Raw genomic sequence first — 57,628 nt, forward strand, 5'->3', positions numbered from 1 at the left:
AGAATTCCCATTCGGGTATTTTAGTAGTTATAGCATAATTTGTTTTTAAAGAAAGGACGAATAGTCCTTATAAAATTAATCTATATGCTAAAATTAAAATCCTTTTCGACACTATTTCTTTCATTGTTTTTAACGCTACATGTTTTTTCACAAGAAAAAAAAGATGATCAAGAAAGTATGGATAAAATGTGGGGCGAAGCTTCTGTGTTAAATTCTAATTTAAGAGAAGGAAGAGGTAAGTTTTTTGATCAAAGCAATTTTGGCATGTTTATCCATTGGGGTTTGTTTTCAGACTTAGCTGGAAAATGGAAGGGCAAAACATATTATGGCATTGGTGAGTGGCTTATGAATCCTAGAGTGGCTAATATTCCTCCAAAAGAATACATGAAAGTAGCTGAAGATTTTAACCCTTCAGAATTTGATGCTAAATCTATAGCAAAATTAGCAAAAGATGCTGGGATGAAATACATAATCATTACCAGTAAACATCACGAGGGTTTCGCTATGTTTGATTCTGAAGTAAGCGATTTTAACATTGTAGATGCCACGCCATTTAAACGTGATCCAATGAAAGAATTATCACAAGCCTGTCATGATTTGGGTTTAGGATTCGGGTTTTATTACTCACACAATCAAGATTGGACAACACCAGGTGGTGGGAATGGACCTAAACTTCATGAAGATGGAACTACAGCTAGCTTTGAAGAATATTTCTATGAAAAATGTAAACCGCAAGTAAGAGAAATTTGTACTAATTATGGAAATATAGATTTCATTTGGTTTGATACACCTGGTGGAATGAAAAAAGAATATGTAATTGAATTAGCAGATTTAGTAAGGGAGCTACAGCCCAATACCATGCTTTGTAGTCGTGTAGGTTACGGACTTGGAGACTATATAAGCCATGGAGATATGGAAGTGCCTGCCAAAAACTTAGATGCGTTATGGGAAAGTTGCGATACCAATAATGATTCATGGTCTTACGCTTGGTATGATAATAATTTCAAAGGACCAAAAGAGATTCTACATAGGTTAGTTTCTACGGTTGGTCGAGGAGGAAGCTATTTGTTTAACATAGGTCCAGATGGAAATGGAAAGGTTCCAGAAATTGGTGCTCAATTTTTGGAAGAAGCTGGTAAATGGATTGCGAAATATCCACAAGTAATTTATGATGCAGGAAGTTCACCTTGGGGTCATGCATTACCTTGGGGAGATGTTACTACAAAAGATAACTCATTATTTCTTTCGGTATTTAATTGGCCACAAGATGGAAAACTTTATTTGCCAGGTTTGGAGAGCGAAATTATCTCAGCAAAAATATTGGGAATAGATAATTCTGAAAAGCTCAAATATGAAAATAAAAATAATTGGGTGGTATTCGATGTCCCTTATAAAACGCCAGACTCACCAGTTTCGGTTATAGAAGTTAAACTGAAAAATGATGTTAAAAACATTCAAGTGGATAATAATCTTGGAGTTTATCCAAATATTGAATCGGAATTTTTAACAGAGTTTGCTGAAGTTTTTAAAGCAAATAAAGAATCCATTAGATGGATGGAGAAATTTGGAGAATGGAAGAGAACTAGCCAAATAAGTAATTGGAAAGAAAATAGTAAAGCCGTTTGGACTATTAATGTGTTAGAGCCAGGATATTACTATTTAGATTTAAATTATAAAGGAGAAGGTCGTCTAGTTTGGAAAACTACTACCGATGAGGGCGTAATGGTTCAAAATCAACAGGCTGCCACAGAAAAATATCAAGAGTATCCCATGGGAATTTTGGAATTTAAAACCGCAGGAAAACATACTATTTCAGTGTCATTGGTTGAAGGTAATCCAGAAACATCAAGCTTAAAGTCAGTAACTATTAAACCTATACAATAATTATAATAACAAGAGCAAACATAAAACTAAAATTTTAACTAAACTAAACTAATTATGAAAAACCTATTTTTTGCTTTTATGGTTACTATATCCATATCTGTCTTTTCTCAAAACAAGACAATTACAGGTAAAGTAACAGATGGCACTGGTCAACCCCTCGCCGGTGCAAACATACTTGAAAAGGGTGCCTCTAATGGTTCACTGACAGATTTTGATGGTAATTTCTCAATTAGTGTTGCAAATCAAAATTCCATATTGAAAATTTCCTATGTTGGTTTTTTGAATCAGGAAATATCAGTTCAGGGTAAAAACACAATCAATATTACATTGAAAGAAGACCTTGAAGCTCTTGATGAAGTTGTTATTATTGGTTATGGAACGGTCAAGAAAAAAGATTTAACAGGTTCTGTATCTGTCATTAAAGCAGAGGAAGCCTTAATGGCTCCAGTGGCAAGCGTACAAGATGCACTTCAAGGAAGGGCATCAGGAGTTCAGGTAGTATCTAGTGGAGGCGCACCAGGTTCGGCACCCGATATTATAATTCGTGGTGGGAACTCTATAACTGGCGGAAATGCACCATTATATGTTGTTGATGGATTTGTTGGAGCTGGAAATATTTCATCTTTGAATCCTAATGACATAGAATCCATGCAAATATTAAAAGATGCTTCCTCTACGGCAATATATGGTGCAAGAGGAACGAATGGGGTGATTTTAATTACTACGAAAAAAGGAAAAATAGGTAAGCCTGTTGTGAACTTTAAAGCATCTAGTGGGGTTCAAACGATACCAGATCAGATAGATGTGCTATCAAGTCGTGAGCTAGCTACATGGTTTAATAACCTTGCTCCAGATCAAAATAATTTACCTTGGGATTTGAATAACCTTCCAGGAACTGAAACTAATTGGCAAGAGGTAATGACTGGGCCAGCTCAAATGTCCGACTATCAGTTATCTGTAAGTGGTGGTAGTGATAATACACAATATTTCCTATCAACTGGATTTCTAAATCAAGAAGGTATCGTAAAGGGCTCGGATTTTAAAAGGTATAGTTTACGTACTAATATCGACACAAAAATATCAAAAGTCTTTAAGGCAGGGGTTAACCTCGCACTTTCCAGAACCGATAGAGACAATAATGATGTTAATTTTCAACAATTGTTAAGAGCAGATCCATCAAAACCTATTTACGATGACGAGGGAAATTATTTCATTGGTGATAACCCTCTTTTGGGCAATCAAACAGACCATTTGTTAGCAGATGCCGAATTGAATCAAGACGATACTACTCTTGATAAAATCTTTATTAATACTTATGTACAAGCATCTATTTTGGACAATCTTATACTAAAGTCAACGTTTGCTGGAGACTTCCTTTATAGCAAACGCCACAGGTTTATACCTTCTACAAATCCTTCCAAAATCCGTAACAATCAATTGGCTTCGGCTATAATTAACACATTTTACGATGCAGATTTCTTAAATGAAAATACCCTTAACTATACAGAAACATTTGGTAATCATTCATTAAATCTTTTAGGAGCTGTTACGTTCCAGACCCATAGTAGAGAAACTTCTCAAACTAATGCTGGCGATATACCTAGTGATGGAGTAGGCGTTAATGCCGTTCAGTTGGCACCTGCAGAAAGTGTATCGATATCTTCAGGTTATACCGAAGATCATTTAATAGGTTTATTAGGAAGGGTACAATATGGGTACAAAGATAAATACTTGCTTACTGCTTCTATTAGAAGAGATGGGTCATCACGATTAGGAATTAATAACAGATGGAAAAACTTTCCATCTGTCGGGCTTGCTTGGAAAGTAAAAGAAGAACCATTTATGCAGAATATAGACGTGATTGATAACTTAAAGATAAGAATGAGTTATGGGCAAACAGGAAATCAGGGAGCAAATCCGTTTGTAACAATTGCAAACTTTAATATTATAAATAACACCATAATTGTGGATGGCGTAACCGTTCCTGGAATCACTCAAGGACAATTGGCAAAACCGGATCTTGGTTGGGAGACCACAGATCAGTATGATTTAGGATTAGAGTTTTCTATGTTTAATTCTCGATTTTCTGCCGAGGTAGACCTATATTATAAAAAAACAAAGGATTTATTATTGAATGAACCACAACTTGGTTTTACTGGTTTTGGTAGCCAATTAACAAATATTGGAGCGGTTGAAAACAAAGGAATTGATGTAACGTTAAATGGCGTTTTTGTTAGAACAGACGATTTTAAATGGGATGCTTCTCTTACAATTTCTAAATATAAAAATGAAGTGCTTAGTTTAGGGCAGAGCACGTTTATAGAAACCAATAGATTAACTGCTCCAGCGAATGATCGTAATAGTGAATTAAGAGTAGGGCAGCCTTTTGGAGTTTTTGTGGGAGCCATTTATGATGGTTTCGATCCAGCAACGGGCGAGGCTATTTTTAGGGATATTAGTGGGCCAAATGGGGAGCCAGATGGACAGTACACTGCAGAGTTTGACGACACCATTATAGGAGATGCTAATCCTGATTTTTATGGAGGATTTCAAACCAACTTTAAATACAAAAACTTCGATTTATCGGCATTCTTTACATTTAGTGTAGGGAATGAAAATTACAATGAAGAGTTTTTTAGAGCCATTGAATCATCAACGAATAGTTTTGCTTTAATTCGAAACAATATGTGGACGCCGCAAAACACCGATAATGCGCTATATCCTGGTTTTAGCAGCTATTCCTATGATCGTTCTAGTAGTTTATATATTCAGGATGCTAGTTATTTAAGACTTGGTACTTTGCAATTAGGGTATACCCTTCCTAAAAATTTAATTAAAGGCATTGGTAAATTTAGAACGTATATTACAGGTACAAACTTGTTGTTAGTAAAATCAGACGATTACCTAGGTTTTGACCCTGATGTAAATACCGGAACTGGCCTTGAACGTGGGTTTGATGGTATTGCATACCCTAAAAATAGATCAATCCTTTTTGGAATTGATGTTACATTTTAAATCAAGTTTAATTGTTAAAAAATAAGATAATGAAAAATAAGTATAAATATATAATTATAGCTTTTGTTACCATTTTATGTGGTAGCATAACGAGTTGTAACAGCCTTTTAGATGAAGACGCAAGAGGTTTACTGACTCCAGATACTTTTTTTAAAAATGCAGAAGAAGCCACTTTAGCCTTAAATAATTTAAATGATAATGTTGGTAGTGCAGGATTTCTTGATCATTTGGGAACCGATGTTGGCGTGTGTGGTAGACAACCATTGTCGGCAGCAGCTAGATTTGGTGCTTTTGAATATGCGCCCGATGATGGCCGTGTAGCAAATACTTGGAGCGGATATTATACAGTAGTTAGAGATGCCAATTTAGTTTTGGCTAGTATTGAAAGATCTTCTTTGTCTGATGCAGTAAAAGGTAATGCCATTGCTCAAACACTTTTCTTTAGGGCATTTGTCTATTTAAATCTTGTTACTCAATTTGGAGATGTACCATATTGGAGAGATGAGTTGAATGATATTGAAGCAGTATCATTGTTAGGTAAAACGGATTCGAAAGTCATACTTAATGGTATAATTGCAGATTTAGAACAGGCAATTGCATCGGGCTATTTGTCCACAAAAAAATGGAATGAAAATGAAGGAAGGCCTACAGTTTGGGCAGCACGCATGTTAAAAGCGCATTGTCATGTTTGGCTTGCTCAATATGATCAAACGGAATGGGCAAAGGCGCGTACAGAGCTAATTGAAGTAACTGCCAATTCTCCACATCAATTAAGTAATGATTATGCTGAAATGTATCGAGAAGGTAAGGAATTACATAACGAGATTATTTTTGGTAAGCAATTATTAGCAGACATAAAAGGCTCAAATGCAAATCCGGCTCATTGGAATAGACCAGCAGAGAATGGCCCTACGAGAACTGCTATGGATCAATTAGGTGTCCTTCAAGGATCTTCGGCACTTTGTTTAAGAAAAAGTTTTGCCAACACCTTTAATGCTAATGATAAAAGAAAATTATATAACGTTTGGGATAGCCAGTTACAACAAAATGGTACAACAACAGCAGTGTTTAATTGGGTATATGTTCCTAAGGTACAACGCGCTCCAGTACCAGTAAGTGATCCGTTGATGTCATTTAATGAGCCAAACGGAAATGGAAGTAATCCAGATCGTATATTTTTATTAGCAGATGCTTATTTATTACTTGCAGAAGCTGAATTTATGATAGGAGGATCTACTACTGCGGCGCTTGCAGCTATCAATAAAGTAAGAAGCACAGCTAGGACCGGCTTAGCGCCATATACCGCTATTACAATTGAAGACATCCGAAATGAACGTGGTTGGGAATTGGTTACTGAAGGATTTTGGGGCCGTAAAAAAGATCTTGTCCGTTGGGGAATATTAGAATCAATAATTATTGGTATGCCAGCTGCAGAAACAGATGCGGGAGCTCCTGCAGAGGCTATAGCACGTGCGCAAGCTGAGGCCGACATAATTTTAGCTGGAAAAGATGGACAATATCTGGTTTTACCAATACCGCTTAATGAAGTATTGCAAAGTAAAGATATAGGTGGTGCCTTGACTCAAAATCCATTATGGGAATAATTTAATTCAATCATTTTTAAGATAAGAGCTTAGTTGTTTTAGCTCTTATCTTAAAAAAAAATATATACAGACCGATAACTAAAACTATGACAAACCTATTCAAATACATAACGCTAATTGCTATAATTACTATAACGATTTCGTGTAAATCCGAAAAAAAAGAGGAAGTTAATGAGCAACCAAATATTCTAATTGTAATTACCGATGATCAAGGTTATGGAGATGTCGCTCATAATGGAAACACAATTATTAAAACTCCTACTATTGATAAGTTTGCAACGCAAGGGGTAAGCTTAACAAACTATCATGTGGGTACAACTTGTGCGCCTACAAGAGCAGGATTGTTAACTGGTAGAAATTGTAATAGAAATGGGGTTTGGCATACCATAATGGGAGCTTCTATGTTAAACAGAGAAGAAGTAACTATTGCCGATGTATTTAAAGAAAATGGTTATAAAACTGGCATGTTTGGTAAATGGCATTTAGGAGACAACCACCCGTTCGCTCCACAAGATCGCGGTTTTGAAGAAACCTTTTACCATGGTGGTGGAGGTGTTGGTCAAACACCAGATTATTGGAACAACGATTATTTTGATGACACTTATTATAGAAATGGAACGCCTGAAAAAGTAGAAGGATACTGTACTGATGTTTGGTTTAATGAAGCCATCAAATTTATTGAAAACAAAAAGGACAATCCGTTTTTGTGTTATTTAAGTTTAAATGCGCCTCATTCTCCTTTCAATGTGCCTCAAGAATATTATGATCTTTATAAAGACGAAGAAAGTTTATTAGAAACTCAAAAACGTTTTTATGGTATGATAACTAATGTGGATGATAATTTTGACAGACTGTTGAATAAATTAGAAGAGTTAAAAATAGCAGACAATACCATTGTCATTTTTACTACAGATAATGGAACTTCTAATGGATATAAAGTAGATGAAGAAACGGGAGCAGTCCATGGATACAATGCAGGAATGCGGGGTACAAAAGCTAGCGAATATGAAGGTGGACATAGAGTACCTTTTATAATCAGGTGGCCTAATGGAAAATTGGAAGCCGGAAAATCACTTTCAGACTTAACTGCCCATGTAGATCTATTACCAACATTAACATCATTAGCAGGAATTGATTTTGCTTCAGATAAAGTTATGGATGGTACTGATATTAGCTCATATTTAATAGGTGCATCCAAAATAGAGGATCGCTATTTAGTAACAGATACACAACGTATTGCTTGGCCCGAAAAAGGAAAAAATAGTTGTGTAATGGATGGCGAATGGAGATTAATGAATGGGGATGAATTATACAATTTAAGTAATGATCCAGGACAAACCATGAACATCGCAGAACAACATCCGGATAGAGTTTCAAATATGAATGCCTTTTATGAAACTTGGTGGGAAAGTGTTATCAAAGAAGTCAAATATTCAACTATTGATTTAGGTGTTGATGAAGAAGAAGTGATTACTTGTCATGATGCAAGAACTGTAGATTATTATCCACCTTGGAATCAACAAATGATAAGAAATGGAGAGCCCATGAAACCGGCATCGTTTTTCGTGAATTTTGTCAAACCAGGTAAGTACACCTTCAAATTAAGACGTTGGCCATCAGAAAGTAAAATGTCATTAGGAGCTGAAATCTTAGATGACAGACCAGCCACAGAAACTACAGATGCTATTATTGTAGGAAAGGCAATGCGATTTAAAAAAGCCTTCGTAAAGATTGGAAATCAAGAAGTTTCAGTTGATGTTGATAATGCTTCACAATCTACTGATTTACAATTAACTCTTGAAAAAGGACAGACAGAATTATTAGCTTGGTTCGAGCTAGAAAATGGAACTTTAACAAATGCATTTTATGTAAATGTTGAAAAAAATAATTAAGCTAAACAATTAAACAATTAAACAATTAAAAAGATGAAAAAAATTATCGTAGTACTATCAGTAATGTTAATAACACTATCTGTAACAGCGCAAAAGAAAAAAGGTAAAGCTGCCAATAACGATTGTTATTTAACAGAAGCTGCCAAAACATTTGACTTATCTGATGATAAAAAAATTGAATTAAATGAACTTTTAGTACAGGCTTCTAAAGAACGTGCTTCAATTAAGAAAGGCGTTAGAGCTGGAGAAATTACTAAAGATGAGGTTAAAGGAAAAACTAGAGGAATTAATCGTAAATATTTTGCTGATTTAGGCAAATTAACAGGTAAGTCTAGAGAAGAGGTGATGACTTTTGTTAAAGAAGTTGGGAGTAAGTGTAAATAATAATAAGACTTTTAATTAACCATAAACATTATTTCAAATAATGAGAATCATATTTTCAAATAAAATAAATCATCGAGTTTCAACATTGCTCGCTTTAAGCTTTCTGTTTCTTGGAACATTAGAAGCTCAAGACCTGCAAACGGATACTAGAGTCGATGCCAAAAGAGAGTTTTCAAAACTGGATAATAATAAAAATGGCGTTCTTGAAGTAGCAGAGGTCATCCAAATTTGGAAACTTTTAAGAAAATATGATTCTGATAATAATAAGAAGCTTACGCTTGAAGAATATTCAAATTTTGATATTCCATATCTGAAAACTAAGGGAGATATTGAACTTAATGTAAAATACAAAACAACAAAAGAAGAAGATTTGTATTTGGATATTTATTATCCTTCACAAAAATCAGAGGGCAACAAATACCCTATAGTATTTTACACCCACGGAGGCGGTTGGTTTAATGGCAGTAAAGAAAACATTGTGAGATCTCCTGTTGCAGAGCCTTTTTTAGAATTAGTAGAACAAGGCTTTGCAGTAGTTTCAATTAATTATAGACTTACAAGAAGTAAATCTGTATTGATGCGTGATTGTGTTATTGATGCTATGGATGCATTAAGGTATCTCTCTAAAAATAGCGATTCATTAAAACTGGATGCTAACCAAGTTTTTGTTTTAGGAGATTCGGCAGGAGGACATATAGCACAAATGCTATTGCTTGCTAATCCAGATGACTTTAAAGGCGATAAAAAACTTTATGGAAATCAATACAAAGTAATAGCAGGGGTTTCATGGTATGGACCTTCTGATTTTACAATAAAAGAATTATTTGAAACGGATGATGCTAAGAAAGAAGCAGATAGATTTAGCTCTAGAATTACAAAAACAGAATCTAATCCTTCTAAAATGGAGGCTATGTACAAAGAGATGAGTCCTATACTTTATTTAACAAAAGAAAGTCCACCATTGTTCATGATGGCTGCTGATAATGATACCACTATTCCAGTAGGTCATGCGTATCACATAAAAAAGAAAGCAGATGAAATTGGTGCTAACGTCGAAATATTTATAGTAAAAAATGCAGGGCATAATTGGCGAAAAGCAGGAGGACCCATTGACCCAACTCTAGAAGTAATAACCAAAAAAACAGTTGACTTTATATTGAAGTACAACTAACAAATTTTTATTAACTATTTAAACAATTACATTATGAAAACAAATTACAGAATGAAAACAATTAAAACCGGGTTAGCAGTTTTTGCTATGGCCTTGAGCTTTACATTTGTAAGTGCTCAAACGGAAGATGTACTTGTAACTGACAACATTAGAACTATCACCACTAATGTATATGCAGGTGGACCAATTACAATTGAATCAGGTGTACAAAGTGTAGAGGGAACAACATTTAAAATTCAAGCTACTCTTACTCCTAATTCAGCTTTATCAGGTGCTTCAGCATTTATTGAGAGTAATGGTTCTAATAGATATGGAGTTGATGGAGCTGGAATTGAAGGAGACAACGTTGAAAGTATTGAAACTAGTAATTTAACAGTTATTGATTTTGATCCTGGTACAACATCTTACACAGTAGCCGATATCTCAGACTTACATTTTACTGGGATTACTCTTTTTAATTCCAATAATGCTCTTGATCAAATAGTTTTTGATATTGTTGGAGGGTCTAATCCTGGTAATTTTAACATAGGTGTAACGGCAACAAGAGCTCCAACGATTACTTTTGGTGATCCCTATACGAATGCAGCAGCAGTAGAAACCACAGTTGGGAGTACTACAGGGGTAACTGCTTTTACTATGTCTAATGGTACTACAGATGCTGCTGATGCTTACCAAATTATTGGTACTAACTGGGCGCTTACTTTTAAAAAAGACCTTTCACTATCTGTGAACGATGTTATTAAAAAAGGTGCATTATCTATTTACCCTACAGTAGTAGAAAACACGTTTACAGTAAGCAAAGCGTTTGAAACATTACAACTTTTTGATATTACTGGTAAAACAGTAAGAACATTTAGTGCTACTGATGCTTTAGAAGTGTCTGGACTTGTTTCTGGATTATACATCGTTAAAATACAGTCTGAAGTTGGCATAGCTACTGGTAGATTGATTATAAAATAATTTAAAATTCTAAGTTCTAAATCTACCATACTATAATTTTTACCATTTGTTAGTACTATGAAAAGGAAACAAATAAAACATGTTAAAAATAGAGAACGTACTTTACTATTATGTATAGCATGTTTTTTATTGTCTATTTTTAATATTAAAGCCCAAGTACCTGATCCCAATCAAGGATTAAGAGCAGAATGGATGCGTGGTGCATTGGGTTTGCTATGGCTGCCAGAGCGTAATTTTAATGGCAATATAGAAGGTATACGAATTGATGATTTTATAACTCAAATCAATTACCTAAGAACTATTGATTATGTTCAGTTACCTCTAACAAGCCCAAACATTTTTTCTCCAATCCATGTTGCTCCACATCCTATAATTGAAAGTTTATGGGAAAATGATACCGATACAAATGGCAATCCAATTAATTTGGCAGTTCCTAGAGAAGCAGTAGACGATCCGCTTTTAACTTGGCTTAAATCGCTTAGAGCCGCAGGATTAAGAACAGAGCTATATGTAAATTCATATAATTTACTAGCAAGATTTCCAGAAAATGTTCAAGCAGATTATCCGGATGTATCAGCACGTTGGATGGCATGGTGCGATACTAATGCAGAGGCCCAAACTTTTATTAACAGCCAAACGTATCACAGTGGAGATGGCAGGCGTAAATATATGTTTTGCTATGCAGAGTTTATTCTTAAAGAATATGCCATGCGTTATGGAGATTTAGTTGATGCTTGGTGTTTTGACTCGGCAGATAATATTATGGAGAATGAGTGTGGCGACGATCCTGCATCTGGAATTTTGAATGATCAGAGAATTTATCAAGCTTTTGCAGATGCTTGTCATGCAGGGAATCCGAACGCGGCGATATCATTTAATAATAGTGTTGGAGATAGAGAAGGAAACCCGTTTTCAACAGCAACCTTATTTGACGATTATACTTTTGGACACCCTTTTGGAGGCGCCGGTAATATGGTTGAACCTAGAGACCCTTTATATGGTTATAATTTTGGTATCATTGAATGGATGGGAACTTATAATGGATATGCTTTTATAGAAGCAGGCGAATCAAGATCTTGGAATGATAAAGTAGTTTCCCATTTTTTTCCAAAACAAAGTACAACATCTTGGAATGCTGGTAGCGCGCCATGTTTAACGGATGCGGAATTTGTAGAATGGACTACTACTGGGCTTATAAGTGGAGGCTCCATAACATGGGGAACGCCGCTAGTGAGAACAAACTTAGAAAACTCGCCTGTCCTTACATTACAACCATATGCACTAACACAGTTTGAACTTACAGATATTAACCTAAAAGAATTTCAATATCCTGGAGCACCAAATTGGTCAAGACAATATACTATTTTAGCTGAAGCATACATAGGAATGCCATATGCACATACATTAACAGAAGGATTTGATTTTTGGGATCCAGAAGGCAATGTTATTACATCGCTTATTGCTCAAAATAGTTTCCCAACTTGGTTAACGATTACAGAAACAGAACCAGGTGTTTGGACCTTGAGTGGTACACCTAATGAAACGACAGATACAAATTATGAGTTTGATTTAAGAGTTAGTGATGCTTCTAGTGGAAGAAACAGAACGGTGAAATTAGCCGTTTATGAAGAATTTGTGCCTGAACCAATCATAATTGATGTTCAAATACAAGCTACAGAAAACACCACGTATCCATCGGGAGCAGTTACCATGACGGGTACTGCAACAGTTCCTGGTTATGATGCCACTTTTGAAATTGATATAACGGTAACACCTGATGGTGATTTCACAACCTATCCAAATGCCGTAATAGTCTCAGGAACAAGTGATACAAACGGCAACTCCACTACAAAAAGTTGGGGTATAAGTGATGATGGAACAAACGATGCTTCAGGCGATAGAATATTCGCAGGTGAACAACAATTTACTGCAACTATGAGTAATGCTAGAGTAGGAAGTATATCTGGGTCTAGTGGCTTAACAACAGAAAATATTACTATCGATACTTTCAAATCAATAACTATAGTAAATGCTCAGAGTTCGGGTGATAGATTTACGTTCTCAGCTGACGGATCATCAGAATTTCAAATGGGTAAACTAAGTCAACCAACTAGTGTTGTAGATTTAGTAATAGAAGCAGCAGATGCGCAAATTGAGAGTTTTACAATCAAAAATGGTTCTACAGCAACAAACGATAAATGGTCAGTAAATAATATTACGGTTCAGGTTTCCATAGATGAGTCATCGCTAACCTTAGGAATTAATGACCTTAAAAGTATATCAGATACTTTTAGATTATATCCTAACCCTGCAAAAGATAATATTTCATTTAATAAGACAATACATGATGCTAAAATTATAGATTTAACAGGAAAGGTTGTGAAAACCTTTACTGCTGAAACAAAAAGCATAGATATAACTAATGTCGAATCGGGTATGTACATACTAAAAGGGGTTAGTGCTAAAGGTGATCCCATAATAAAAATATTTATAAAATATACTTCATACTAAAATCAACTTTAACTAATTAATAATGAGAATCAAAGAAAAAGCATCAATTTATATGACCAAGAGTAATTTCTTGCTCATACTTTTTTGCTTATTATTTGGAGTATATGAGGTAAAAGCTCAAGTGCCAGATCCCAATCAAGGTAAGCGTGCCGATTGGATGCTTGGTAGTTGGGGTTTAAATTGGAAGCCTGAAAATTTTTATAGTGGTCTTATTGAAGATGTTTCAATCCAATCATACCTCGAAAATTTAAAAGATATTAGAACTATTGATTATATTCAAGTTCATTTAACCGAATCAAATATTTATTCTCCATCTCATAGTGCTCCAAGCACACTTTTAGAAAGTTTTTGGGAAGGAGATACAGATTCGAATGGAAACCCCATTAATTTAATTGTTCCTAGAGCTTCTTCTGGTTCGGATCCTTTTTTAAGCTGGCTAAAAGCCATTAAAGGAGCAGGTTTAAAAACAATGGTCTATGTTAATTCATATAATTTACTAGCACGTGATGAAACAAGAATATCTAATTATTTTCCGAATGTATCAGAACGTTGGAAAAATTACTGCGATACAGATCCAACGGTTCAGACTTTTATTAATAGTAAATCTTATCATTTTGATGGTGTACATAGCAGGAGGCCTTATATGTTTTGTTATGCAGAATTTGTTTTAAAAGAGTATGCGATACGCTATGGAGATCTTATTGATGCTTGGGGTTTTGATTCTGCTGATAATGTTATGGAGGAAGAATGTGGTGATAATCCTGCTTCCGAAGACATTAATGATCAGAGAATATATGAAGCTTTCGCAAATGCTGTGCATGCAGGAAACCCAAATGCGGCTATTGCATTTAATAATAGTGTAGGTACGGCAGCTGCACCATTTACAACAGCAACTTATTTTGACGATTATTGCTTTGGTCATCCATTTGGTGGTGCTGGCAACATGGTAGAAACAACTAGTTTGTATGACAGGAATTTTGGAATATGCGAATTTATGCAAGATAATACTGGGCATCCATTTACTGGTGATACTAGAGCTTGGAATGATAATGTGGTGGGACGTTTTTTTCCAAAATTAAGTACTACTGCATGGAATGCAGGTAATACACCATGTTTAACGGATGAGCAATTTGTGGAATGGAACCGTGTAGGGATAATTAATGCAGGATCTATTCTTTGGGGTACACCTCTAATAAGAACAAATTTACTTAATTCTCCTGTTCTTACTATTCAACCATATGCGCTTACCCAATTGTCATTAACAGACACTTATTTTAAAGAATTTCAATTACCAGGAGCACCAAACTGGGCAAGACAACATACAGTTTTACCAGATGCAACTATAGGAGAACCATATTCACATAGATTAGTTCAAGATATCGATTTTTGGGATCCAGAAGGTGATATAATTACATCACTTTTAACTCTAGATAGTTTTCCAACATGGTTAACTATTATAGAAACAGAGTCCGGGGTGTGGACATTAAGCGGGACGCCTAATGAAACTACTGATACAGAATATGAATTTTATTTAAAAGTTAGTGATGCATTTGGAGGATCTAGTAGGTTAGTTAACATGAATGTTAATGCTAGTTCATTATCTGTGGAAGATATATATCAAGACAATAAGTATGCACTTAAATTATTCCCTAACCCAACATCGGGTAATATTTCTTTTAATATAGAGCCACAATTAATTGAGGTTTACGACATAAGAGGTAAGCTTTTAAAGAATGACAAATCTGGGTCAACTAGTTTAAGTGTTTCTGAGTTAAGCACAGGAATGTACATTATTAAGTTTTTAACTAACGATGGAAAAACATTTTTCAATAAATTTTTAAAAAAGTAAATACTATAAATAATTAATATGAACCTTCCATAACTAGATTTCTATAACAAATATAATGACCACATGGAATCACCATGTGACCCATAAAAAACAAATAAAATAGACACATGAAAACAAAATTAATCGCATTATTATTCATCCTAATATCAGTAGGTTGTAGTTCATCAAAGGCCCAACAACAAGTTGATAAACCTAACATCATTTTCATTTTTGCAGATGATTGGGGCTATGGTGATATAAGTGCACATGGTAGTACCTGGGTAGAAACACCTCATATTGATAAAATGATTAGCGATGGTATGGACTTTGCTAATTTCACGGTAAATAGTCCAGTTTGTTCACCAAGTAGAGTGGCGGTTATGACGGGGCAATTTCCGGCAAGACAATCCATTCATCAACATTTTCAAGGCTGGAAAGCACATGAAAAACGAGGTATGCCAGATTGGATGGACCCAACGGACATGTCGTTTCCTAAATATTTTCAGGATGCTGGCTACGTAACAGGTCATTTTGGTAAATGGCATTTAGGATGGAGATCAAAAGATTCACCTGTTGAAACAGATTATGGTTACGACGAATATGCAACGTTCAATGGTTCGAAAACTATAGATATTCCACATGCAGGATCTGTTGGTGTAGATTATGCTGAAAAATTTATTAAAGAAAACAAAGACAAACCATTCTTTATTAATCTTTGGTTACATGAAGCACATACAGCTCATTATCCTTTAGAAAAATTTATGGATCAATTTGGAAATTTGGATGAACAAAAACAAGTGTATGCTTCCGTTATAGCAGAAGGTGATGAAGCAGTTGGAAGAATCAATAAGCTTTTAAAAGAGTTAAATCTAGATGAAAACACACTTGTAGTATTTTCAACAGATAATGGTCCAGAATGGGAAGGTTCCGAAAAAGAAAAAATACACAGAAAAGATGATCCAGAAGGATTAGGAAAATACTATTCTGTTGGCGAAACAGGAGGTTTAAAAGGGCAAAAAAGATCTTTATTTGCAGGTGGTATTCGTGTGCCTTTTGTTGCCAAATGGCCAAAAGTAATAGCCGCGGGTGTAGAAGACAAAACTTCTGTAGTAACTGCTGTAGATTTATTACCGACGTTTTTTGAAGTAGCAAATATTCAAATGCCTACAGATTATAAACCAGACGGAGAGAGTATGCTTTCTGCTTTTAAAGGAAAAGATTTTAATAGAAGCAAACCCATTTTTTGGGAATGGCGAGGTGGTTCAAAAGAAGAATATACTTGGCCTACACTTGGAGTTAGAGATGGTGATTGGAAATTGGTTGTTGATGTAACCGGAGAAAAGTATGAGTTATTTAATGAAAAAGAAGATTGGAAAGAAGAAAATAATCTAGCAGAAGAGAATCCTGAAAAAGCCAAAGAATTATTAACGATGATAAATAATTGGAAAGCAACACTGCCAACAGAACCAAGAGCTAGTTGTACATCTATAGTAAGAAATGCCGTAAAAAAAGCAGGAAAAAATAAATCCTAATTTATAGGGTTATTTATTCATAATTATAAATATGATTTTAATGAAACATTCAAAAAAAATAGTATCACTTCTATTGGTTTTTGCCATTATGAGTTGTAAACAAAAGCAAAAGGAGACTGTAGAGCAAAACCTAGAGTTAACTTATGAAGAGATGAATGCATCAAAAGACGTTGCTAAAGAAGCTTTTAACGATGCAAAGTATGGCATGTTTATTCATTGGGGTTTATACTCAATTCCTGGAGGTATTTGGAAAGGGAAAAAGATGGAAGAGTTAAAAGGCCCAAGAGTGGCAGAGTGGATACAATTTGGAGCTCAAATTCCAAGAGATGAATATGCACAATTAGCAACCGAATTCAATCCAACGGAGTTTGATGCAGATGCCATTGCAAAATTAGCAAAAGATGCTGGTATGAAGTATTTGGTAATTACCTCTAAGCACCATGATGGTTTTGCTATGTATGATTCTGAAGTAAGCAAATATGATATAACAGATGCAAGTCCATATCCTAAAGATATAGTTAAGGAATTGTATGATGCTTGTAAAAAGTATGGTGTTGATTTTGGATTGTATTACTCACATAACATCGATTGGATGGATGGGAACGATTGTGGTCTTTCGGAGTATATCGCTTCTGGAGGAGAGATGCACGATAGAGTAAAACGTAAAGCAGGTGTTAATACTTGGGATCCAAGCCCAAATACGTTTACAGAATATTTAGAAAATAAAGCGTATCCGCAGGTAAAAGAAATACTAACCAAATTTCCTGATATGACCACATTATGGTACGATTATCCACATTATGTAACTCCAGAACAAAGTCATGAGTTTTACAAAATAGCTTACGATTTACAACCTAATTTACTGGTGAATTCTAGAGTTGGTAATGATTTAGGAGATTTTGACATACCGGGAGATAATAAAATCCCTAATGATCATTTAGCTATTACTAAGCCGTGGCAAACCGTTGGAACAACAAATAATTCTTGGGGTTATAAGTCTTATGATAACGATTGGAAATCTGTAAAAGAATTAATGTTTTGGTTAACAGAAATTGTTAGTAAAGGCGGGAATTACATGTTGAATATAGGCCCAAAGGCATCTGGTGAAGTTCCTCAAGAATCTGTAGATAACCTGTTAGAAGTGGGTAAATGGTTAGCAGTTAATGGTGAGGCTATTTATAATACCAGAAAATGGAAAGTAACTCATGAAGGTCCAACTAAAATTGAAATGAACGGAACACATGATAGAGCAAAGAAGGGCGATTTAAAATTTGAATTTACACCACAAGATTTTTGGTTTACTCAAAAAGAAAACACGCTTTATGCTATAGCATTGGCATATCCAAAGGACAACGAAAAAGTGATTATCGAAAGTTTAACCAAAGAAAATTTAGCAACAATAGGAAGTGTTACCTTGTTAGGTGATAGTTCAGAATTAACTTGGAAGCAAACGAGTCATGGATTAGAGGTACAATTGAATGAAAAAGAAGTAAATCCAAATGGATACGTTTTAAAAATTGAATACTAAAAGTTGTTTCTAGTAAACCTTTCATTTATTAAGTAACAATGAAACATAAAAAAACTAAACTAAACTAAATATATAATGAGAAAAAAAACAAGCATATTATTTATCTTGATAGTGATGAATACTCTTTTTGCATTTGCACAACAAAAAACCGTAAAAGGTAAAATTGTTGATAAAGAAGGTCAAGTATTAATTGGTGTAAATGTTATAGAAAAAGGAACTAAAAATGGAACTGTTTCAGATTTTGATGGTGAATATTTTTTAGAATTAAAAGGAACTGGCAATCAGTTAGAATTTAGTTATATAGGCTTTAAAACAAAAATTGTAACTGTAGATACAGAAGTTTTAAACATCCAAATGGAAGAAAGTATAAATTCATTAGGTGAAGTTGTTGTTATAGCAGGGTTAAGAGCATCTCAATTAGAAGCTATAAAAGATAAAAGAAATTCGGATGATATCATAGAATCTATTACATCAGAAGACATTGGTACCTTTTCAGATAATAATACTGCAGATGCTTTAGAGCGCGTTGCGGGTGTTCAAGTAGAAAGAAATATAGATGGAACTGGGGGAGATAGAATTTCTATACAAGGTTTAGGGCCAGAATTTGTAGAGGTAACGATTAATGGAAGGTCTCCACTTTCAGCAGGAGATGATGGGTATAGTGGTTTAAGACAGTTTAACTTAGATGTTTTACCAACAGAAATTATTAGTGGTGCTACTGTTAATAAAACTGGTGGCGCAGGAAGTAGTGGTGGTATTGGAGGAAATGTAAACTTTAATACTATCAGACCTTTAGATATGCGTTACAAAGGAGGAAAAAAACTTTTTGGTGTGTTAGCTTCTAGAACAACAGCCACTAGTGATAAACCAGAATTTGGAAGTAGAAATTCAATGGCATTTGGAGGTGAAATTACTGATAAACTTGGTGCATTTATTACTTTTTTACAATCAAGTGAGATAACCGTTCAAAATTCATATGGTCTAGGAATTCAAACACCTAGAGATTATAGAATTGATACAAATGATAACGGAGTGTATGATGAAGGGGTTGATACTTTTTATGCTGCTATTGATGGCACGCATTTTGGACCTGCTAATGGTGGTGCTACTATAAATAAAAGAATAAATGAAAGAATAGCATCGTCATTTGGTATTCAATATAAACCAAATAAGAAACTAGATATTATGTTGGATTATACATACACTAGTTTACAGATTGATTCTCAAAGAGATGCTTTGCAAACGTTTTTTAATGGTTTTTATGGCGAGAACACATTATGGGCACCAGATGCCCTTGCTTTTAATGGATCTCATTTAACATATTTTGACTTAGATGGTGCTGAAAATGCTAATTATTTTATAAGAAGTAGAACAAGTCAGACTAAGAATACAACAAAGAGTGGCTTAGGGGGGTTAAACGTTAGATACAATGCAAATAAAAAATTAAACTTAGCTGCAGATGTATCTTATTCTTCTATTGATTTTGTTGGTCAGGTAGTAAATGCTGGAACTATAATATACAACCAGGATTTCGATGGATTTAATCCTCAAGATTTATCGTTAGATGTAAGAGGAGAAAAACCATCCTTTGGATATCCTAATATATATGATAGTAATGTCTATGCTGATGGCGTTCCAAATATAGGAAATGGCATAACAAAAAATATAGGAAATAAATATCAGGCTTCAATAACTGCAGATTATAAATTAAATAGGAACTTTAGAGTGAATGCTGGTGTAACTTATGATTATAGCGATACTCAATCTAGACGATTTTTAGTAAACTCAAATACTTTTGTAAAAGAAAATGGTACTACTGGGCTTACTGCTGAGCAGTTACAGCTTTATGCAGATTTTATTTCTCAAGAGGATAGAACAGATGGCGTTTTCTTAGAAGGAGGTACTGGTTTAGATAATTGGCTAGCTAGTTCGGGTTTTGCACTTTTTCAAGCAGATCCTGAATTTCGTAATTATAATGGAGGAGAAGTTTTAAATTTTGACAAACATCTTTCAGAAATTCCAGGAGAAACGGATAACGTTGGATTTGATCCAAGTAGATCGTATCAGATTGTAGAAAGTAACCTTAAAGCATATTTGGATATAAGGTGGATTACTAAAATTTTTGGTCGTAAATCAGTTTTTAGGTTTTCGTCATCAGTTGTTAAATATGATAATGCATCTTCAGGATTTTCATCGATTGAGTTTTATGATCCTATAGATGATTCAGAGACTGCGGATACTGGTTTTTCTCAATACCTTGTAACAGATAATACCACCACAAATTTCTTGCCAAGTTTTAATGGGACGGTTGATTTAACTCAAAAGTTAAAATTTCGATTAGCTGCTAGTAAAAGATTATCAAGACCTAGAGTTAGAGATTTACTACCTAACAATACAATTAGATTGATAGATCCAGAATCAGAACTATTAGACCCTAATTCTGAAAACTATAGTCCTAATGATCCTGAATTTCGTAACACAATTACAGCAGGAAATGCTGCTTTAGTTCCTAGAACAGCTTGGTCTTTTAATACTGCTTTAAGTTATTATACTAAAAATGGAGGTATTTTTACAGTGGGTGGCTTTTATAGAGATATTAGAAATAACTCGAGTATAATACGACTGTTGAATCAACCATTTCCTAGTGTAGATCAAATAGGTATTGTAGCTCCTGAAGGATTTGAGAATACCTTGGTTGATATTAGGCAACCTGTAAATAATGCATCCAATGCTCAGGTGTACGGGTTTGAAGCAGGGTTTAATCAAGATTTTAGTTTTTTACCAGGTTTTTTTAATGGTTTCGGCCTTTCTGCTAACTTTACCTATTCAGAAAGTGAATTTGTAACAAACCAAGGAATTGAATCACCACTAGGCTTACCTGGAACATCAAAATATAGTGCAAAAGCAATTTTATATTACCAAAAATATGGTTTTACCTTTAGAGCTACAGGGTCTTATAGAAGTAATTATTTAAGCCGTCTTGGAAGTTTTGGTAATATAGGTCAAGATATAACTCAGTATACGGTTGGAAACGCGGTATTTGGATTAAATGCTCAATATAACTTTGGTAAACATGTAACCTTTAATGCGAGTGTTTCTAACTTAACGGGTACAGATAATCAAAAATATTTAGATAACGATGTAAATAATTTTTTAACTTTTACAGCACTACAACCCGAATATACACTAGGTGTGTTGTTTAGATTATAAAAAATTAAATATAAATTTATTAAAAAATTTAAAATATAAAGAAATGCTAAAAAAAATAATATTATCGTTTTTTTGTTTAGTTATTGTGGCTTGCGAGCTAGAAATACCTAAAACAAATTTAATTATTCTTGATATTGATGCTATTTACACACAAACCGGAACAGCTGTACAGGGAGACCATATCGGTGTAATAAAAAGAGTTGCTTCCGGTACACTAGAAGAAGGGGTTTTTGATTTACTTGCAGAAGAAACTTTAGAGGAACCAACAATAGAAGCAGCAGGTTTAGATGGTTTTACTTTTGAACTTATAGACCAATCTGTAGATAATGCTATTGAGATAAGTACCACAGGTGTTATTACTATAAATGATATTAATGCTTTTGATCCTACTAGATACGACCGTATCATTGTAAATTATGTGGCATTTCTTGAGGGTAAATCTAAAGAAGGTACTTTTTTTATTGATATTATTGTTGATACTACAAATTCTGAATTTATAACAGTATGGAACGTTGAAGCAGGAGATACCATTATACTGCCTTTATATGTAGGAGATGATACAGACTATAATTTTACTATTAATTGGGAGAATACTGGAGATCCAGCAGATGACGTAGCCATAACCTCTTTTGATGATCCAGATGCACAGCATACTTTTGCTGATGCGGGTTTAAAAACCATTACTATAAAAGGCTTAATTAAAGGGTTTAATTTTGCTCAAAATGGAGCTAGTTCATCTAATTTAGTTGATGTTAAAAAATGGGGTTTTATGTATTTTGGAAGTCAACCAGGAGCGTTTCAATTTTGCGATAATTTAGTAGAGTTTACAGCAACAGACAATCCTTTAATAGGAAGTACAACCAATATGCAACTCATGTTTTTTAACGCACGTGCTTTTAATGGTGATTTAACGGGTTGGAATGTTTCTCAAGTTACCTCTATGCATTCAACTTTTAGAAATTGTTTTGCTTTTAATGGAGATATTAGCACTTGGGATGTTTCTTCAGTTACTACTTTGTATAGAATGTTTTTTAATGCCTCAGCTTTTAATAGTGATATAAGCAATTGGGATGTTTCTAATGTTACTGAATTTGGACAAATGTTTAGAAGAGCGGATGCTTTTAATGGTGATATAAGCAATTGGGACGTTTCTAGTGCTACTAGTTTTGGGCAAATGTTTAGACAGGCAGCTGCTTTTAATGTTGATATTAGCGGTTGGGATGTCTCTAATGTTACTGGTTTTGCCTCATGTTTTCTTCAGGCATCAACATTTAATCAAGATATTTCGGGTTGGACAGTTTCTTCTGCTACAGATATGACTAGTATGTTCAATGCTGCTACAAATTTCAGTCAAGATTTATCAGGTTGGGATACGAGTGTTGTTGGTAATTGCGGTAATTTTGATGTAAACTCAAGTTTAACTGAAGATCAATTACCTAAATTAGGATGTTTTTCATTCTAAAGTTTACTATTTATAATACAAAAAAAGTAACACCTTCAGAGCTATATACGCTGAGGGTGTTTCTTTAACATAGTTATAAACTATAATAAGTTAGGTTTAAAAAACTAAAAAATAATATGAAAAGAAGAAATGCTATCAAATTAATGGGATTATTTGGTTTAGCATCCTGTGTGCCCACTAAGCTTTTAAGTCAGGTAGTAAATAACACTTGTGATGTATGTAAAAATGCTTGGGAAAGTTTGGGTAAATTTACTAAAACGCGTTACCAATTTAGATATATAGAACCTATTGCTAGTTTGCCAAAAGTATTTATTTATGGAGATTCTGTTTCTATAGGATATACAGAATATGTTAGAGCGTCTTTAAAGGACAAAGCTTGTGTGTATCGTTTGCACACAAATGGGCAATCAAGCGATTATTTTATTACTCGAATGGAAGTAATGAGGAAAAAAATGTTTGAGCCTTTTTTAAAAGGAGGTTGGGATTTTGAATGGGATGCCATTCATTTTAATGTTGGATTACACGATTTAAAATATTTGGCGGATAATAAATTAGATAAGAAAAACGGAACACAAGTTTCAACTTTGAAAATTTATGAAGAGAATTTGCATAAGATTATCAACTACCTTAAAACCACGTATCCAAAAGCAAAGTTAATATTTGCGACAACAACTCCAGTACCAGAAGGTGCAGATGGCAGATTTGCAGGTGATTCTATAAAATACAATAACGTAGCATCAAAAGTAATGAATGAATATCCAGAAGTTATTGTAAATGATTTATTTACATTTTCAACACCTATTTTAAAGGAACATGGTGTAAAAGCAGGAGACGTTCATTATAAAGCAGAAGGTTCACGTTTACAAGGAATTCAAGTTGCAAAAAAGATTGGAGACGCAATAGGAGTAACACCTATCGATTGCCCTTCAACTGATGTTATTAATGCACAATTTAAAGCATACGAAACTAAAAAGAAGAAATAATGAAATATAAAAATATTTTATTCATTGTAATGTCATTTTGGCTTTTAAGTTTACAATCTTGTAACGCTCAAAAGCAAAAAGAAAAAAAGCCAAATATCATTTTCTTTTTTACCGATGATCAATCTTATGATACTCAAAGAGACTTCGGGAATCCAGATGTAAAAACGCCAAATCTAGATGTTTTAGCAGATAATGGGGTATTATTTCAACGTCACTACAATACTACAGCAATTTGTATGGCTAGTAGAGCGAATGTCATGACAGGGCAATACGAGTATAAAACAGGATGTAATTTTGATCATGGTTCTTTAGGTACAAAACAATGGTCTACGTCGTATCCTGTATTGTTAAAAAAAGAAGGTTATCGAGTTGGTTTCGCTGGCAAGTTTGGTTTTTCTGTTTCCGACACTAACGAAGGTTGGAAAGATGAAGGTGAAGTAGCGAAAGCAGATTTCGATTTTTGGGGAGGCAGCCCTGGACAAACGTCCTATAAAACCATCGAGAATGAATCGATGGCTAAATACGCTATAGATTATCCGCATAGTAGTCGAGCTTATGGAGCTGCCACTATCGATTTTATAAAGGGGTCTTTGGACAAGGAGCAACCTTTTTGTATGAGTGTCTATTTCAAGGCACCTCATAAACCAGCAGAACCAGACCCAGTTTTTGATTCTGTTTATGAAAATACAGTTTTTAGAAAATTACCTAATTACGGAAGAGAAGCAGGTAAACACCTTGCAAAACAATCTAGAATGGGAAGGCAATACCCAAGATTTGAGACATGGGGATATGATAAAGAAGATACATACCAAAAAGCTCTACGAAAATACAATCAGCTAATTTATGGTGTAGATTATTCTATAGGCATGGTTTTAGCAGAACTAAAAAAATTGAATATAGATGATAATACCATCATAATTTTTTCTTCTGATAATGGATACTTTAACGGCTCACATGGCTTAGGTTCTAAAGTGCTTCCTTACGAGGAAGGCGCTAGAACGCCGCTTATAATAGTTGATCCACGTCAAAAAAATAAAGCTGTAAAAACGGCATCTTTATCAGGTAATGTAGATATAACTGCAACAATACTTGATTATGCAGGTGTTGCTATTCCATCTATATACGATGGAAAAAGTTTAGTTCCCATTGTAGAAGATCCAAAGAAGCAAGTAAGAGCATCACTTCCCATTGTTCAAGTTTGGGGACCAAAAGCGACACATTGCTTAACAGTTATGGATAACCAATATAAATATGTGTATTGGTATTATAAAGAAGAAGGGAAGGGGATTTATCCTATAGAGGAACTTTTCGATATAGAAAATGACCCTTATGAAATGGTGAATATAGCTAAACTATCAGAACATAAAATTCAGCTAGATAAAATGAGAAAGCTTTATGATATACAGTTAAATCATTGGAAAAGTGATGGTGTAAAATATAATGGTTATGAAAAATACGAATCATTATTCCAAAGACACTAGTGGTGTAAAATAAACTTTATTCAATAAATAATTAACATAAAGCTAAAAAACTAAATTTAGGAGAAACATTATAACCACATGCTTACTTTCTTTGCCTTTTCTCAACAGAGAACTATTAAAGGGAAAGTGCTTTTCTGAAATAGATTGACTAAAAAACAAATATGAAATCATTTTTATTAATTATTCTTCTGTTTGTAAGTTTCTCTTTTTTCTCACAAGAAGAAAATAAAGATATTTTATTAATACACGCGGCACAGCGTGATTCGCAAAATGGTGTTTTCCCTTCTACTGGTAATGAGACTTATTATGATCAATTGATTCAGATGAGTAATTCAGATCTCACTATGGAATACATAGCAGAATATTTACAAGGACTGTTATCACTTACAGATAACTATTCTGATATGCAAGTGGACGTTAATAGTGAAGGTTATGCTAACTCACTGGTAGATATTTACTATGATCCTCAGTTTGCAAGTGTCAAATCTATGATTATTAATGGCGGTTATAAATATGTGATCTTCTTTGATTCAGAGCAGGCTTATACCTACCCAGAAATCATGTATGAGGCCTGTAAACAGTTTACACAACCCATTCTGGAAGCTGGAGGTACGCCTATGTTAATGATGAATTACTCATCTTATGTTACTGATGTTAATCAATTAGGAGAGTTTACCTATCGCGCAGCAAATGGAAATGGAATAGAAGTGATTCCCGCAGGTTATGCTATAGATGAGGCTGGTTTACAAGGAAGAAAAGTTGGTGACGAAAGAGCTGAACAGGCTATGATAAGTGCAAGTGCTATTTATAGAAAAATTACAGATTTAGATGCAGCTGATGCTAATTACGTACCCACTTATGAACATACCAATATAAACCCAGCTTCTCAATACACATTATCAAACACCAGAATCACTCAACTAGCTAATTACGCTACAACTGCTGTAGATACTCACAAAACGGTTAACCATTATAGTACCAGTTATGAGAATGATGGAGCTGTGGTCTATCGTAATCTTAATATTGCAAGTGCACCATTTAATAATGAGGTTAAATACTTTTACAAAGGAACTAGTACTCATGATTTTACAAAAGATAGACTTAATACCATTATTGGTAATTCGTTTACAGCTACAGAAAGAAAATTGAGTAAGCAAGTATTTAATACAAGAGATTGGACTGTTGATGATACAGCTCTTAGAGCAACTCTTTTTGCAGAGAATGCTGATTTAGGTGTGTTTTTATATGTTGGAGGAAGTGATCCTGATGCTGATGCTCAGGATATTATCAATTCAAATCAAGCAAACATGATACCTCTTGTTTTCGACTGGATAAAAGGTTTTGATAGCGCCAGTGGTATTACTTCAACAGCAAATGCTCTTAATAATGAAGTTTGTGCTGCTTTATGGTATAACTATCACTTTAGAGGTTGGAAAACAATTCCACTTACAGTAGGTATGGGGAGATTAAATGAAACCTTTTCAAATTTCATTGCTTCTGATGATGCCATACACATTTCAGATCCACTTGTTTATATGAATGCTTCAATGATGATTGCATCTTCCATGGGAACGGAATTACCCATCCCAAATAATTTACCAACAAGAAGAGGAACTTGGACACAAACACAACTTGAAACTGCAATTGAAATAGGTCATGATCTTATAAAAGAATTGGCGCATATGTCTGAAACATTTAATTATGTTCCAGATAGTGATCTCTTAATTGGAACTAAATCCATTCCTAAAGTTGTAGTAAATGAAGCATTTAGTTATCAATTAATTGCGCTTGGAGGTACAGGTAATTATACTTGGGAGCTTATATCAAGTGCACCACTTCCTGATGGATTATCACTTTCTACTGATGGTGTAATTTCTGGTACTGCAACTACTAATTTCGAATTTCAAAATGTTGCTTTTAAAGTAACCGATGATGTTGGTGCATTCAGAAAAGTTGGTTTAAACCTTTTGTCTACTTTGGATGCATTAAGTATTACATCGATAGATAATGCTTCTGATAAAAATATGTTCATTTACCCAAACCCTATTAATAACAAGGAGTTAAATGTATTGTTTACCAATAAGTTAATTAATAGTATTAAACTCGAATTATATACCTGTGACGGTAGGCGTTTAATTCAAAAAAACTATAGCAGCACTGAACAACACCTAAAAGTGAATGTAATTAATATTCCTTCAGGTATTTATTTCCTGATGATAAAAACAGGTAATACAATCAATACAGAAAAGATAATTATAAAATAGAATATCCGTCTTATGTTAATGTTGTTAATTAATTCGGTCAGCTTAATTATCGGGCAGGATAATAACTTAATAACAGTAGATGCCTTGTTAGAAATTGGCATAGAGTCAAAATCATATTATAGTTCAATATTTAAAAAAGCCATAGCGTATAACCTTCAGAATTAATAATAAAATAATGATTGATATGAGCAACTAACTCATGTAAACCCTTTAAATTTCAAGGCTTTTAGGTTACTCTAATCAACTTGTCTGAATCGCCCAAACGTAAAGCACGATTAGAGTAAAAGTTTATCAGGTGTTATCTTTTAAATTTATTAGATTTTAAAACTTAAAAACATATCTCGAATACTCAAGTTTAAAAGCATTATGTGCAATAAGCATAAGGAAAGTAGTGTCTAAATCTTTTGGATTTATGCTAATAAAAGTAAAAGCAGGAAATCAAATATTTGTGGACGAGAAGCCTAAGTTTTCAACTTAGAAACAATAAAATTATTATGGTTAGCATAAAAAAAAATATCACAATATTCTGTTTTATGTTTTTATTAAACAATATAATTCAAGCTCAAGTGTTTTTCGATGAAACATCGTCAAACGAAATAAAGTCTATAGAAGGAGGAGCAACTTGGAGTAACTCATCAAGTGGAGATTTTGTGTATAACAATAATGGATCTAATACTCAAAATAGAGCATTATTGTATTCTACATCAGCCTACAAATCTGAAGATGGATTTAAGCTAACGATTGAATATACCACAGGGTCAATAGGAGATATTGCTGGACATAATTTTTCTTTTGGTTTAATCAGTGATGAAACGGACCTATCTACCTATACAGGATTTAACCCTTTTAGAGCAGATGAATCAGTTTACAGTATTGGAGTCAATCTTACAACTGTTGGTGATGAAACAGCAAGAGGGTTAAATTTTACCGATGGAACGGAACGTATGACATTGGATGAATCTGGAACTAGGGCACAGTTTGTTGCTGGAGAAACCACCAAGATTTTCATTGAGATTGGGGAAGGTGGCTTTTGGTCCTACTACATCAATGATGTTTATGAAGCCTCTGGAGCCATAACAGAAGCGATTGATTTGAGTAAAAGTTATCACATGGTCGTTTATGCACAAGGTGATAATGGTCTAGAAAAGTCAATTCAATCCATAAAATTAGAAAAGCAATACGCTCCAGGAGAACGTGCATTGGATAAGCGAGGCAATTGGTCTGCAAATGTGTCTTTGGTTACAGATCCAGATAAATTACTCAGAACTGTTGATTTAACAGGACCAACAGGATATAATTCTGGAGCAACACAATCTCCTCTTCACGCTGTTCAACATAAATTACTAGAAAGACTTGCTCTAGAAGGCGCAGATGGTAATGCAGCCCCTATTGATTTGATTACACCTGCTTGGGGAGATTTAAATTCAGATACACCAGATGATGACTTTTATCTTGATGAGATATTAGCAATTAAAGCCAGAGGTTATAAAGTTTTGGGATATACTAACAGTAAAAATATGTTGGGAGTGAGTGGTGAAGACTATAATGAAATAGTAAGTCGTTGGAAAGAATGGTGTGACACTGATCCCGAAGCACAAGCTTTTATTAATAGTCAACCTTATCATACAGGTATTTGGAATACAAATACTCAGCAGTATGAAGATGCAACAGCTACATTTCCAGATAGAAAGTATATGTTTTGTTATGCCGAGTTTGTTATAAAAGATTATTCTTTGAGGTATAACAAACACTTTAGTTCTTATCAGTTTGATGCCGCATCTACAGTATCCTCAATTGGAGGCGATAATGCTACCAGTGGTATTATAGAGGAGCAAAGAATTTATCAAGCCTTTTCAAACGCAGCTCGTGCAGGTAATCCAAACCTTGCCGTTTGTTACAATATTGGTCGTAGCTCTGTAAATTACAATAGTTTCCCTTTTGCACCAGCTGTACGATTTGAAGATTATACTTTTGGACATGCATATGGAGGAAATACAGATCATGGAAATAAAGAAAATGGAGCATATGACAGAAATTATAATCATATTACTCGTATCATGGAAACTAACGGCTATGTGCACGAAGGAGGAGGTTGGACTTGGGATGATAAAATTATAGGAAATTTTCACTCTAAATTATCTACAACTGCTTGGGGAACTGGACCTAATCCAGGATGGGAAGAAGATGATATAGTGCGGTGGACATGGGAAGCGTTAAACGCTGGAGGTTCAATGGTTTGGTCAGGTTCTTTTACTACCCTAACTGGGGACCATATAGAATATAGGCCTTGGGCTTTTGATTTGCTAAAAGCAATAGATGATTATTTAGCTAAATACCAATATCCAGACACCCCAAACTGGGCAAAAGCATATACAATCTTACCGCCAGCTTATATAGGGCAAGCTTACTACCATACTCTTATGGAAGAAATAGATTTTTGGGATCCGGAAGGCGATGATATTACAATGTCATTAATTACAAATGCCCCATCATGGTTAACTATTAGTGAAGACCCGCAAAATCCTGGACATTGGATATTGAGTGGGATACCTAATGAGGATTCAGAGACGTTGCATAACTTTGAATTAGAAGCTACAGATGTTAATAGTTTTAGTGGAGTTAGAGATGTCGTATTACAAGTTAATGAAGGTGTTAGTGATTTGACAGATCCGGGCGATGGAACTCCTGTTTGGATATCAAATCCAATCGAGGTTGATCTTTCTAAATTCGAAGAGCTTGGATTTAGCCTAACCCGTGGCGTAGATTTTGAAGATTTTGATGGAGATGATTTAATTTTAGAAATAGTAGGTGATGCTGCATGGGTAACATTACAAGAATTAGCTCCAAATGTTTGGAGTTTAGATGGTGCTACGGAATGTTCAGGTTTATATGAATTAGAGTTGACATTAAGCGATGGTTTTAATACAACTTATACTACGGTGGCTATTAATGTTGTAGCACCTCAATTTCTTGATTTAACTATGAAAACTATCAGTTCAGCATCTTGGGAACTTTCAAATGATGGTCAAGTTTCAGAAGCATATACTTTTAGTAGTGCTTCACAATATTGGCGTAGAGCAATACTCTATTCTACGGAGTCGTTTCAATCAGAAGAAGGTTTTGTTTTAACGGTAAATTACAATACAGAAGTTATATCTGATACTGGAGCACATAATTTATCCTTCGGACTTGTAAGTACAGATACAGATTTGGAAAATTATCAAGGCTTAGATCCAGTTGGTTATAACGGTATAAATCCATTTGGGAGTGATACAAGTGTATATAGTCTTGGAGTAAATTTAACCTTAGATTTAGGAGCAACAACGCGAGGTCTTAACTTTACAAATGCAAGCACAGTTGCTAATCTAGATGTTTCAGGAACAAACGTACAATTTGTTAATGGCAATGTACCTACAGAAGTTACAATTAAGATTGGTGAAAATGGCGCATGGAGTTACTTAATAGCTGGAGTAGAAGAAGCTTCGGGTGTAATTTCAGGAGGCTTTGATCTTACAAAAAGCTATCACGTTGTTGTTTATGGGCAAGATGATAATGGTGGAGGAAAAACAATTAATAGTGTATCCTTAGATACGTGTTCAGGAGCTAGTGGAAATCTTTCAGTAGATGACATATCCATATCAAACAATTTTAAGTTATACGGTAACCCTATTTCAGAAAAATTTGAAACAAACCAAATATCTGATAAAACGATTATTTATGATCTAAACGGAAGAATTGTAAAATCATTTAACGCCATTACCAATAGTTTTGATGTTTCTGAGTTAAAAACGGGTATTTACATAGGCAAGTTTAAGATAAAAGGGCAAATAATTAACAAAAAAATCATTAAAAAATAAGAAAATAAAATTGGCTTCAATATTTAATTTAAAGAATTTTCCAAAGAAAATCTGAGATTAAATGAAAATAAATAAAATATATCAAATGATTCTAAATAAAGGGATAGTGATTGTAGTGGTAATAGCACTTGGAGCATGGTATTCAGTTAAAGAAAAAAAGGAAGTTAGTGAACTAAAGGCTAAAAAACCTAATGTAATTCTGATTATGACCGATGATCAGGGGTATGGAGATTTGGCATGTCTTGGAAATCCGATTTTAAAAACACCTAATCTGGATAAATTACATAGTGAGTCGGTAAGACTTACCAATTTTCATGTAAGTCCATTTTGTACACCATCAAGAGCGGCGCTTATGACTGGACGTTACCCAGGCAGAACTGGAGCATACCGTACTAGTAGTGGACGTACCATGTTACATACCGATGAGAAAACGATAGCGAATGTGTTTTCAGAAAACGGGTATACTACCGGAATGGTTGGGAAATGGCACCTTGGAGATAACGCCCCACATCGACCACAAGATAGAGGGTTTCAGGATGTAACTTGGCATAGATGCGGAGGAGTTGGTCAAGCTTCGGATTATTGGGGTAATGATTATTTTGATGATACCTATGAAAGAAATGGAAAATTTGAAAAATTTGAGGGGTATTGTACCGATGTATGGTTTAAAGAAGCCATTGATTTTGTAGATAAGAACAAAGAAGAGCCATTTCTACTCTATTTGGCTACCAACGCACCGCATGGACCTTATATTGTTGGTAAGGAATGGAGTGAACCTTACAAGGAAAAAGCTGATTGGAAATGGGGGCCTGAATTCTATGGTATGATCTCCAATTTTGATTATAATCTAGGTGTTCTTAGGGATAAACTTGCCGATTTTGGAATAGCTGAAAACACTATTTTGGTGTTTATGACTGATAATGGTACTGCAAAAGGAGGAAGCTTTAAAGGACTGGATTCAGAAGCATTAAAGGGGTATAATGCTGGTATGCGGGGTAAGAAATCTTCGGTTTATGAAGGAGGTCATCATGTACCATTCTTCATTTATTGGCCTGCAGGAGGACTTCAGGGAGGGAAAGATGTTGATGCACTTACAGCTCATATCGATGTATTGCCGACATTGGCTGATTTATGCGAAATACCAATTTCAGACTCGCACAATCCTGATGGAATATCTTTCAAACCAATTTTAAATAATTCAGATACTACTAAGAAGAGAGAACATCTAATTGTTCAATTTCAAGGAGGACCATATTTCGATGGTTCACCAAAAGCGTGGGAGCATACATGCATAATGAAGGATAACTGGCGACTAATCAACGGAACAGAATTATATGACATTCAAAAAGACCCTAGTCAAAGAAAAGATATCTCTTCCTCTAATCCGAAAAAAGTAGAAGATTTACGAAAATTGTATCCATCGTTTTGGAAATCAGTTTCACCACGTATGACACCTGTTTCTATTGATCTTGGAAATTCGGATGAGAATCCTATAATCTTGTGTTCGCAAGATTGGTACTTGCCAAAAGGAAACCCACCATGGAATTTTAATTCAATCAAAAAATTGCCCTCAGTTACAGGGCCATGGATGGTTAATGTGAAAGAAGCAGGTCTATATCGTATTACGCTTCGCCAACTTCCTAAAGAAGTAGATCAAGTGATTGAGGCGGTACGTGCTAAAATACAAATAGCGGGAAATGAGCAGGAAATAGTGGTCGATCCTGGAAGTAAAGGTGCTGTTTTTGAGTTGGAACTCCCAATAGGAAAAACGGAACTTATTACATATCTCTATACGAAGGAAGGAAAAATGGGAGGGGCTTATTTTACAGAAGTTGAAGCACTATAGGGTGAGACGACTTTATGGCCTTACTATGGGACAAGGGTTTTCGAAAGTAACAAAGTTATCAATTTTATAAATAACTTATGAAATAAATATGGATAGTAAACAAATAAGACCTTATTTAAAAACAGTAATTAGTTCAGTCGTTTTATTGATGCTGTTTGCGTGCAAAAAGGATTTAACAATTAAAGAATCTTCTTTTAGTCAATCATTAGTGCCTGAAAAATTTATTCTGTCAGCAGAAGAAGGTTGGTGGAATTGGGGAATGGCACCTATTTACGATGAAAAAGGAAAACTACACGTTTTTATGTCTACCATTCCTAATAGTGGTCGTTGGATAAAAGACAGTAAAATTGTTCATTTTGTAGCAGATGCTCCTGAAGGTCCCTATCAATTTGTTGATACTACGTTTTCGAGTCCATCAGCAACCTATCACAATCCACAAGTGTCAAAAGTAGGAGATAGCTATGTTATGGTTTATTTGATAAAGGACAGAACAACGCCAAGAATAGCTCAACAAATTGGAATTGCAACTACTAAATCTTTAGATCAGTCATGGATTGAAAGCCCGCACAATCCAATTATAAAAGCATCAGGAATTATGGACGGAGCTCCTATTATCCATGCTTCCAACCCAACTTTTTTGGTAGATGAGGATGGACAATACAGAATCTATTATAAGTCTGTAACGGATAAGTACAAACCGAATCAGTTTAGAGAAATTTCCTTGGCAATAAGTGATAATTTAGAAGGTCCTTATGAAAACTACAAAAATAATCCACTAATATCTTATGCCGATTTAGGGTTAGATATAGAAGATCCTTATGCTTTTTATTACAAAGGAATGTACTATTTAATTGTTGAAGATCGAATGGATGTAAAAAGTGCTTTGGAAGGAAACTCTAAATCTTTAGGGAAAAAAGAACTAGGAGGAAAACGTCCAGGATTAATTTACAAATCAAAAGACGGAATACATTGGAAAAGACCTGAAATAGGATACAACACCAACACCCATTATTTTAATCGAGAATTAGCTAGAAGTGAACGTCCTAATATTTTATGGAAAGATGGGAAACCAGAGTATTTGTTTTTGGCTTGTCATGATGAAGACCCAACGGCAGGGTATTTTTTGAAAATAGAAGATTGGAAATAAATGACTCTGAGCGATTATGAACAAATTATCAAAATAAATATAATGAAAAAGAATATTAAAATTTTATTAGCCATTTTATTTGTTGTGTCAACTTCAATTATAAATGCACAAGAAAAAACACCCAAGATTAAGTCGCCAAATATTATATATATATTGGCTGATGATTTAGGCTATGGAGATGTACAATATTTTAACCCATTAGGAAAAATATCAACTCCAAATCTTGATGAAATGTCAAAAAATGGAGCCGTATTTACGGATGCACACACGTCATCATCAGTATGTACACCCACTAGATATGGGATATTAACGGGTCGATATAATTGGCGATCTAAGTTGAAAAAAAGTGTTTTGAATGGATATTCAAAGTCTCTCATAAAACAAGAGCGTATAACCATAGCAGAAATGCTGAAAAAGCAAGGGTACAATACAGCTTTTATAGGAAAATGGCATTTGGGTTGGGATTGGTCATTAAAAGAGAATGAAAATGTTGAGAGTAATATTAAAAAAGTAAATGGTAACACAGTCGATTTTAGTAAGCCTATTCAAAATGGTCCAAATTCTCATGGTTTCGACTATGCTTTTGGTTTTTGCGGTTCACTGGATATGCCACCTTATGTATATGTAGAAAATGGTACACCTACAATAGTGCCAACAAAATACACAAAATCAAAAGGTATGAAAATGTGGAGAAATGGTTTAACATCCAATGATTTTTCTCACAATGATGTCTTGCAAAATATAACAAATAAAGCAGTTAATTATATTGATAAAAACGCTAAAGCAGAAAAGCCGTTCTTTTTATACCTTCCATTACCTGCACCACATACACCTATATTACCTACAGAAAAGTTTTTAGGGAAAAGTAATACTAACATTTATGGAGATTTTGTAATGCAGGTGGATGATGTTGTTCGTCAGGTTCGTGAGATCCTTGTTCAAAAGGGAATTTCAGCAAATACACTTGTTGTATTTACGAGTGATAATGGTTGCTCACCTAAAGCAGACTTTAAAGACTTAGCTACATTTAATCATTATCCAAGTTCTGTGTTTCGTGGGTATAAGGCAGATATTTATGAAGGAGGTCATCGCGTTCCTTTTATAATTGAATGGCCAGCTAAAGCATTGAAAAAAACAAGTTTTGATAACATGATTTGTACTACAGATTTTTTTGCTACTTGTGCAGAAATTACAGGTTACAAATTGAAGGACACAGAAGGTGAAGATAGCTTCAGTATGTTAAGTCTTATTACAGGTGAAAATGATAAAGATATTCGAGAGTACATAGTCCATCATTCAATTGATGGTATGTTCGCTATCAGACAGGGAAATTGGAAACTCTCTTTTTGTCCAGGATCTGGTGGATGGAGTGATCCAAGACCAAGATATATCAGAAAGAATAAGATGGACTTGCCGCCAATGCAATTATTTAATTTAAAGGATGATATTGGTGAAACTAAAAACTTAATTGCTGAATATCCTAAAAAAGTGATACAATTAAAAACGGCTTTAAAGAAAATAATTTTGGATGGAAGAAGCACGCCAGGTGCAGTTCAAGAGAATGATGAGGTAGAAGGTTGGTCACAAATTAATAGCATTGTCAATTAATAACGAGTTATTAAAACCATGTTTTTAAATAAAATTAATTTAGAATGAATTTGTATAAAAATAAAATAGTTGGGAGTCTCTTCGTTTTAGGATTATGTTTGTTCGCTAAATTATCAGCACAAAATTTAATAAAACATTCAGAAAGAACAATTCATCCTTATTGGCCATCAAAAACATGGCAACTTAGGGCTGATGATATTACGACCATTAATCTTGCCATGACACCAGATGTAACTAAGGATCATCCTATTTTTAATCAAGAGTGTATTGAAATTATAAAACAGGTGCGCAAGGCAGTAAAAGGATATTAGAATAATAACACTTATTTAATCATAAAAATGAAAAATACAAAAATTCTTATAACGCTATTATTCTGTGTGGTTTTCACAGGGTTTAGCCCTGCTATTTCACAAGTAACCTATAAAAACAGTGATGGAACTGTTTTTGTACCCAAAAATTTTTATCCAAAATTTAGTTGGGAAACAACACCACAGTATTTTATGTTTCAAGATAAGAACCGCTTATTAACTCCTAAGGAAGTTGCATTTATAGCACCTCGTACCGATTTTATTTGTATAGAAAAATCTCACGGTAAAAAACGACTAGGGTCTGCTGAATTAGGTGCTAAAGAGGAAGCTAAAGCTTTTAGAAAGGCAAACCCTGATATTAAAGTATTGTTTTACTTTAATGCTGCTTATGCCTGGACGTATACTTCTTATACCAAAGATTTTTCAGAGAAAGGTGTTGAGAAACACCCAGAACTAAAAAAGTTTTTAATAACAAATAAAAAAACAGGAAAGCTGGCAGAACATTTTGGAGCTTTTTGTTATGATTTATTAAATCCTGAATTTCGTGAATGGTGGGTAGAAACAGTTGCCAAAGGAGTTAGAGAATCTGGTTGTGATGGAGTTTTTATAGACCAGATGCATGGAAATAGTAGGTTTCGTAAAGAAGATAAGCCCGAAATTGAAATTGCAATGGGTGAAATGATGGCTGCGCTTAAGGAGAAAATGGGAGCTGATAAAATATTATTAGGGAACAATGCCAATAATAAAGATGCAGGATATGTGTATCCTGTTTGTGATGCTGTAATGTTTGAAAACTATTCGGCTTCTAGATATACGAAAGAAAGTTTACTAAGTGAGTGGGGGGATATGTTAAAGAATGCTAAAGAGGGAAAAATATCTGTTTTCCGTCTTGGAGTTGATGGAGCAGGAAGAGGACATATTAAGCCTAATATGCCCGAACTGTCTAAAGAGAAGTTGGAATTTGCTTTAGCTTGCTATTTAATTGGAGCCGAACCTTACTCGTATTTTATGTACAGTTGGGGATGGAAATTGGCCACAGGACCTTTAGTAGATTATCCTGAATTACAAAAACCTCTTGGTGAACCAAAAGGTGGATATATAAGAACCACTTCAGAAGGTTGGGAGTTTACACGTGAGTTTGAACATGCTAGTGTTTGGGTGAATACAGAAACAAGAGAAGCTAAAATATCTTGGAAATAAGAAAATTAGTTTTAATTAAAATAGAAAAATTTAAAATAATTAAAAAATGAATAAAAAATATAGGATCAATTTTTTTGTTCATCATCTGTTAATGGTGATGATTTTTAGTGCCACTATTTTTGTACATGCTCAAGAGAAGGTAAATGTAACCAACTCTGATAGTACTAAAAAAATACTACGCCTTTGGTACAACGAAGCTACTCCGAATACTGACAAGGGTTGGGTGAATCGTTCCATCCCTATGGGTAATGGTTACATGGGGGTTAACGTTTTTGGGGGTACAGCAACAGAACGTATACAAATTACGGAGAATAGCTTATATGATAATGGTGAAAAGGATAAAGGTTTAAAACGTAGAGGGTTGAATAACTTTGCTGAAGTATTTATTGATTTCAATCATAATAAAATCAAGGACTACAAACAGGAGTTAAACCTAAACAAAGGACTTTCATTTGTGGAATATGAAAATGATGGTGTAAAGTACAAAAGAGAATATTTTACTAGTTATCCTGATAAAGTGATGGCAATCCGTTTGAGTGCCTCAAAAAAAGGAGCATTGTCATTTACATTACGTCCTACCATTCCGTTTTTAGGAGAAGGTAAGTCTGGTTCTATATCTGCAAAGGGAGATGTTATTACACTTTCTGGTATTATGGAACACTATAAAATTATGTACGAGGGACAGTTTAAAGTGATTCCAGAAGGAGGGAACTTAAAGACCAATAAAAATGGAACTATTGATGTTTCTGATGCGGATAATGCAGTAATATTGATTGCGATTGGAACTAATTATGAGTTAAACTCACAAGTGTTTTTGACTGAAGATACAGCACAAAAACTTGCAGGATTTCCGGATCCACATAAAAAGGTGACTTCTTATCTTGAAGATGCAGCAGCTAAGTCTTATGACAAATTGTTAAAAAATCATCTAGCGGATTATACAGAATTATACGGTAGGGTGAATTTTGATCTTGGAGCTGTGGAACCGAATATACCAACAAACCAATTGGTGGATATATATCCTAACAAAGCTTCTAGTAAATATCTTGAAGAACTTGCTTTTCAGTACGGAAGATACTTACTCATTTGTTCTTCTAGAAAAGGTTCACTTCCTCCTAATCTTCAAGGAATTTGGAATGTTTACCAAAGACCACCATGGTCTTCTAAGTATTTGCACGATACAAACGTACAAATGGCTTATGCACCAGTTTTTTCTACCAATTTGTCTGAGTTGTTTGAATCTTATACCGATTATTTTAAAGCATTTGAACCACGTCAACGTTTGTATGCAACAGAATATGTTAATCAGTATAATAAATCTCAGCTAGATCCGAATGGAGACAATGGTTGGTCTGGTCCATTTTGGAGTAGCCCTTATGATGTGCCTGGTAAAAATAAGGTGGCTGGTTTTGGAACGGGTTCTTGGATTGGGCTACTATTTTGGGATTACTATGATTATACTCGTGATACCGATTTATTAGAGAAAAAGGTATATCCTGTCATTTACGAACAGGCAAACTTTGTATCTAGATTCGTAACCAATACAGAAGGTATTTTATTAGCCAACCCTTCTTCAAGTCCAGAACAAAAATTAAGAAATACGGTGGGAACTACATTTGATCAACAAATGTTCTATGAGAATCATCATAATGTGATAAAAGGTGCTGAGGTCTTGGAAAGATCAGATGCTCGTTTGTCTACATTTGAAACTCAATTACCATTGTTAGATCCTATTCACGTTGGGAAATCAGGACAGATTAAAGAGTTTCGTCAAGAAGGGTTTTTTGATGATTTGGGTGATCCTAGTATCAATAAGATAATTGATACTAACCATCGTCATGCTTCCATGTTATTAGGATTGTATCCAGGAATATTAATTACAGATAAAACACCTGCATGGTTAGATGCAGCTGAAGTTAGTTTGATAAAACGTGATCATAAAACCAATATTGGTTGGGCACGTGCAGAAAGAATTGCTATGTGGGCAAGAGTTCACGATGGTGAAGAAGCGTATTCTTATTATCAAGAATTATTAGGTGAAAACTACATGCATAACTTGTTTAATGATCACAGAGGAGGTCAATTATTTCAAGCCGATGCCAATTACGGTGCTACAGCTGGGGTAGCCGAGATGCTATTACAATGTCAAGACTATGTAATATCTCCATTAACAGCATTACCTAAAGCTTGGTCAGAGGGTAGCTATAGCGGTATGTTGGCTCGTGGTAATTTTGAGGTTTCAGCAGCATGGTCTAAAGGTCAGGCGAATGAGTTTAAGGTGTTGTCTAAATCAGGAGGTGTTTTAGAATTTAGATATCCAAATGTTTCCAAGGCGATGATTAAAACATCTGAAGGTAAGAAAGTTAAATTCACACAAAAAGATAGTGATCAAGTGAGTATTGAGACAATTGCTGGGAAGACTTATGTAATCAATGCCATTCCGCAATATATTCCTGTTGCATCACCCTCTAAGTTGAAAATAGAAAATAATGAGAATCAAATTAAACTTTCATGGAATGCAAGTAAAGATGCAGTATCGTACAATATTTATGGTGCAGTAGGTAATGCATCAGATTATAAGCTAATCGCTTCTAAAATTGTAGATACTGATTTTAATTATAATACTTCTGACCTAAAACAGTTTAGCCAGATGACGTTTAAGGTTAAAGCAGTACGTAATGATGGACGTGAAAGTGATAAAGGAGCCACAGCAATATATCTATTGCCTTAATAAGTAAAAGAAAGAAGATGAAAAACAAATTAATTTTAGGAATAGCAACGCTTTTATTGTTTTCAGTGAATGCACAGACTTCAAAAAACAAAAAACCTAATATCATTTATATCCTTGCAGATGATTTAGGAATAGGAGACTTAAGTGTTTATAATGAAAACAGTAAAATTCATACGCCACACTTAGACAATTTAGCTGCTGAAGGAATGCGATTTACAGATGCGCACACCTCTTCATCAGTTTGTACTCCAACCAGATATGGTATTTTAACAGGTAGGTATAACTGGAGAACACCATTAAAACAGTTTGTTACTTGGGGTACTTCACCAATGTTGATAAAAGATGATCGCTTTACCGTAGCAGATTTATTACAGCAAAATGGCTATAAAACGGCAAATATTGGAAAGTGGCACATGGGGTTAAATTGGACTCTGAAAGATAGTAGCCAAGAATTAGAATATTACTCAGGAGTTAAAGACAAGTACCCAATGGAACAATTGGATTATTCTAAACCCTTGAAAAAAGGAGCCTTAGATTTAGGTTTTGATTACTCTTATTTATTAGCAGCTTCGTTAAATATGCCTCCCTTTGTTTATTTAGAGAATGATAAAGTGGTGATGGAACCAACAGGTATATCTGAACAAAAAAGGAATGAAAATAAATATGCTTATTGGATAAAGGGACCTGTTTCTAAAGATTTTGTACATGAAGAAGTATTGCCTGTTTTTGTAGATAAAACTGTTTCATATATCAAAGAAAACGCAAAAGATGAGAAGCCTTATTTTATCTATCTTCCTTTGCCTGCACCACACAATCCAATTTTACCTATTGCACCTTGGAAAGGAAAAAGTAAAATAAATCCTTATGCAGATTTTGTTTTAATGATTGATGATTTAATGGGGAATATATTTAAAGCTATTAAAGAAAGTGGAGAAGAAGATAATACCATTGTTATTTTTACAAGTGATAATGGGTGTGCTGCAAATGCCAATTATGGAGTATTAAAAGCAAAAGGGCACAACCCTAGTTATATCTATAGCGGAAACAAAGGAAGTTATTTAGAGGGAGGGCACCGTGTTCCGTTTATTGTAAAATGGCCTAGCAAAATTAAAGCGAATAGTATTTCTGATGCAACAATTTGTACGACTGATTTTATGGCAACTTGTGCAGATATTGTAAATTATAACTTAAAAGATAATGCAGCAGAAGATAGTTACAGTATGATGCCTTTATTGTTGCAAGAAAAAGGGTATGAAAGAGAAGCAACTATTCATCATAGTAAAGAAGGGGTTTTTGCCATCAGAAAAGGAGATTGGAAATTAATTATAGATGCTAATAAAGGTTTAACGGCAGTTGGAAAACCAGATAAAAAAAGCAAGGATTTGCCTGAGCTTATATTGTATAATTTAAGAACAGATGTAGGAGAGCATGTGAATTTAGCAGACAAAAACCCTGAAAAAGTAAAAGAACTGAAAGAATTATTAATCAAACAAATTAATGATGGAAGAAGTACGCCTGGTAAAGTCCAAAAGAATGATGAGATTGATTTTCCTTGGAAACAAGCTGCTTTTGCTCTAAAATAAATGATAACAACTAAAATATAAGTTGTGAAAAAACAGATGTTTATGAAGATTTTCTTTTCAAATTTATTAGTACTGATTTTTACGATTTCAATGTCCTGTAATTCGCAGAATAAGGAAATTAGTATGACATCACTTTTGAACGAAATGGTTGATCGAGAGAAGATAGCAAGTTTTCCTCAAAAGGACTTTCGTTTAAAACAGGAAAGTAGCTATAACCGAGCTTCTAAAAGTCCTCAAGATACAGTAGGGTGGTTTACAAACCATGATTTTAATCGTACTGAAAAGGATCATAATTTTTTACGAATTGAAGAAAATAATGGTCAAAAAGAATGGGTGTTGATGGATCATCAGGGTGCTGGTGCAATCGTTCGTACCTGGATGCCGTTTAGAAGCACGAAAAATCCAAAAACAGATATTATCATCAAATTTTATTTGGATGGAGCAACTGAGCCAGCTCTTGAAGGAAATATGTTAGGCCTTTTAGATGGTACCGACCTTTTTCCTTTTCCTTTGGCACATAAATCTTTAAGATCTGCTGTTTCTTTTTTTCCTATCCCTTATGCAAAAAGTTGCAAGGTTACAGTTACAAATCGACCTTTTTTTTACCAATTCACTTATAGGGAATATGAAGAAGGAACAAGTATAAAAACCTTTACTATGGGAGATTATCAAAAAGCAAAACCCCAGATAAATGAAGTTTGTGAAACGCTTTTGAATCCTCAAAACACAATAACTGGCAAAGCGGTTAAATTACAGAGTGTTTTAGCTAAGAATGAAGAAAAGTCAGTTGTATTGCCAGAAGGGACTTCGGCTCTCAAAAATCTTTCTCTAAAGCTTGGTGATTACTCAGATTCTACAGTAACACGTTCGGTTATTCTTAAAATAGAATTTGATGGACAACAAACAGTTTGGTGTCCTATTGGCGATTTCTTTGGATCAGGTATTGGGCTAAATCCGTTTAAGGGTTGGTATCGTACGGTGACTGAAGAAGGAACGATGTCTTGTCGTTGGGTAATGCCTTACCAGAAATCAGGAAAGGTAACTGTTCTCAATCTAGGTGATAAACCTGTAGATATTCAATTAGATGCTACCGTTGGAGATTGGGAATGGAATGAAAACAGTATGTATTTTAATGCTGCATGGAGAGGGCAAAACCCTGTGCCTACTAGACCTTTTTCAGATTGGAATTATGTAACACTTAAAGGACGTGGTGTATATGTGGGAGATGCTTTAACCATTATGAACCCTGTTGAGCAATGGTGGGGAGAAGGAGATGAGAAAATATGGGTAGATGGTGAAGATTTTCCATCCATTTTTGGTACCGGTACAGAGGATTATTATGGATATTCTTGGGGAGGAATGAGTACTGATTTTTATGAACATCCATTTCATGCGCAGCCATACAGTCACAAGTATAATAAGTTAAATAGAAAAACGGAAATAGGGGAACGAAACACCAAAGGATACAGTACAGAAACGCGTACCCGTTCGCTGGACGTCATGCCATTTGGAAGTTCATTACAATTAGATATGGAAGTTTGGAGTGGAACAGATTGTGATATGGCTTATGGTGTTGGAGTTTATTGGTATGGAGATGCTACAACTACTTCAAATCGTACTCCTGATCCAAAAGGGGTATTATCTGCACATTAAAATAATATAATTATAAAATATAAAATAGTTCAAAATGAAATCAATTAAATATTTACAGAGCGCAGTTCTATTATTGCTAGTGGCTTGTACAGGAGTAAGTCAAAATAAAGGACTTAAAAACACCAAACCCAATATTATTTTGGTCATGACAGATGATCAAGGAATGGGAGATTTGGCATGTATGGGAAATCAAGTATTAAAAACCCCTCATATTGATGCCTTTTACGGTAAATCTACCAGATTTACAGATTTTCAAGTAAGTCCAACATGTGCCCCTACTCGTTCATCATTAATGAGTGGAGCTCGTCCCTTTGAAGTAGGAGTTACACATACCATTATGCAACGTGAACGTATGTCTTTAGATGTGTTTACCATGCCTCAGGCTTTACAATCTGCAGGATATAAAACAGGTTTGTTTGGAAAATGGCATTTGGGTGATGAAGAAGCATATTTGCCAACAAGCAGAGGTTTTGATGAGGTATTAATGCATGGTGGAGGTGGAATTGGACAAACCAAGTATGGTGATTTTCCAAAGAATGAAGAGAACTTATATTTTGATAACGTATTGCTTCATAATAATACCATTGTACAAACCAAAGGATTTTGTACAGACGTGTTTTTTGATGCAGCAGAAGCTTGGATACAAAAACAAGAAAAAACAGAGCAACCTTATTTTGCTTACGTGGCTTTAAATGCTCCACACGCACCATTAGTGGCTCCTGAAAAATATAAAAAACGTTTTTTAGAGTTAGGATATGACCAAGGTACTGCAGGTCGTTATGGAATGATTGAAAATATAGATGATAATTTTGGGGAATTGATGCAGAAATTAGAAGCATGGAATGCCTTGGATAATACCATTGTTATTTTTATGACAGACAATGGAGCGACACATTTAAAAGGAACACTTAATGGAAAGTCAGTAACACATTTTAACGCCAACTTACGTGGAGGGAAAAATTCACCTTTTGAAGGGGGAACACATGTACCTGCTTTTTGGTATTGGAAAGGTAAATTTAAAGAAGGAGCTGATGTGGATGGATTGACAGCTCATATAGACATGTATCAAACTTTTTGTGAATTAGCGGGAGTAAAATTACCTAAGAAAATGCAAACGTTAAGTGGTAAATCTTTAATACCGCTTTTAGAAAACCCTAAAGCAGACTGGGCAGATAGAGAATTATTTATTCACTGTGGACGATGGCCTAATGGTAAAAGTGATAGCTTCAAATACACAAAATCTGCTGTACGTACTCAACAATGGCGTTTTTCAAACAACAAAGAACTTTTTGATATTTCTGTAGATCCTTCAGAAAAAAATAACGTAGCGGCAGAACATCCTGAGGTAATTGCAGGAATGCAAAAATCGTATAATAATTGGTGGGAACATGTAAAACCTTTAATGGTTAATGAAGGTTTACCAGTTGTGGCTCCAGAAGATCAACCTTTTGCAAAGCGTTACAATAAGCAGTTAAAAGAACAAGGAATTCCAGAATGGGCTCCAAAGGAATCTAAAAATTAAAGAGGATAACTAACACATCAACGTTTATTATAAATGAAGCGTTTTAATGGATGGTAAACGTTGATGTTTTGGTTTTAATACTTTGAAAAATAACTTATGAAATATGTAAAGATTATACTGATTTTTGTTTGCTCAATGTTTGAATTGTCGGGTTTTGCTCAACAACCAAACATTGTTTTTCTGATGACAGATGACCAGCGATGGGATAATTTTGGATGTTATGGAAGACCAGAGTTTAAAACGTTAAATATTGACCGATTAGCAGAGGAAGGAGTTGTTTTGGATAGAGCCTATTATGCTATTGCTATTTGTATGCCTAGTAGAGCTACGATAATGTCAGGTCGTTATGATTCAAATCATAATGTGGATTTTTCCTACCCAAATAACCTTACATTCTCAAAGGCGGATTTTAAAGATACTTATCCAGCGCAATTAAAACAATCTGGATATCGTACAGGGTTTATAGGTAAGTTTGGTTTTCCTGTTACTGACGATACTTATAGGGCAACAGGTGGCGTTTCAGGTTATGATATGCAAAAAAATCTGGGAGAATATTTCGATTATTTTGCAGGTAATGGAGTCCATTTTAGAGGAGCTTTTAAAATGTGGCCAGAGGATGAAAGATTAAAGGAAATTTATCATAAGGATAGACCACTTAATGAAAGAACATTAAAAACGGGAGATGCGATGATCCATTTTTTAGATACACAGCCTAAGGATGAACCATTTTGTTTGTCAGTTAGTTTTTATGCGGTAAAAAATGACAAAGATATAGACATGTATCCTCCACATGTAAAGGAGTTTGAGAATCAAGATTTTAGTGTCCCAGAAAACTGGGTGGAAGGAAAAAACACGAAACTACCTAAATTACTTGATAATTGGAGGGGTGTGCCACTTCATATGCAAAGAACATCAACCCCTAAATTATATCAAAAATTAGTAAGAAGATTTGCAACTCAAGGGTATACTGTAGATCAGCAAGTAGGAAGACTGGTGGAGAAATTAAAAGAAATGGGGATACTAAATAATACGATTATTATTTACACGAGTGATAACGGCCGTTATCATGGTTCACATGGCTTGTATGATAAATCAATTCTCTATGATGAATCTGTAAAACAGCCGTTAATCGTTTTTGATGGTCGTATAACGAAAGAAAAACAGGGATATCGAGAAAATGCATTCGTATCCTCAGTAGACATCGCACCAACCATATTGTCTTTTGCAGGTATAGAAGCTCCTGAAAAGATGCAAGGAAATAGTTTTAAAGGAATATTAGATCATACTCAAAATAGAGATCTATGGCAAAAATCGGTATATTCAGAAAGTCTTTTTATTACAAATTTACATTCTAAAAGAAAATATCCTGATTTTGAAATAGCAAATCAAAATATAATTAAAGCGAATAAATCTTATAGATCTAGGGGAATGAGGGATGATAAGTATAAATACATTATTTATTATGAACATGATCCAGTTATTGAAGAATTATATGAAGTAGACAAAGATCCTTATGAGATGAATAATTTAGCAAATGATAAAAAATATGTTGAAGTATTAGCAAAACTTAGGATAGAAACTGAAAAGAAATATCAAAGTATAAAAAAAGAAGAATAGCCTAAGTGTTATAGCATGTGAAAATGACCAACATGATGATCATTTAATTGTTTATAGGGGTAAAAAAAATTATAAATAAATGTGACTCCGTTTTTTAAAAATAACGGTTAGTTTAATTAAAAATCAATTAATAAAATATATATAGTATGAAAAAAAATATGTCAATTATTTTCTGCTTCTTATTAGGAAGTCTTTTATCTACAGCTTATGCCGTGGATATTTATGTAAGTACCGAGGGTTCTGATGAAAACAAAGGAACGGCAAACAAACCTTTAGCAACATTGGCTGCAGCTCAACAAAAAGCACGTACTTATGCAGGTAAAGAGTCTGTAACCATTTATTTTGCTGATGGGGTTTATTATTTATCAGAAACAATTGTTTTTTCGCCGGAAGATTCAGGATCAGAAAAATATCCGATTGTCTATCGTGCTCAAAATGAAGGCGGAGCTGTGTTAAGTGGTGGAGTAAAATTAGCACTTACATGGAAACCTTATCAAGATGAGATTTATCAAGCAAAAACACCAAAAGGAATTGTAATTGATCAAGTTTTTGTTGATGGATTGAATCAACGTATGGCTCGTTACCCTAATTATGATGCCACTAAAAAAACAGATGCTTATCAAGGATACGCAGCCGATGCTTTTTCTAAAGAACGTGCTGCTGGGTGGCAAAATCCTAAAGGAGGTTATATTCATGCCATGCATTCAAAAGAATGGGGAGGATATCATTATATCATCACAGGAAAAAAAGGGAATGGAGAGGTAACTTATGAAGGAGGTTGGCAAAACAATCGCCAATTAGGGATGCATCCAGAATATAGAATGGTTGAAAATATCTTTGAAGAATTAGATGCATCAGGAGAGTGGTTTCATAATGAAGAAACACAGACTTTATATTACAAACCAGAATCCTCTACAAATTTAGAAACAGCCAAAGTTGAGGTGGTTCAATTAAAGGAATTGATAGATTTTCAAGGTGAGATAAAACATCCTGTAAAATATATTACGTTGCAAGGGTTTGTGGTTAAACATGCAGCTAGAACATTTATGGATACCAAAGAACCAATGGTACGTTCAGACTGGACTATTTATAGAGGAGGAGCATTTAAATTAACAGGTACAGAAGATATTCAGATTTTAGATTGTGAATTTGATCAAGTGGGAGGAAATGCCATTTTTGTAAATAATTACAATCGACGTACTTTAATCAAAGGGAGTCACATTCATCATACAGGAGCAAGCGGAGTTTGTTTTGTGGGAGACCCAAAAGCTTTGCGTAACCCTTTGTTTGAGTATGGTGAAAAAAATGAAGTTTCAAGAATTGATAAAACCCCTGGTCCTAAAACAGAAAATTATCCTGCATTAGGTACTGTTGAAGATTGTTTGATTCATAATGTAGGAACTGTTGAACGTCAACCTGCAGGAGTACAGATTGAAATGGCTATGGAAATAACCGTTAAAGATTGTTCTATTTACGATTGTGCTCGTTCTGGAATTAATATTGGAGATGGAGCTTTTGGTGGACATATTATTGATAGGTGTGATGTTTTTAATACGGTGTTAGAAACACATGATCATGGTTCTTTTAATTCATGGGGAAGAGATCGTTATTGGAGGCTTAATAATTTTGATATCAATAAATATCCAGAATTACCATTTGCAGATGCAATAAAAACTACTACCATTAGAAATAGTCGTTGGAGATGTGATCATGGTTGGGATATTGATTTAGATGATGGTTCTACCAACTACGATATTTATAACAATTTAATGTTGTCTGGTGGTTTAAAACTTCGAGAAGGATACAGAAGACGTGCTTGGAATAATATTACGGTAAACAATACTTTTCATCCACATGTGTGGTATGAAAATAGTGGAGATGAGGTTTTTTCTAACATTTTTATGTTTGTTTATCAAGGGGTAAAAGTACCAACGGCAAATAATACAGGAAAACGTGTTGATAGTAACCTTATATTTAATTCAGATTTAACACAAAAATTTGGATGGGATGAAAATTCAATTGTAGCAGACCCTCAATTTATAGACCCAGCAAATGGAGATTTTAGAGTAAAAGAAGGTTCACCAGCCTTTGATATTGGGTTTAAGAACTTTCCGATGGATCAATTTGGAGTTAAAAAGCCAAGTCTAAAAGCAATTGCAAGAACACCAATAATTCCTGCTTTAGGAGTGTCAGAAACACTTAAAAATAAAGGAAGAGCAAATAAGGGAAGAAAACCTACTTGGTTAGGAGCTACTGTTAGTAGTTTATCAGGAATGGAATTTTCGGCTTACGGAGTTTCTAAAGAAGATGGTGGTATTGCTTTATTAAACGTATCTAAAAAATCTAAAGCAGCCAAAGTTGGTTTGTTAGAAGGAGATTTAATTTTAGCAGCAAATGGTAGAAAATTTATGAATCTGAAACAGTTTTTTAGATTTATGAATAATATAAAAGACTCAGAAGTTACTTTAAAAGTTGTAAGAGAACAAAAAGAGATAGAAATTAAAACGGCTTTATAATTTTAAACTTAACAGCAGAACTATAATTATGAGGTTAAAACTTTTTATATGCTCAATTCTTTGTTTGTTACTAAACCTTTCTGAGGTTTCGTCTCAAACGTTTCAAAAGAATAAAGATTTGTTACTAGCAAATTTCGATTTAAAACCTGATGAAGATGATATTATGGCTGCTGCTGCTTTGGCTTGTATGCTAAAACATGCAGGTTTTGAAGGTGTAAATTACTATGCTGTAGCTGGCGCTTATGGAGATCAAAATCATATATTCATTACAAAGGGTGTGCCTGATTATTATAATAAGTTGTTTGGTCCGGAGAATTTAAATTGGACCAACGCACATAATTATTGGAACGAATCTGTTGCTAGGGTAAAAAATAAAGTTGTTACTGTTTTAAATTCTGGTGGTAAGATTTTTGTTCAAGAAGCAGGACAATCAAACTTTACGTATGATGTATTGCAGGCTGTAATTGCTGAAGGAATTGCGATAGCTGGTATTAAAAAAAATGTAATTATTGTACAACATAGTAATTACAATGAAAAAAACACAACGCCTTCAAAATTACTGTGGTTAAAGGAACATACAATTTATAAAAAAATTGATGATGGAAACACTAGTGATAATGAAACTCCAGGGTATCGCTCTAAAGATACGAAATGGTTAGCGCTTGCAAAATCGACTGAAAACCCAAATAAAGTTGCTAGAAATATTTGGATGTTGGCGGATGAAGTTTGTGATTCATGGGAATCTACTTGGACAAATAAATGGATTGCTGCAGGAGGTGTAGATTTTTCTGACTGTGTCGAAAATTGGAACATATTCAATCTTGGTAAAGAGAGTAATGATATTGCTTCTTTCTGGAATACATATGTCACAAATAAATAAAATGAGAAATAATGAGAGTAAAAATATTCTTTACAGTTTTAATTTTGGCATTGCAACTGACTGCTCAAAACCGGCGGTCAAATCCATTTGTAAGCCACATGTTTACTGCAGATCCTTCAGCACATGTTTGGGATGATGGACGGTTATATGTGTATCCATCAACAGATAATGCACCACCCAAAGGTTATAAAACTATGGATGGCTATCATGTGTTCTCAACTGATGATATGATTAAATGGAAAGATCATGGCGAAATTTTACATTCAAGGCAGGTTGATTGGGGACGAGAAGAAGGTGGCTTTATGTGGGCACCAGATTGCGCATATAAAGATGGTGTATATTACTATTATTTTCCGCACCCAACTGGAGCAGATTTTAGAAAAACTTGGAAGATTGGTGTAGCGACAAGTTCCAAACCAACAACAGATTTTAAAGTACAAGGCTATATTGAAGGACTAGAAGCATACATTGACCCTTGTGTATTCATTGATGATGATGGTCAGGCTTATTTATATATAGCAGGGCATAACCAGTGTTACGGTGTTAAGCTCAAAGAAAACATGACTGAAATTGATGGAGAACTCATCAAACAAACAGGGCTTGATGGTTTGCGTGAAGGTCCTTTTGTATTTAAACGGAATAACATGTATTACATGATTTACCCAGATGATTTCCCGAAATTCAATAAAATGCGCTATGCCATGAGCAAAAGTCCGTTAGGCCCTTGGGAAAACAACGAAGTCTTTTTAGGTAGCACAGATGTGATTACTACGCATGGCTCGGTTGTAGAATACAAAGGTCAGTGGTATTTATTTTATCACAACGGCAATCTATCTGGTGGTATAGGCCCAAATCGTTCTATTTGTTTTGATCCTATTTTTTTTAATGAAGATGGTACGATTAACATGGTAGAGCAAACATTAGGTGTTCAATTACCAACTTTTCATAAGGAAATTAATTTTAATGGTATGATGGGTGCCTTATCTGAAGGCGATTATAATCAAGCAGAATTGCAAAAACAAGGTATTCAACCAAAGAATATTTCTTCTATTGAAATTCCAAAAGGATATAAAATTGAAGGCTTTGAAGAAGATAATTTCACAGGGAAATCTTGGGTTTTCGTTGAAAATAGAATTAATTTGAATGCTATAGGTTGCAAAGCTGTTATTAAATCACTTAAAATTTCAAAGTTTAAAGATGAAAACCTCGTTAAAAACGCGTCTTTTGAACTTGCCACAGAAGAGCATATTAAAAATTGGATAAGTCGTTCTGCTAAATTTTATAACAGATTCTTGGATAATTCAGCAAAAGGATATTATGCGATGCAATATAAAGGTAAAGGGAATGCAAAGGCAAATACTCAAAATATAGAACTGACTCCAAACACCAATTATCAACTTAGTGTAAAACTAAAAGTAGATTCTGGAACAAATGGAAAAGTAATTTTTGATACCAACGGAAGCTTTGATGAATCTTGTAAATTTGAGTTGGATTCGAATACCAAAGCTGATAAATGGGTAGAATTCAAAGGTGTATTTAATAGTGGAAATTTGTCAAAAATAGAGTTACGTTGTTTAATGTCTGATGATTTTAATGGCGTTTGTTATTGGGATGAAGTAATATTAAAAGCGAAATTGAATGAAACTACAATGGATTATAATATTGATGCTATTTTTTGGATGTCAGTCTATTACACCTCAATCAACAACTAACTTAAAGGCGGATTTCTACGTGTCGACCAAAGGCTCTGATAATTGGTCTGGAACATTAGATAATCCGAATGCAGAAGGTACCGATGGGCCTTTTGCAACTTTGGAGCGTGCAAGAGATGCTGTTAGAAAGTTAAAAAAAGGCAAATTAAAAAACATCGTTGTTCTTATTCGAGAAGGCGTGTACCAACTTAAAAAAACGGTTGTATTCGGTCTGGAGGATTCCGGAGAAGGTGATTCAACCATTACTTATTCGGCATATCCTAGAGAGAATCCCGTGTTCAGTTCTGGGCAGGAAATAAACGGTTGGAAAAAAGAGACTTCAGAGCTTACTGGATTACCAGACGAAGCAAAAGGAAAGATTCTAGTAGCAGATGTTTCTCATAAGTTTTTAACACTTTATGATGAAGAAGGTATGCTGCCACGAGCTCGATCTGATAAATACAATGCTTTAAAGGGAACTAATTCTAATGAGCTCTATTTTTCTAAAGGGGAGTTAAAAAACTGGACAAACATTAAAGATGTAGAAATTTTTGTGCGTCCAACCCGAGATTGGATTGTAAATATGCTGCCATTGATTTCAGTTGATCAAGAAAAAGGCGTTGCTCGTACAGGAGTTCCTGCCACCTATGCCATGCAAAAGAAAGGGTATTGGGTAGAAAATGTGTTGGAGGTATTGGACAAACCAGGAGAATGGGTATTGAACACAAAAGAAGGGAAAGTTTATCTATGGCCACGAAACGATTCATCTGTGTTTGCACCAAGACTATTAGAACTGATTCGTGTTGAAGGCAAAATTGATTTTGAAGGTCCAACAGATATTCCTGTTCGAAACCTTCATTTTAGTGGTCTTACTTTTAAACATGCCGAACGTTATACCTTAACCAAAGATGATGCAGGTTTACAACACGATTGGGACATGCTCGACAAGAATAACGCTATGGTGCGTTTACGAGGTGCCGAAAATTGTGTGATTGAAAATTGCCATTTTTTACATGGAGGAAGTGGTGCCATTCGAGTAGATTTATATGGAATTAATAACAATATATCAAGTAACCATATTGAGTATATGGGAGGTGGAGGTATTCTGCTTTGCGGTTATGGACCAGGAACAAAAGATGTAAATAAAAAGAACACTGTATATAACAATAATGTGCACCACGTTGGTGAAATATATTGGCAATCGCCAGGGATATTTCTTTGGAATAGTGGTGAAAATCGAGTGGCCAACAATTTAATTCATGATACGAATTATTGTGGCTTAATTGTTTCGGGATGTGTTATCCGATTTTTTGCACACAATAAAAAACGCGAGCAATTTCGAGCCATTAGGTGGCATGAAATAGGTGAATTGCCCAAAGAACTAACAGCAGATGCAGTACGACCATATTGGCACAGTAGAAACAATATTATTGAATACAACGAAATTCATAATGTGATGAAAAAGTTGGGTGATGGTAACGGTATTTACATTCGTGCTGCTGGACCCGGTAACATAATCAGACGTAATTTTGTACATCATCTCGTTGCCGAAACAGGAAAACAAAGTGGTATTAGAACTGATGGCGGACAAATGGATGCACTCATTGCCGAAAACATTATCTATAAATGTACTTCACAAGGGATGACCTTAAAATTGAACAACCGTTTTGAAAATAATATTATTGCAGAGGTTATTGCGCCACCACGAGGCGTCTATTTAAAAATTGTTGAAGGTCCAATGCATGGTGCAAGTAATAAAAAAAATATTTATTATTCAACTATAGATAATATCACCTTCATTTCTCAACCTTCACCAGGCAAAGGATTAGTAGGTGAAGATAGCCGTGGCAGAGTACCCGCTACAATGAAAGATGTGGATTCTGATTTCAATATTTATTACTGTAAGGCAAATAATAGTTTGGCTGAAAAAACGTTGAAAAGTCTTCAGGAAAAAGATAACTCAGACATTAATAGTATTGCTTTAGATCCATTATTTGTAGACCCAGAAAATGGTGACTTTAGATTTAAACCAGATTCACCTGCAATAAAAATGGGGATAAAACAAATAGACATTTCCGAAATTGGATTACGTACCGAAGTTCAAAAAGAATAAAATTATTGAAAACTAAATATTTAACTAATAAAACAAACACCATGAAAAGACAATTTATTATAATACTAATGCTGATAGTTGGGTTCGCATGTAGCAGCTCGAAAATAGTATCAGAAAATAAAGCTGATTTTTATGTATCCACTCAGGGGTCAGACCAATGGTCTGGTACATTGGCTAGTCCAAACGCAGAAGGCACAGATGGTCCTTTTGCAACATTAGAACGTGCTAAAGATGCTGTACAGGATTTGAAAAAAAACAAATCAAAAGATATTGTAGTACACATTCGAGGCGGAGTATATAAATTAGATAAAACGGTAGTATTTGGTCTGAAGGATTCTGGAGACGGAACAGCAACAATAACCTATGAAGCTTATCCCAATGAAACACCAGTTCTTAGTTCAGGACAGGAAATCAAAGGTTGGAAAAAAGTAACTACCGAAATTAAAGGATTACCAGAATCAGCAAAAGGAAATATTTATGTAGTAAATGTTTCTGATACCTTTTTAACACTCTATGATGATGAAGGGATGCTTCCAAGAGCGCAATCCAATGGTTTTATTGCTGAAGATAAAACTAATGGTAGAAATAGAATCCATTTTCCTGACAATGCATTCAAGAATTGGACTAATATGGATGATGCTGAAATAAAAGTAAGACCGCATCATGCTTGGATAACAAATATGCTTCCTGTAGAATCTTTCAATGAAAAGAAACAAATTGCTAATACTTCAATTGATGCAACGTATGCCATGAATGTGTTGCACTTTCTTAAAGACACTGAAAATATTTGGGTAGAAAATGTTATTGAAGAACTAGACGAACCAGGTGAATGGGTAATAAATACTAAAGAAGGCAAAGTATATCTTTGGAAACGTAATGAGTCTCCAGTGTTTGCACCTACATTAAATGAGTTAATCCGTGTTGAGGGAAAAATTGATTTTGATGGGCCTAGAGATATTCCTGTTCGAAATCTAGTTTTTAGAGATTTAACATTCAAGCATGCTAAACGCTATGTGTTAACCAAAGATGATAAAGGGTTACAACACGATTGGGATATGTTGGACAAGGATAATGCCGCTTTAAGATTTCGTGGAACAGAAAATTGTGTGATAGATCAATGTCATTTTCTTCATAGTGGAAGTGGTGCCATCCGTGTAGATTTATATGGTATTGGGAATACGATTTCAAATAATCACATAGAGCATATGGGCGGTGGTGGAATTCTTTTGGCAGGATATGGTCCTGGTACTAAGGATGTCAATAAAAAGAATACGGTTTATAATAATCATATCCATCATGTAGGAGAGGTGTATTGGCATTCTCCTGGTATTTTTCTTTGGCAAAGTGGCGAGAATCGAGTAGCTAATAATCTCATACATCATACGGATTATACGCCGCTAATTCTATCTGGCTGTATGACAGATTTCTTTGCGAAGAAAGGAAATGGACGTGAACTCGTTCGTACCCTACGTAGAGATGAAATGCCAGAATTTGAAGAGGGGTTAAGTCTTGAAGATGTATTACCTTATTTGCATACACACGATAATATTATTGAAAACAATGAAATTCATCATGGGATGCAGAGACTTGGAGATGGCAATGCTATTTATATTCGTGGAGCTGGTAAGAATAATATCATTCGTCGTAACTACATCCATGATATGGTTGCGGATATGATTATGCAAGCGGCTATTCGTACAGACGGTGGGCAAACGGGTACTTTGATTACTGAAAATCTTATTTATAACGCCACTTCACAAGGTATTCTTACGAAGCTAGATAATAAAGTGGAAAATAATATTGTTGTCAATATTATTGCACCACCGCGTGGTTACTATTTATCAGTACGGGAAGGTCCTTTGACTGGTGCGTCAATTAAGCGTAATATTTTTTATGCGATATCTAAGGAAGCAAGTTTTATTGATGAATTACCTGCAAAAAGAGACGGAGGGTCTGAAGACAGAAGAGGGCGTTCATTGGCTCGGGTAATGGATGCGGACACCGATTACAATATTTATTTCAATACAGTTGATTTAGAGATGGGTAAGGCTTTAATTGAGAAAAATCAAAAGAATGGTGTGGATTTAAATAGTCAAGCGGTAGATCCTCTATTTGTTGATCCTGAAAATGGCGACTTTAGGTTTAAACCAGATTCGCCGGCATTAAAAATGGGTATAGTTCCAATTGATTTATCCAAAGTTGGATTGAGAAAGGAGCTAGAATAAGTTTAGGCGTATAGCAATTTAATTATTTGGTGTATTTAAACTTAATAAATACACCAAGCTAAAAATATATAAATGAAAACACTATTAAATATATACTTATTTGTTTCGCTATATTTTCATATTCTACCTCGGTTCTGTCGCATTAATTAGGAATCGCCGTTTTTTTTTAAGAGAATCTGATTTAAAGAAGCTAGAGCACAGAAAGTTTTAAATATTGAAGATTTAGGTTTCAAGATTTGATCCTTTCTAATCATATTTATTACTTCTATCGTTCTTTGTGCTGACTCAAATTCTTTAAACCCTGTTGAAATTGGACTTGCAATAAAAAGGAGGCGGAACAAAAGTTTAAAAAAAAAGGAAAACGCTCTGGATATAAGAAGTAAATCCGTTTTAATTTCTTTCAGGATGATTTATCTTGTAATTTATCTAAATTATAACAAGCTAGATAATAAAATCTAAAAACGACCTCCACTAATTTTTAGCATGAATTGTTCATTAAATTTATAGTGGTTTGTGCTTCTTTGGGGTGTTTTTTTACTTGAAAAAGTATAAATGTTTTAGCAAAACAAAAAAGTCAAGAATAAAATTCCTGACTTTCCTAGTGTTTATAAGTAGCGAGAGGGGGGCACGATCCCCCGACCTCCGGGTTATGAACTCAAATGCCGTGATTTACTAAGCACGTTTGCTGGGCTCACAAGCCTATAAAATTTAAAAACGTATGCAAAAACGTATGCAGTTTTTAGTTTTCTGATTAAAAAAATACTGTATGCAATTTAATGAAAATTTGGAGAACAATGACTTCAAATTATCTAAAATTAGATTATAACAAATATTTTTATTAAACATTCTAAATCAAGCATTATTTATAAATTTAATTTTATTGTCATTACCAAATTTTAAAAAGGATATACCATTGGAAAGACTTTCTATATTAATTTTATCATTTTCAGATATAGAAACTTTACTTATTTCTGCACCAAGTGTATTATATATACTATAATTTTCGGTTTTAATCAATTCTAGTATTTGAATAAAATCATTGGTGAGATTTGGATATCATTAAGTATTTATGGTTATACTTTCTGATCCATTCATTGATAGAGGTAGGAGCAATACCATAAAATTCACCTATGGGTTTTTGTTTAGTTTACCGGTTGTTGTTTCTCCTAAAATTTTCAGTTTAAAAGGTTCTGATTACTTTGTCATTTTTGTAAATAATGTTTAAAATTATGTAGCCTTATTTTAAGAGGGGCACTATGTTTGCCAACATCTAGGTTATGGTTAGTACAGGATTAGAAGTTCTGAACTTTAAACTAAGCAATAAACACCGTATTAATTATAGCTATTGTGCCTGTTGCACAAGTTAAGAAAAAGCTTTGATGAGATTGTATAAAAAAGGGAAATTTCTTATCTTTATATATG

Annotated in this window: 33 protein-coding genes; 32 read left to right on the forward strand and 1 reads right to left on the reverse strand. The window is 34.4% G+C overall.

Annotation, left to right across the window (positions count from 1 at the left end):
- Positions 1–84: 84 nt before the first annotated feature.
- The 32 genes from Q5N74_RS09590 to Q5N74_RS09745 all read left to right on the forward strand — a co-directional run bounded on the left by Q5N74_RS09590 (position 85) and on the right by Q5N74_RS09745 (position 56,206).
- Positions 85–1,884, forward strand: coding sequence for an alpha-L-fucosidase (locus tag Q5N74_RS09590; RefSeq protein WP_304388567.1), 1,800 nt, complete (start codon positions 85–87; stop codon positions 1,882–1,884).
- Between the two features lie 54 nt (positions 1,885–1,938).
- Positions 1,939–4,899, forward strand: a complete 2,961-nt coding sequence (locus Q5N74_RS09595) for a TonB-dependent receptor (protein WP_304388568.1) — start codon at positions 1,939–1,941, stop codon at positions 4,897–4,899.
- 29 nt (positions 4,900–4,928) lie between these two features.
- Positions 4,929–6,503, forward strand: coding sequence for a RagB/SusD family nutrient uptake outer membrane protein (locus Q5N74_RS09600; protein ID WP_304388569.1), 1,575 nt, complete (start codon positions 4,929–4,931; stop codon positions 6,501–6,503).
- A gap of 86 nt (positions 6,504–6,589) precedes the next feature.
- The gene (locus Q5N74_RS09605) at positions 6,590–8,395 is read left to right on the forward strand and encodes an arylsulfatase (protein WP_304388570.1); all 1,806 of its coding nucleotides are present in this window, start codon (positions 6,590–6,592) and stop codon (positions 8,393–8,395) included.
- A gap of 33 nt (positions 8,396–8,428) precedes the next feature.
- A complete protein-coding gene (locus Q5N74_RS09610; protein WP_304388571.1) occupies positions 8,429–8,779 on the forward strand; it encodes a hypothetical protein in 351 nt (116 codons plus the stop codon).
- Positions 8,780–8,819: 40 nt separating this feature from the next.
- Complete coding sequence (locus Q5N74_RS09615) at positions 8,820–9,950, forward strand: alpha/beta hydrolase fold domain-containing protein (protein ID WP_304388572.1); 1,131 nt, start codon at positions 8,820–8,822, stop codon at positions 9,948–9,950.
- Positions 9,951–9,983: 33 nt separating this feature from the next.
- On the forward strand, positions 9,984–10,910 hold the full coding sequence (locus Q5N74_RS09620; RefSeq protein WP_304388573.1) for a T9SS type A sorting domain-containing protein: 927 nt from the start codon (positions 9,984–9,986) through the stop codon (positions 10,908–10,910).
- A 57-nt stretch (positions 10,911–10,967) separates the two neighbouring features.
- Positions 10,968–13,421, forward strand: coding sequence for a T9SS type A sorting domain-containing protein (locus Q5N74_RS09625; RefSeq protein ID WP_304388574.1), 2,454 nt, complete (start codon positions 10,968–10,970; stop codon positions 13,419–13,421).
- Positions 13,422–13,443: 22 nt separating this feature from the next.
- Positions 13,444–15,270 carry a T9SS type A sorting domain-containing protein gene (locus Q5N74_RS09630; protein WP_304388575.1) on the forward strand — a complete coding sequence of 609 codons (1,827 nt, stop codon included), beginning with the start codon at positions 13,444–13,446 and terminating at the stop codon, positions 15,268–15,270.
- Between the two features lie 107 nt (positions 15,271–15,377).
- Positions 15,378–16,781 carry a sulfatase gene (locus Q5N74_RS09635; protein WP_304388576.1) on the forward strand — a complete coding sequence of 468 codons (1,404 nt, stop codon included), beginning with the start codon at positions 15,378–15,380 and terminating at the stop codon, positions 16,779–16,781.
- A gap of 40 nt (positions 16,782–16,821) precedes the next feature.
- Complete coding sequence (locus Q5N74_RS09640) at positions 16,822–18,309, forward strand: alpha-L-fucosidase (RefSeq protein ID WP_304388577.1); 1,488 nt, start codon at positions 16,822–16,824, stop codon at positions 18,307–18,309.
- 75 nt (positions 18,310–18,384) lie between these two features.
- Entirely contained in the window at positions 18,385–21,519 is a 3,135-nt protein-coding gene (locus tag Q5N74_RS09645; RefSeq protein WP_304388578.1) for a TonB-dependent receptor, read from the forward strand.
- Between the two features lie 43 nt (positions 21,520–21,562).
- Entirely contained in the window at positions 21,563–22,981 is a 1,419-nt protein-coding gene (locus Q5N74_RS09650; protein ID WP_304388579.1) for a BspA family leucine-rich repeat surface protein, read from the forward strand.
- Between the two features lie 116 nt (positions 22,982–23,097).
- Entirely contained in the window at positions 23,098–23,964 is an 867-nt protein-coding gene (locus Q5N74_RS09655) for an SGNH/GDSL hydrolase family protein (protein ID WP_304388580.1), read from the forward strand.
- Positions 23,964–25,445: a sulfatase gene (locus Q5N74_RS09660; RefSeq protein WP_304388581.1), complete on the forward strand. Its 1,482-nt coding sequence runs from the start codon at positions 23,964–23,966 to the stop codon at positions 25,443–25,445. The genes Q5N74_RS09655 and Q5N74_RS09660 overlap by 1 nt, the downstream gene beginning before the upstream one ends.
- Before the next feature lie 161 nt (positions 25,446–25,606).
- On the forward strand, positions 25,607–27,709 hold the full coding sequence (locus Q5N74_RS09665; RefSeq protein WP_304388582.1) for a T9SS type A sorting domain-containing protein: 2,103 nt from the start codon (positions 25,607–25,609) through the stop codon (positions 27,707–27,709).
- A 533-nt stretch (positions 27,710–28,242) separates the two neighbouring features.
- Positions 28,243–31,566 (forward strand): T9SS type A sorting domain-containing protein, encoded by a 3,324-nt coding sequence (locus Q5N74_RS09670; RefSeq protein ID WP_304388583.1) that lies wholly within the window; start codon positions 28,243–28,245, stop codon positions 31,564–31,566.
- 61 nt (positions 31,567–31,627) lie between these two features.
- The gene (locus tag Q5N74_RS09675) at positions 31,628–33,412 is read left to right on the forward strand and encodes an arylsulfatase (RefSeq protein ID WP_304388584.1); all 1,785 of its coding nucleotides are present in this window, start codon (positions 31,628–31,630) and stop codon (positions 33,410–33,412) included.
- A gap of 88 nt (positions 33,413–33,500) precedes the next feature.
- Positions 33,501–34,559 carry a glycoside hydrolase family protein gene (locus Q5N74_RS09680; protein WP_304388585.1) on the forward strand — a complete coding sequence of 353 codons (1,059 nt, stop codon included), beginning with the start codon at positions 33,501–33,503 and terminating at the stop codon, positions 34,557–34,559.
- Positions 34,560–34,601: 42 nt separating this feature from the next.
- Positions 34,602–36,167 carry an arylsulfatase gene (locus tag Q5N74_RS09685; protein WP_304388586.1) on the forward strand — a complete coding sequence of 522 codons (1,566 nt, stop codon included), beginning with the start codon at positions 34,602–34,604 and terminating at the stop codon, positions 36,165–36,167.
- A gap of 44 nt (positions 36,168–36,211) precedes the next feature.
- Entirely contained in the window at positions 36,212–36,478 is a 267-nt protein-coding gene (locus Q5N74_RS09690; protein ID WP_304388587.1) for a hypothetical protein, read from the forward strand.
- Positions 36,479–36,505: 27 nt separating this feature from the next.
- Positions 36,506–37,675 carry a putative glycoside hydrolase gene (locus Q5N74_RS09695; RefSeq protein ID WP_304388588.1) on the forward strand — a complete coding sequence of 390 codons (1,170 nt, stop codon included), beginning with the start codon at positions 36,506–36,508 and terminating at the stop codon, positions 37,673–37,675.
- Between the two features lie 46 nt (positions 37,676–37,721).
- Entirely contained in the window at positions 37,722–40,406 is a 2,685-nt protein-coding gene (locus Q5N74_RS09700) for a glycoside hydrolase family 95 protein (RefSeq protein ID WP_304388589.1), read from the forward strand.
- Between the two features lie 17 nt (positions 40,407–40,423).
- Entirely contained in the window at positions 40,424–41,989 is a 1,566-nt protein-coding gene (locus Q5N74_RS09705) for an arylsulfatase (protein WP_304388590.1), read from the forward strand.
- 123 nt (positions 41,990–42,112) lie between these two features.
- Complete coding sequence (locus tag Q5N74_RS09710) at positions 42,113–43,642, forward strand: glycoside hydrolase family 172 protein (protein ID WP_304388591.1); 1,530 nt, start codon at positions 42,113–42,115, stop codon at positions 43,640–43,642.
- A gap of 34 nt (positions 43,643–43,676) precedes the next feature.
- On the forward strand, positions 43,677–45,164 hold the full coding sequence (locus Q5N74_RS09715) for an arylsulfatase (RefSeq protein WP_304388592.1): 1,488 nt from the start codon (positions 43,677–43,679) through the stop codon (positions 45,162–45,164).
- Positions 45,165–45,260: 96 nt separating this feature from the next.
- Complete coding sequence (locus Q5N74_RS09720) at positions 45,261–46,781, forward strand: sulfatase-like hydrolase/transferase (RefSeq protein WP_304388593.1); 1,521 nt, start codon at positions 45,261–45,263, stop codon at positions 46,779–46,781.
- Positions 46,782–46,927: 146 nt separating this feature from the next.
- Entirely contained in the window at positions 46,928–49,297 is a 2,370-nt protein-coding gene (locus tag Q5N74_RS09725; protein WP_304388594.1) for a PDZ domain-containing protein, read from the forward strand.
- Between the two features lie 28 nt (positions 49,298–49,325).
- Positions 49,326–50,177: a hypothetical protein gene (locus tag Q5N74_RS09730; protein WP_304388595.1), complete on the forward strand. Its 852-nt coding sequence runs from the start codon at positions 49,326–49,328 to the stop codon at positions 50,175–50,177.
- An 11-nt stretch (positions 50,178–50,188) separates the two neighbouring features.
- A complete protein-coding gene (locus Q5N74_RS09735; RefSeq protein ID WP_304388596.1) occupies positions 50,189–51,889 on the forward strand; it encodes a family 43 glycosylhydrolase in 1,701 nt (566 codons plus the stop codon).
- Entirely contained in the window at positions 51,816–53,981 is a 2,166-nt protein-coding gene (locus tag Q5N74_RS09740; protein ID WP_304388597.1) for a right-handed parallel beta-helix repeat-containing protein, read from the forward strand. Before Q5N74_RS09735 ends, Q5N74_RS09740 begins: the two co-directional genes overlap by 74 nt.
- A 41-nt stretch (positions 53,982–54,022) precedes the next feature.
- Positions 54,023–56,206: a right-handed parallel beta-helix repeat-containing protein gene (locus tag Q5N74_RS09745; protein WP_304388598.1), complete on the forward strand. Its 2,184-nt coding sequence runs from the start codon at positions 54,023–54,025 to the stop codon at positions 56,204–56,206.
- Between the two features lie 852 nt (positions 56,207–57,058).
- On the opposite strand, the gene Q5N74_RS18965 is transcribed toward Q5N74_RS09745, so the two are convergent.
- Complete coding sequence (locus tag Q5N74_RS18965) at positions 57,059–57,223, reverse strand: T9SS type A sorting domain-containing protein (RefSeq protein WP_369686023.1); 165 nt, start codon at positions 57,221–57,223, stop codon at positions 57,059–57,061.
- Positions 57,224–57,628: the final 405 nt, after the last annotated feature.

Origin of the sequence: Mariniflexile sp. AS56 (assembly GCF_030552475.1) — a bacterium.
Classification (GTDB): domain Bacteria; phylum Bacteroidota; class Bacteroidia; order Flavobacteriales; family Flavobacteriaceae; genus Mariniflexile.

Coding starts and splice junctions, on each gene's coding strand:
- Q5N74_RS09675 (WP_304388584.1), top strand. CDS start 31,628: ATGAAAATAAATAAAATATATCAAATGATTCTAAATAAAGGGATAGTG.
- Q5N74_RS09695 (WP_304388588.1), top strand. CDS start 36,506: ATGAAAAATACAAAAATTCTTATAACGCTATTATTCTGTGTGGTTTTC.
- Q5N74_RS09595 (WP_304388568.1), top strand. CDS start 1,939: ATGAAAAACCTATTTTTTGCTTTTATGGTTACTATATCCATATCTGTC.
- Q5N74_RS09630 (WP_304388575.1), top strand. CDS start 13,444: ATGAGAATCAAAGAAAAAGCATCAATTTATATGACCAAGAGTAATTTC.
- Q5N74_RS09715 (WP_304388592.1), top strand. CDS start 43,677: ATGAAATCAATTAAATATTTACAGAGCGCAGTTCTATTATTGCTAGTG.
- Q5N74_RS09745 (WP_304388598.1), top strand. CDS start 54,023: ATGAAAAGACAATTTATTATAATACTAATGCTGATAGTTGGGTTCGCA.
- Q5N74_RS09605 (WP_304388570.1), top strand. CDS start 6,590: ATGACAAACCTATTCAAATACATAACGCTAATTGCTATAATTACTATA.
- Q5N74_RS09685 (WP_304388586.1), top strand. CDS start 34,602: ATGAAAAAGAATATTAAAATTTTATTAGCCATTTTATTTGTTGTGTCA.
- Q5N74_RS09665 (WP_304388582.1), top strand. CDS start 25,607: ATGAAATCATTTTTATTAATTATTCTTCTGTTTGTAAGTTTCTCTTTT.
- Q5N74_RS09635 (WP_304388576.1), top strand. CDS start 15,378: ATGAAAACAAAATTAATCGCATTATTATTCATCCTAATATCAGTAGGT.
- Q5N74_RS09600 (WP_304388569.1), top strand. CDS start 4,929: ATGAAAAATAAGTATAAATATATAATTATAGCTTTTGTTACCATTTTA.
- Q5N74_RS09615 (WP_304388572.1), top strand. CDS start 8,820: ATGAGAATCATATTTTCAAATAAAATAAATCATCGAGTTTCAACATTG.
- Q5N74_RS09590 (WP_304388567.1), top strand. CDS start 85: ATGCTAAAATTAAAATCCTTTTCGACACTATTTCTTTCATTGTTTTTA.
- Q5N74_RS09610 (WP_304388571.1), top strand. CDS start 8,429: ATGAAAAAAATTATCGTAGTACTATCAGTAATGTTAATAACACTATCT.
- Q5N74_RS09720 (WP_304388593.1), top strand. CDS start 45,261: ATGAAATATGTAAAGATTATACTGATTTTTGTTTGCTCAATGTTTGAA.
- Q5N74_RS09655 (WP_304388580.1), top strand. CDS start 23,098: ATGAAAAGAAGAAATGCTATCAAATTAATGGGATTATTTGGTTTAGCA.
- Q5N74_RS09730 (WP_304388595.1), top strand. CDS start 49,326: ATGAGGTTAAAACTTTTTATATGCTCAATTCTTTGTTTGTTACTAAAC.
- Q5N74_RS09625 (WP_304388574.1), top strand. CDS start 10,968: ATGAAAAGGAAACAAATAAAACATGTTAAAAATAGAGAACGTACTTTA.
- Q5N74_RS09650 (WP_304388579.1), top strand. CDS start 21,563: ATGCTAAAAAAAATAATATTATCGTTTTTTTGTTTAGTTATTGTGGCT.
- Q5N74_RS09690 (WP_304388587.1), top strand. CDS start 36,212: ATGAATTTGTATAAAAATAAAATAGTTGGGAGTCTCTTCGTTTTAGGA.
- Q5N74_RS09660 (WP_304388581.1), top strand. CDS start 23,964: ATGAAATATAAAAATATTTTATTCATTGTAATGTCATTTTGGCTTTTA.
- Q5N74_RS09700 (WP_304388589.1), top strand. CDS start 37,722: ATGAATAAAAAATATAGGATCAATTTTTTTGTTCATCATCTGTTAATG.
- Q5N74_RS09725 (WP_304388594.1), top strand. CDS start 46,928: ATGAAAAAAAATATGTCAATTATTTTCTGCTTCTTATTAGGAAGTCTT.
- Q5N74_RS09710 (WP_304388591.1), top strand. CDS start 42,113: ATGACATCACTTTTGAACGAAATGGTTGATCGAGAGAAGATAGCAAGT.
- Q5N74_RS09640 (WP_304388577.1), top strand. CDS start 16,822: ATGAAACATTCAAAAAAAATAGTATCACTTCTATTGGTTTTTGCCATT.
- Q5N74_RS09680 (WP_304388585.1), top strand. CDS start 33,501: ATGGATAGTAAACAAATAAGACCTTATTTAAAAACAGTAATTAGTTCA.
- Q5N74_RS09740 (WP_304388597.1), top strand. CDS start 51,816: ATGAAACTACAATGGATTATAATATTGATGCTATTTTTTGGATGTCAG.
- Q5N74_RS09645 (WP_304388578.1), top strand. CDS start 18,385: ATGAGAAAAAAAACAAGCATATTATTTATCTTGATAGTGATGAATACT.
- Q5N74_RS09670 (WP_304388583.1), top strand. CDS start 28,243: ATGTTTTTATTAAACAATATAATTCAAGCTCAAGTGTTTTTCGATGAA.
- Q5N74_RS09620 (WP_304388573.1), top strand. CDS start 9,984: ATGAAAACAAATTACAGAATGAAAACAATTAAAACCGGGTTAGCAGTT.
- Q5N74_RS09735 (WP_304388596.1), top strand. CDS start 50,189: ATGAGAGTAAAAATATTCTTTACAGTTTTAATTTTGGCATTGCAACTG.
- Q5N74_RS09705 (WP_304388590.1), top strand. CDS start 40,424: ATGAAAAACAAATTAATTTTAGGAATAGCAACGCTTTTATTGTTTTCA.